This is a genomic window from Vibrio sp. 10N.261.52.C2, assembly GCF_041471425.1.
Lineage (GTDB): Bacteria > Pseudomonadota > Gammaproteobacteria > Enterobacterales > Vibrionaceae > Vibrio > Vibrio crassostreae_C.
In genome coordinates this window covers 1-44,660 of sequence record NZ_JBFROH010000057.1, presented here as the reverse complement: position 1 = coordinate 44,660, position 44,660 = coordinate 1, and the positions used below count along the sequence as shown (strand labels likewise).

The window sequence follows — 44,660 nt, the reverse complement described above, 5'->3', positions numbered from 1 at the left end:
CAGTTCAGCGTTGAAGAAGACGGCACACTTATTTTCACTGATGCTGATCTATTAACAGGTGCGACTGATATTGAAGGCGACAACCTAACGGTTGAAGGTGTGACCTACGATGGCGGTGACGGTATTCTTACCGACAACGGTAATGGTACATACACCTTTGCGCCAAATGAGAACTTCAATGGTGACGTAAACTTCGGTTTCGATGTGTCAGACGGAACCGATACGGTATCTGCAAACATCGATGTGAGCGTAACTGCCGTTGATGATGCACCAGTGTCTGGCGACCTAGCGTACTCAATCGACGAAGATGGTTCGATTCGTCTAAGCCAAGAGCAGTTGCTATCACAAGCATCAGATGTGGAAGGCGATGACCTTACGGCTAGCGACCTTACGGTTGGTGGAGATGCGACGGTTGTAGCTAATGATGACGGCAGCTTCACCATCACGCCAGATGAGAACTTCAATGGTGATATCGATATTAGCTTCGATATCTCAGATGGTACCAATACGGTTCAAGCATCGGCTGACCTAACGGTTAACCCAGTTAACGACCTGCCAGTCCCTCAAGATCAGCAATTCAGTGTTGAAGAAGACGGTACTTTACTGTTCACAGACGCGGATCTGCTTACAGGCGCGACAGACATTGAAGGTGACAACCTAACGGTTGAAGGTGTGACCTACGATGGTGGCGACGGTATCCTTACCGACAACGGTAACGGCACGTACACCTTTGCGCCAAATGAAAACTTCAATGGTGACGTAAACTTCGGCTTCGATGTGTCAGACGGCACCGATACGGTCTCTGCGAACATCGATGTAAGTGTGACTGCGGTTGATGATGCGCCTGTGTCTGGTGACCTAGCGTACTCAATCGACGAAGATGGTTCGATTCGTCTAAGCCAAGAGCAGCTGCTTTCTCAAGCCTCTGACGTGGAAGGCGATGACCTGACGGCCAGCGGCCTAACGGTTGGCGGTGATGCAACCGTTACTCAAAACGATGATGGCAGTTTCACGATTACGCCAGATGAGAACTTCAATGGTGATATCGATATTAGCTTCGATATCTCAGATGGTACCAATACGGTTCAAGCATCAGCTGACCTTACTGTTAATCCAGTTAATGACCTGCCAGTCCCTCAAGACCAACAGTTCAGCGTTGAAGAAGATGGCACGTTAATCTTCACCGATGCCGACCTATTAACAGGTGCAACGGACATTGAAGGCGACAACCTAACGGTTGAAGGTGTGACCTACGACGGTGGCGACGGTATTCTTACCGACAATGGTAATGGCACATACACCTTCGCACCGAATGAAAACTTCAATGGCGACGTAAACTTCGGTTTTGATGTGTCTGACGGCACCGATACGGTCTCTGCAAACATCGATGTGAGTGTTATAGCGGTTGATGATGCGCCAGTGTCTGGTGACTTAGCGTACTCAATCGATGAAGACGGTTCTATCCGTTTAAGCCAAGAGCAACTGTTATCACAAGCATCTGATGTTGAAGGCGATGACCTTACTGCTAGCGGCCTAACGGTTGGTGGTGATGCGACGGTTGTAGCTAACGATGATGGCAGTTTCACCATCACGCCAGATGAGAACTTCAATGGCGACATTGATATCAGCTTCGATATCTCTGATGGCACCAATACCGTTCAAGCATCGGCTGACCTAACGGTTAACCCAGTAAACGACCTACCAGTACCTCAAGATCAACAGTTCAGTATTGCAGAAGACGGTACTTTACAGTTCACAGACGCGGATCTACTTACAGGCGCGACAGACGTTGAAGGTGATAACCTGACGGTTGAGGGCATCACTTATGAAGGCACTGATGGCGTACTGACTGACTTGGGTGAGGGATCATATAGCTTTGCTCCAAACGAAAACTTCAATGGTGATGTGAGCTTTAGCTTCGATGTGTCAGACGGTACCGATACCGTGTCTGCAAACATTGATGTTAGCGTGACTCCTGAGAACGATCCGCCTGTTGCGGGCTCAACGTCCTACACGGTGAATGAAGATAATTCGATTACCATTTCTGATGCACAACTATTGGCAACATCTTCAGATATTGAAGGTGATGTATCGATAGACAGCGTGACTTACTCTGGTAGCGACGGTGTCCTCGAAATCAATGGTAACGGCACTTACACCTTCTCGCCAAATGAGAACTTCAGCGGTGAAATTGCACTGGATGTGGTTGTTGCTGATGAAGATGGTGCGACCGACTCAACGACCGCGGGCATCAATGTTCTTGAAGTGAACGATCCGCCGGTTGCAGGCCCTACGTCTTACACCATTGATGAAGACTCAGTACTTACCTTCAGTGAGTCTCAAGTGTTGCTTAACGCCTCAGATGTAGAAGGGGATGTTGAGCTTGTTGGTATTAGCTACGATGGCCCTGAGGGTATCTTCTCAGTAAATGGTGACGGCACTTGCAGCTTCGCTCCAAATGAGAACTTTAATGGCCAAGTTCAGCTTGATGTCACCATTCGTGATGAAGATGGTGCAGAAGTGGAAACCGTCATCAATGTTGACGTATTACCAATCAATGATGCGCCAGTGTCTGGTGATTTGGCTTACAACGTTAACGAAGATGGTTCAATCACACTGAGCCAAGATCAGCTGTTGTCTCAAGCGTCCGATGTAGAAGGCGAAGATCTAACCGCAAGTGACTTAACAGTTGGTGGTGATGCGACGGTTGTAGCTAACGATGACGGCAGTTTCACCATCACACCAGATGCGAACTTCAATGGTGACATTGATATTCAATTCAACATCACTGACGGTACTGACACGGTTCAAGCAACCGCCGATCTTACTGTTAACCCAGTTAATGACTTGCCGGTTCCTCAAGACCAACAATTCAGTATCGCAGAAGACGGTACGCTTCAATTTACAGACGCCGACTTACTTACCGGTGCCACCGATATTGATGGCGACGACTTAACCGTTGAAGGTATTAGCTATACAGGTGGTGATGGCGTACTGACCGACCACGGTGATGGTACTTATACCTTTGCGCCAAACGAGAACTTCAATGGCGATGTGAACTTCAGTTTCGATGTGTCTGATGGCACAGAAACAGTCAGCGCTAACATTGATGTGAGTGTGACTCCTGAGAACGATCCGCCAGTTGCGGGTTCAACCTCATACATGGTCAATGAAGACAATGCCATCACAATTTCTGATGAACAGTTGCTAGCTAACTCTTCGGATATTGAAGGTGCGGTGTCGGTTGATACTGTGACTTACAGTGGCACTGATGGTGTGTTCCAAGATAACGGCGATGGCAGCTATACCTTCCTTCCTAATGAAAACTTCAGCGGTGATATCAGCCTTGATGTGATTGTTGCAGATGAAGAAGGTGCAATTGATGAAACCACAGCAGGTATTACCGTTCTTGAAGTGAACGATCCACCAGTTGCGGGTCCAACGTCATACACCATTGACGAAGATTCGGTTCTGACGTTCAGTGAATCTCAGATTCTTGTGAATGCTTCGGATATCGAAGGCGATGTAGAACTTGTTGGCATTAACTACGATGGCTCTGACGGTATCTTCACTGTAAATGGTGATGGTACATGCAGCTTTGCACCCAACGAAAACTTCAATGGTCAGGTTCAACTGGGTGTGACCATTCAAGATGAAGATGGCGCAACGGTTGAAACACACATTAACGTTGATGTATTGCCAATCAATGATGCGCCAGTATCGGGCGATTTGGCTTACACCATCAATGAAGATAGCTCCATCACGCTAAGCCAAGAGCAATTGCTAGCAAGAGCAGGTGATATCGATAGCGATAACTTAGAAGCTATCAATCTATCTACTGATGAAAATGCGACCATCCAACACAATGATGATGGCAGCTACACCATCACACCGAACGCAGATTACAACGGTGACCTAGATCTGAACTTCGATATCATCGATAACGATGGTGGTTCAGTTCAAGTTGGCCTAGACATTACCGTGAATCCGGTTAATGACTTGCCACAAGCGCAAGATCAACAGTTCACGATTGAAGAAGACGGTACGTTACTCTTCACCGATGCTGACCTGCTTGCAGGTGCGTCGGATATTGATGGTGATGAACTGTCGATTGAAAACGTGCTCTACACTGGTGCAGATGGTGTTCTTAGCGATAATGGCGACGGCACATATAGCTTTGCTCCAAACGAGAACTTCAATGGTGATGTTCAATTCTCATTCGATGTCTCTGACGGTACTGATTCAACATCAGCTGTTATTGATGTCAGCGTAACGCCTGAGAATGACCCACCAGTAGCGGGCTCAACATCGTACACAGTTCAAGAAGATGGCCAAATCACGATCAGTGATGAGCAATTATTGGCAAACTCTTCCGATGTAGAAGGTGATGTTTCACTGTCTGGAGTATCGTACTCCGGTGATGACGGCTCTTTTGTTGATAATGGCAATGGTACTTACACCTTTACGCCAAATGAAAACTTCGATGGTGATATTTCACTAGACGTTGTTGTCGTTGACGAAGACGGTGCAACCGCAACCACAACCGCTGGCATCGATGTTATCGCTGTGAATGACGGACCTGAAACTTCGGGCATTCAGGCTGAAGTCGATGAAGATAATTCAATCACCATTACTCAAGAGCAGTTACTCGCTAATGCGACCGATGTTGAAGGTGATGAGTTAACGGCATCTAACCTACAAACCAACGATCCAGATGCGACAATTGTTACTAATGACGATGGTTCATTCACTATTACGCACACAGAAAACTTCAATGGCGAGTTGGACTTCACATACAGCATCAGTGATGGTGAGAATGAAGTTCTGACGACACTCGACTTGACGGTTAACCCTGTCAACGATGCGCCAGAAGCGGGCGATGAAATCTTCATCCAAGCGCAAGAAGACCAAACAGTTGGTGTGACACTTCGTGAAGAACCAGCACTACGTTTAGACCAAGCGCCAGAAAACGGCATCATTGAAGCAAATGTGAATGACGAATGGGTGGTACTGGAAGTAGGACAAGAAGTTCCTGCAGATACCGAAGTGCGCTTTGTTCCAAGTGAAGATGCTCTTGCTGAAGGTACACACACCACACAAATCGGTACGTTTGACGATAACGCGAGTGTGGATGATTGGGGTACAGAAGTTGACCCTTATACGCGTGAGTTCTCAGATGGTGACTTAACGGTAACTGTTCAAAGTAACGATGACCCTCTTGGTGCCTGGAATGGCAACACCCACATTGGTCATGGTATCGGTGATACTGACCGCCAAGGCTTAAGTGGTGATGAGAAACTGACGGTTTCAGTTGAAGGTCAAGACATCAATGAAATCAGTTTCCACCTAGATGGTTTGGGTGGCTGGTTCATGGAAGAGTCTCGTCACTTTACAGAAGTAGAAATCAAAGCGTTCAATGAGGATGGCGACCTAATTGACTCGATGACTTACCACAAAGAAGACCGTGGTACTTTCGAGACAGATTACACGCTAACGGTTGATCAACCAGTGTCCTACTTTGAGCTTGGTACCGTGCAAGGTAATGGTACTTACGTCGTTCAAAACATGACAGTGTCACAAACTTGTCATGATGAAGCGGTGTTTACATCGATTGGTGTAGATGGCTCAGAGATTACTGAAACGGTTGAGTTGAATATCCATGCGGGTGACAACGAAATCGAGTTAACGGCTGATCTTCCGAATATTACTGTCGATACCGATGGTTCTGCCCAGTTTGCTTCGGTTGTGATTACCGAAGAGCAACTACTGGCGCAAGCATCTGATATTGATGGCGACGACCTTGATATTGAAAATCTAGAGCTAGTGGGTGAAAACTCAGAGCATGCAACACTCACCGATAATGGTGATGGCACTTGGACGGTAACACCGGATGAAAACTTCCATGGTGAAATCGAACTTGGTTACCAAGTTACCGATGGTGAGCTGACAGACAGCAATATCATCAATATCAATTTCGAATCAGTAAATGATGCGCCAATCGTTTCTGGCCCGATTGTTCTATCGACAGATGAAGATGAAGGTATCACGTTCAGTGCAGATGACTTGCTAGCGAACACCACAGATGTGGAAGGCGATACGCTGTCTATTTCTGACATCACTTACGGTGGTGATAACGGTGAGCTAGTTGATAACGGCGATGGTACGTTTACCTTCATGCCGAATGAAAACTTCAATGGTGAAATCGACATCGACTACAAGGTGTTTGATGGAACTGATGAAGTTGCAACGCATCTAGACCTAACGGTCGTACCAGTCAATGATGTGCCGGTTCCGGGTGAACCATTGCACACCCAAATGCTTGAAAACGGCTCCATGATCATCGAAGCGAAAGACCTATTGTCTGGTGCTACCGATGTTGATGGCGACATTCTTCATGTCGAAAACCTATTACTTGCAGACCAAACGCAAGGTACGTTAACGGATAACGGTGATAATACCTTTACCTTCGAACCTGCAGAAGACTTCTACGGTGAAGTGAATCTGACTTTCGATATCAGTGATGGCCAAGCAAGCGCACCAAGTACAGCAAGAGTTGACGTTGAAATTGTCAATGAAGGCCCAGAGGTTGGTGGTCCAATTGAAGCCGCTGTTGATGAAGATGGTTCAATCACTATCACTCAAGAGGATCTGTTAGCGAATGCGACGGATGTCGATGGCGACAACCTTGAAGCCGTTAACTTAGCGACCAACGATCCAAATGCGGTTGTTGTAGAAAACCCAGACGGTAGCTTCACTATTACACCAAGTGCAGATTTCTTTGGTGAGATTGAGTTTACTTATGATGTCACTGACGCGATCGAAACTGTTGCGGCTGACCTCAACCTAACCGTAAACCCTATCAACGATGCTCCAGACGTGCCTGACATGTCTTTCACTACGGAAGACGGTCAAGCGATTACCATTACCGAAGCTGAACTATTAGCACAAGCGACAGACATTGAAGGCGACGAACTGTCAGTTGTGAATGTGACGAGTGCAAGCGACACGGTAGAAGTCACAGACAATGGCGATGGAACATACACATTAACACCAGAGCAGGGCTTCTTCGGTAACGTTGACTTAGCGTTTGATGTGAGCGATGGCACTGATGTGGTTGCCGCAAACATCGACCTAAAAGTTGAGTTCGTCAACGATGCGCCAGAAGCGACGCCAATGGTGGCAGATGTCGACGAAGATGGTTCAATCCTCGTTACACAAGAAATGTTGTTGGAGAACGCGAGCGACCAAGATGGCGATGAGTTGTTTGCAAGCGCGCTTGAAACTAACGATCCAAATGCCAGCATTGTAGACAATGGTGATGGCACGTACACAGTGACACCTTCAGAGAACTTCAATGGCGATATTGCATTCACTTATGAGGTGAGCGACGGTGAGCTGAGCACGTCTAATGATATGACATTGACCGTTAATCCGGTGAATGACATTCCAATTGTTGCTCCAGGAATGTACCACATCGAAGAGGATGGCAGCATCCTGTTCACTCAAGAAGATCTATTGAGTGCTGCAATTGATATTGATGGCGATGACCTAAGCGTTACCAGCATCAATTACTCTGGTGATGAAGGCACAGTAACCGACAACGGCGATGGCACGTTCAGCTTCGTTCCTGAAGAGCACTTCAGTGGTGATCTGCAGTTCAGCTTTACTGTGACAGACGGTACGGATGAAGTTGAACAAGACATTAATGTTCACATTGAAGCAGTTGCTGATGCGCCTGACTTAGTTATCACGGATGGTGATGGTGTTAACGTCGACGACCAGGCGATTTTGGTTGAGCCAGGCGGTATTGTTGAACTGAACATTGCTGCGGCACTTGTCGACCAAGACTTGTCTGAAACACTCACTGTTACAGTAGATGGTGTGCCAGAAGGTTCGGTTATTCAATACGATAACGAAGGCGTTCTGAATGACCAAGAGAACGGTATCACCAGTTACAACGACACTGAAATCACAGTAACGTTTGAAGGTGAGACGGCTGGCTACCAAAACGCTGCGGGTTACTACAAAGTAGACGAAGACGGCAACATCACAGGTGTTGAAGTTGTTTACGAAAACGCATCACAAGTTGGTGGTGGCGGCGACCTTGTTCCAGGGCAAGATCAATTCAGCTTCCAAGTCGAGGAAGGCGAAAGCTTTAACCTGTTCTTAATTCCAAACGGACATCAGCACAACGACTTTGATGCGATGCAAGACGGTCAGTACGAGTTCCGTGCTGAGGATGGTTCGCCTGCGAACATGGATACGGTTGATCCTCAACTTGTCTTTGTGGCTGCTGATGGAACCGAGACAGTGATTCAAGGCCAAAATGGTGACGCGATCTTCCATGGTGGTTCAAGCTCTCAGCTAAACCAAGATGGTATCGAACATACTCGTACTACGGTTAATGAAGACGGCGAGCTGGTTTACGGATTTGAAGATTTGTATGGCGGCGGTGATGCTGACTATTCTGACTTCAACTTCACAATCGATGTCGGTGAAGTGAACAGCCAAATCTACAGCGGTGAAGTAACGGTTGGCCCTGATGGTACGGTGAACTTACCAACAACGGCTATCGAAAATGCGTTACAAATCCAGTTACCAGAAGACTTCAATGAGCAGCTTGAAGTTCATGTAACCGCAACTGCGACAGAGTTATCGAATGATGATTCTGAAACGGTATCTCAAACCATCTACATTAACGCGACAGGCGCGCACATTGAGCACGCACCTGAAGCACTTCCGGTTTCTGCAACTGTTGAAGAAGATGGTTCAATCATCATTACGCAAGAAGACTTATTGGCTAATGCGCGTGATTTAGATGGCGATCAGTTGACGGCTCTGAATTTAGCAACCGATGATGAGAGCGTTACGATTACCGATAACGGTGATGGTACGTACACATTAACGCCAGATGCTGATTTCAATGGCGATGTGAGCTTTACGTTTGATGTGTCTGATGGTGATGATGTTGTCTCTACCAACCTTGAGTTAACAGTTTCACCAGTAAATGACGGTCCAGAAGCACAAGACCACGCATTCACAGTCGGCGAAGATGGCGTGTTAACGTTCAATGACCAAGACCTATTAACAGGTGTAACGGACATTGAAGGGGACGACCTAAGTGTTGAAGGTTTAACTTACACTGGCGCAGATGGTGTCCTAACCGATAATGGCGATGGCACCTACAGTTTCGCGCCAAACGAAAACTTCAATGGCGATGTGAACTTCTCGTTCAATGTATCAGATGGTACCGATACGGTAACCGCTAACATTGATGTGAGCGTGACGCCAGAGAATGATCCTCCGGTTGCGGGTAGTACGTCTTACACGGTTCATGAAGACAACTCTATTACAATCAGCAACGAACAACTGCTAGCGAACTCTTCGGATATCGAAGGCGAAGTCGCAATTGATAACGTGAGTTACAGTGGTAGCGACGGTGTTCTGGAAATCAACGGTGACGGTACATACACCTTCTCGCCAAACGAGAACTTTAATGGCGAAGTTAGCCTAGATGTTGTCGTGACGGATGAAGATGGAGCGACTGAAGCAACAACGGCGGGTATTACTGTCCTTGAGGTGAACGATCCGCCAGTTGCTGGCCCTACGTCATACACCATCGATGAAGATTCAGTACTGACTTTCAATGAGTCTCAAGTTCTGTTGAACGCTTCTGATATTGAAGGTGATGTTGAGCTTGTTGAGATCAACTACGATGGCCCAGACGGTATCTTCTCAATCAATGGTGACGGTACATGTAGCTTCGCTCCGAATGAAAACTTCAACGGCCAAGTTCAATTGGATGTAACCATTCAAGATGAAGACGGCGCTCAGGTTGATACGTTTATTACGGTTGATGTATTACCAATCAACGATGTACCAGTATCAGGCGACCTTGCATACAGTGTTGAGGAAGACGGTTCGATTACCTTGAGCCAAGAGCAGCTTCTTTCTCAAGCGAGTGATGTAGATGGCGACGACCTTACTGCTTCTAACTTGATTGTTGATGGAGACGCGACGGTTGTTGCTAACGATGACGGCAGCTTTACCATTACGCCAGATGCGAACTTCAATGGTGACATTGACCTAACGTTCGACATTAGCGATGGTACAGATACGCTGGTTGCGACGGCTGACCTAACCGTTAACCCAGTCAATGACCTTCCACAACCACAAGATCAAACGTTCAGCATCGGCGAAGACGGCATCTTGAACTTCACTGATGAAGACTTGCTGACAGGTGCGACTGACATTGATGGGGATGACCTGTCGGTTGAAGGCGTTACTTACACAGGTGCGGATGGTGTTCTTACTGATAATGGCGATGGAAGCTACAGCTTTGCGCCAAACGAGAACTTCAATGGTGATGTGAACTTCAGTTTTGATGTGTCAGATGGCACGGATACAGTTCAAGCCAACATTGATGTCAGCGTGACACCAGAGAACGATCCACCGGTTGCAGGTAGCACGTCTTACACCGTTCATGAAGACAACTCAATTACCATCAGTGACGAACAGTTACTTGCTAACTCTTCTGACATTGAAGGTGATGTGGCAGTCGATAGCGTGACTTACACTGGCGCTGACGGTGTCTTTGAAGACAACGGTGACGGTACTTACACCTTCTCACCAAACGAAAACTTCAACGGCGAAGTTAGCCTTGATGTTGTCGTAACTGATGAAGAGGGCGCAACTGAAGCGACCACCGCGGGTATTACTGTACTTGAGGTGAACGATCCACCAATCGCAGGCTCAACGAGCTACTCAGTCAACGAGGACGAAGTTATCACCATCAGTTCAGAGCAACTGTTGGCGAACGCTTCTGATATCGAAGGTGAAGTGGCGATTGATAGCGTTAACTACACAGGCTCAGATGGTATATTTACCGACAATGGTGACGGAACATTCAGCTTCGCACCTAACGCTAACTTCGATGGCGACGTAAGCCTTGATGTTGTCGTTACTGATGAAGAAGGCGCAACCGTAGCGACCAACGCAAGCATTGATGTTCTGCCTGTTAACGATGCTCCGGTATCGGGCGACTTGGCGTACAGCGTGGACGAAGATGGCTCAATTACCTTGAGCCAAGAGCAATTACTTGCTCAAGCGAGTGATGTTGATGGCGATGACTTAACAGCGGCTAACCTAACCGTTGGTGGTGATGCGACAGTTACAGCAAACGATGATGGTAGTTTCACTATCACGCCAGATGCTAACTTCAATGGCGACATTGATTTGAACTTCGACATTACCGATGGCGATGCGACGCTTCAAGCAACGGCTGACCTAACGGTTAACCCAGTTAATGACCTGCCAACAGTCGGTGAGCCACAATTTGTGACTCAAGAAGACACCAGCTTTACCTTCACAGAAGAACAACTGCTGCAAAATGCGGGCGACATTGATGGTGATAACCTATCGGTTGAAAATGTGGCTTCAGATAGCGGTACTTTGGTTGATAACGGCGACGGCACTTACACATTCGCACCGAATGAAAACTTCGACGGCAATGTGAATGTGACGTTCGACGTGAATGACGGTACCGCGACAGTACCAGCAGAAGCGACGATTGATGTTCAATCTGTGGTTGATATGCCAGAGCTGTCGATTGCTTCTGACCTAGTGATTGCTTCAGACAACTTCGAGTCTGGCTCAAATGGCTGGAATACAGGCACTGAAAGCTCACAAGGCTTCGAATCTGGCGACATGCTAGGTCGTATTGGTGGCACTGGTGGCGAGGAGGCCGTAAGCAAAACTTACGACATTCCAAGTGATGTGAGCGAAGTTAATATCTCGTTCAACTTCTACGAAATCGACTCTTGGGATGGTGAGTCGTTCCAAATCTTTGTCGGTGGCGAAGAGCTTACTTCGTTAGACAACTCGGCATTCCAAACTCAAGATGGCACGACAACGTTGTACGATTCAGCGGGCAATGAAGTGGGTGAAGTCGTTCACGGCGTGTCGCAAGGTGAAGGCTTCAGTGGTTGGAACGACCAAGCACACCAAATCAACCTAACGGTACCAGTCGAAGATGGTCAACTTGAGTTAGGCTTCGGTTCAACCTTGAACCAAGGTGTGAGTGATGAGTCGTTTGGCATAGATAACATTGAAATCACAGTGTCTGACGCGGATTACCAAATCATTGGTACCGAAGATACACCTGTACCACTTAATATTGATGCGGCGCTTACTGATACCGATGGTTCAGAAAACCTTGCTATTTTGATTGAAGATGTGCCGGAAGGCAGCTCGCTTTCTGCAGGTACCGATAACGGTGATGGCACATGGTCATTGCAACCAGGCGAGCTAGAAGGGCTAGAGTTTATCCCTTCAGGTGACTTCAATGGTGATGTGGTTCTAACTGTAAATGCGACATCGACTGATGTTGATACGGGCACCACCGCGACGGCAACCCAAGATGTGACGATTCATATCTCGCCAGCGAATGATGCTCCAGAAGTTGATGGTGAAATCAGTGCTGTGACAGCCGAAGACAACAGCATCACGCTAACTCAAGAGCAGTTGCTAGAGCACGCTGTTGACATTGATGGTGATGATTTATCAGCAATCAACCTAACTACCAATGATGAAAATGCGACCGTTCAAATGAACGACGATGGCAGTTTCACCATTACACCGAGTGAAAACTTCAACGGTAATATCGAATTTAGTTACGATGTAACCGATGGAGAAGACATGGTCGCGGCTGGCCTAGACTTGACGGTAACACCTGTCAATGATGCGCCAGAGCCACAAGACCAAGCATTCACTATTGGTGAAGATGGGGTTCTTAACTTCACTGACGCTGACCTGTTAACGGGTGCGACGGATGTTGAAGGTGATGACCTAACAGTCGAAGGTGTGACATACACTGGTGCTGATGGTGTGCTTACCGACAATGGTGACGGAAGCTACAGCTTTGCGCCAAACGAGAACTTCAATGGTGATGTGAACTTCAGCTTTGATGTGTCAGATGGCACGGATACGGTTCAAGCCAACATTGATGTGAGCGTGACGCCTGAGAACGATCCACCAGTGGCGGGTAGCACGTCTTACACTGTGCATGAAGACAACTCAATCACGATCAGTAACGAACAGCTATTAGCCAACTCTTCAGATATTGAAGGTGAGGTTGCGATTGATAGCGTGACTTACACTGGCAGTGACGGTGTGTTCGAAGACAACGGTGACGGCACTTACACCTTCTCGCCAAACGAGAACTTCAATGGTGATGTGAGCTTAGCGGTTGTTGTTACCGATGAAGAAGGGGCAACAGAAGCGACCACCGCGGGAATCACCGTACTTGAGGTGAACGATCCGCCAATCGCAGGCTCAACCAGCTACTCAGTCAACGAAGATGAAGTTATCACCATCAGTGCAGAGCAACTGTTGGCGAACTCTTCTGATATTGAAGGTGAAGTGGCGATTGATAGTGTTACTTACACAGGCGCTGACGGTATCTTTACTGACAACGGCAACGGCACATTCAGCTTTGCACCGAACGCAAACTTCGATGGCGATGTTAGCCTCGATGTAGTGGTGACAGATGAAGACGGTGCGACAGTAGCCACCAGCGCAAGTATTGATGTTCTTCCAATTAATGATCCACCAGTATCGGGTGACTTGGCATACAGCATTGATGAAGATGGTTCGATTACTCTGACTCAAGAGCAGTTGCTGTCTCAAGCATCTGATGTGGATGGCGATGATCTGACCGCAAGCAACTTAAGCGCAGGCGATAATGCAACCGTTGTTGATAATGGCGATGGCACCTTTACGGTAACGCCAGATGCGAACTTCAATGGCGATATCGACCTAAGCTTCGACCTTTCTGATGGTACTGAAACGGTTGTGGCAACGGCCGACCTTACTGTGAATCCAGTGAATGACATCGCGGTTGTAGAAGATGTCGCTTACACCATTGAAGAAGATGGTTCACTTACCTTTACAGACGAGCAACTGCTAGCGGGTGCCTCTGATATTGATGGTGACGAACTTTCAGTTGCTGATGTGTCTTACACTGGCGCAGAAGGTGTGTTCACTGACAATGGCGATGGCACTTACACCTTTGCACCGAACGAGAACTTCAATGGTGACGTAAGTCTGGACTTCTCAGTATCTGACGGCACTGAGACAGTCGATGCAAACATCGACGTAACGGTAACAGACGTTAACGATGCACCTGTGGCAGGCGCAACGTCTTACCAAATGAACGAAGATGGCACCATCACATTGAGCCCTGAGCAGTTGATTGCTAATAGCTCCGATGTGGACGGGGAAGTGTCTCTTGATAGCGTGAGCTACTCAGGTACAGACGGTATCTTGGTTCAAAATGAAGATGGTTCGGTAACGTTCGCACCAAACGAAAACTTTAACGGCGACATCAACCTTGATGTGACGGTTATTGATGACGACGGTGCTACCGCTCAAACCACCGCTGGTATTGAAGTTATTGCAGTTAACGACGCACCAGTGGCTGGAAACCTGGCTTACTCGGTTGATGAAGATGGTTCAATTACGCTATCTCAAGAGCAGTTGCTGGCTAACGCATCGGATGTTGATGGTGATGCACTAACCGCAAGCAATCTATCTGCAGGTGACAATGCGACTGTAACAGCGAACGAAGATGGTTCATTTACTATCATGCCGGATGCTGATTTCAACGGTGACATTGATTTGAGCTTCGATGTGTCAGATGGCCTTGAAACTGTTCAAGCTGGCGTCGACCTAACCGTTAATCCAGTCAATGACCTACCAACAGCAGAAGACCAAAACTTTACTGTTGAGGAAGATGGAACGCTAACCTTCACTGACGCTGACCTATTAGCAGGTGCTGCGGATATTGATGGTGATGACCTTTCTATCACGGATGTGTCTTACACGGGCGCAGAGGGTGTGTTCACTGATAACGGTGACGGCACTTATAGCTTTGCTCCGAACGAGAACTTCAATGGCGATGTCAACCTAGGCTTCACAGTGACTGATGGCACTGAGACAGTCGATGCCAATATTGGTGTGACGGTAACGGATGTTAACGATGCGCCGGTAGCGGGTTCTACGTCTTACCAAATGAACGAAGATGGCACCATCACAATCAGCCCTGAGCAGTTAATTGCTAATAGCTCTGACGTTGATGGTGAAGTGTCACTTGAAAGCGTGACTTACTCAGGCTCTGACGGCACCTTGGTTCAAAACGATAATGGGTCTGTGACCTTCACGCCAAACGAGAACTTTAATGGTGATATCAGCCTAGATGTGGTCGTGACCGATGATGACGGTGCAACGGCAACAACAACGGCAGGTATCGAAGTTCTGGCTGTGAACGATGGACCTGAATCTGAGGATGTGAAACTAACCACAGCCGAAGACAGCACCATTCTTATCACACAAGACATGTTGTTAGCTCAAGCTACCGACATCGATAACACCGCAGACGAGCTGTCGGCTTCTGGTCTACAAATCGACCCTAGCTTGGGTGAGTTGCTAGATAACGAAGATGGTACTTGGTCATTTACACCAAACGAAAACTTCAATGGCGATGTGCCAATGACGTTTAACGTTAGCGATGGCCAAGAGACAATTTCAGTCGACGGCAACATCGATGTTACGCCAGTGAATGATGCACCTGAAGCGCCAACCATTGAGATGCAAGGCGAAGAAGATGTGGTCATGGTGATTGACCCTGCTTACATCGCGGGTCAAGTGACAGACCTTGATGGCGACGAGATCAGCATTGAGAGCATCACAGTACGAGCACCAGCGAATGCGACCTTAACTCAGCAACCAGACGGCATGTATCACTTAGTGACTACTCAAGACTTTAATGGCTTAGTAGAACTCGGTTATCAAGCTACTGACGGTGAAGAAGTGGTTGATGGCTCGCTGAATGTGGATGTCATTCCGGTTAACGACGCACCATTCAATGTCGGCAACGCAATGATGACCACAGACGAAGATGGCGCGTTCACCTTCGATGCTGGCGACTTGATGAACTTGTTCGGTGACATTGATACCGCGGACCTTGTTGTTTCTCGCATTATCACCGCAGACGGTGAAGATGGCGGAGAAGTAACAGACAACGGTGATGGTACTTGGACATTCACACCAACAGGCGACTTCGCAGGCGTTTCTGACCTGCAAGTTGTCGTGAGTGACGGTGAGTTTGAAACGGTTCTCGATGTTCCTGTGTTCGTACGTCCTGTCGCAGATGGCGCGGTTATTTCAACTGACCATGACGGTCCATTGGTGTTCGGTGAGGATGAAACGGGTCACTTAGGACTGAACGTTGGCCTAGTCGATGATTCAGAAACACTAAGTAACTTGGTGATGACAGGTTTCCCTGTTGGATTCGAGGTAACAGATGGTGTGAATACCGTGATGATCACCGAGCCGGGTCAATACATAGACCTGTTCGATTGGGATATCTCAAACATTCAAATGACGCCTCCTGAAGACTTCCATGGTGAGTTCTTCGTAACGGTTAGCGCAACAACGGTTGATTACGGAGATGAGCCGGAAGCGTTTGAAGATGGCATCGATTCTGGTGATTTCGAAACCGTAGCGGGTGATTCCATCATCCTAACGGCGGACGACCTAATCGGTTTGGCTGAGAATGTGGATGCTGACAGCGATGATGAAGTGAAACTGGTTCATCTTGCCGACCGCAGCCAAGGTGAGATTGTCGATAATGGCGATGGCACTTGGACGTTCACACCAGCACCAGGCTTTACTGGCGAAGCAGACATAGCTTACGTGGTTGATAAAGATGGCGTGCTTCATGATGAGCAAACTGGCGTGGTCGTGAAAGAAGGCGACTCGCAAGAGAATGCAGCACCAGAAGTTAACAGCATCACGACGACGGAAATCGCAGCGGATGCAACCTTGTCGTTCACTGATGAAGACATGTTAGCGAACCTGAGCGATGCAGAAGGCGATAGCTTGAGCATTGAGTCAGTAAGCTTGATGGAAGGTCAGGGCGTAATTGAGAGCGATAACCAAGGTAACTATCAATTCACACCTGCTGAAGACTACACCGGCGATGTTCAAGTTGGGTTTATCGCGACCGATGGCGAAAATCGTATCGAAAGCTTCTTCAATGTGGATATCCAAGGTGGTGATGAAGCAGCGGCGAGTGAAGGTTATGCCTTAGCTGATGATGGTTCACTAACTATCACGGATGCACAGCTGGTGGATGAGTTGGGCGTGAGTGATTCTGCACAAGTTGTTGATGTTGCAGACGCGAACGATGCTGGCTTCTTTGCCGAATCAGGTGAAGGTGAGTGGACTTACTGGCCGAACGAAGACTTCGATGGCAACTTAGCGATGAATGTTGAAGTTAACGACGGCGGTGAAGTATCAAGTCATAGCTTAAGCATCCAAGTTGAAGATGATTCAATACAAAGTGATGAACCACAAGTCCAAGCTGCTCAAGCAACAGAAGAGCAACAAGTGGAAGTGGCTCAACAAGCTGATGACCAAGCTCAAGATGCTGAAACTGAAGATAGTACAGCAGATGTAACCGCGGCACCGGGTGATACCATCTCTATCTCGATTCCAGATGAGGTAAGTGGTAACGAATCGGTTGATTACGCTGATATGTCTGGTCTACCTGAGGGCGCTACTGTGAGCAACGCACTGGATAACGGTGATGGTAGCTTCACAATCAGTGGCAACCTAGAGCAGCCTGTATCCGTTGAACTTCCAGAAGGTTACGAAGGGACTAGCGAGATCCAATTCCAAGGTTACGACGAATTGGGTAGTTCAATAGACGGTGCTAGCGGTTCTGTTGAGGTTGAGGTCGATGATCAATACACCATGCAAGGTTCTACTCAAGAGCAGCAACCAGACATGGCGGGTATGGAATCTGGTGGCAGCGACTGGACAAGTTCAGGTGGTCAAGATCAAGGTGTTGACTTCACGGACGACTCTGGAAGCTTCGATTCAGATTCTCAAACTGGAACCGATCAAGGCAACGACTTCGACCAAAGCTCGATTTAATCGAGAGGGCTTAGTTTTAGTCTGAACCGACAAGCAGATAGGGCAGCGTAAAGTTGCCCTCATTAAAGCCATGTAGAGTTATTGATACATGGCTTTTTTTTATTTATTTTTTTGTTTCGCTAAATAAACTTGAGAACAGGTAAATATGTCCTTAATTATTAGAAGGGTCCGTTAGACAGGAGGGACGACATGTATCGTTATGTCAGTTCACCGCAAGCGTCGAAGTACATAGTGCCACCACCTCAACATCGAGAGTTGTCGAGTGTGGATGTGCCTGAGTCCGAATTAGAGATGCGAGAAATATTGAATAATTGGTTTGCTGATGGTTTAGCGCCCATTATTGAAAGTGAAGATGACTACATCTCTGCGAGCGATCACGTTCGATTTGAAAAGCTTAGCCGCACCGTTGGGATGTTGTTGAGAAACAAAGATTATTATTTTGCGGCTAAACGGATTTTATCAGTGTGGGAACAAGATTGTCTTGAAACCACTTATATCAATTATCTCATTTTGCGCAGTGAGCGAGTCACTTCTTTAAGGTAAGTTAATGGCGTGGCATTTGTCATTTTTCATTAGGCATTAGCGACTTAGGGTTCGTGTGCTTACGATCTTTTTATTTTTCTAACGAATCAGCAAACAAAAAGGGCAAGCTTGGAGGCTCACCCTAAAGGTCTTTGTTTTGGCTTAACGTTATTTTCAACTAATTCTCAACTGGGTTACGACTTACACCCAACCATCAAATTTGAGTCGTTTTTGAATTCTTTCGACCGCTTCTTTCTGCATTTGTCTAACACGTTCATTAGAAACATTCACATCCAACATTTGTCCGACCTCAGACAGCGTTTTCACCTTGTTATCAAAGAAACCAAAACGGTGGATGAGCACCTTTTGTAATTTTGGAGGAAGTGTATAGATGATTTGTTCTAGAGCTTGGGTAAAGGATTGATCCTCACAATCTTGTTGAGGGTCTGGGATATATTCACTTTCGCATTGATCAAGCACCATAGGCGCATGGCTAGTTCCAACCGTTGTCGTCACGTCAATAAACCCGCTTAACGCCACCAGTTGATCGACGCGTTCGGCCTTTACACCTGAACTGTCTGATAGCTCAGAAATTGAAACCTCTTTACTCATTTTTTTGCTTGCATCGAGCTTTTTTGAGGCGAGGCTGTTTATTTCTTTACACACGTGGGCTGGCAATCGAACGGTTCGACCCGTGTTCATGAGTGCGGCTTCAATGTTTTCGCGGATCCACCAAACAGCATAGGTTGAAAAACGATAGCCTGGTTCTGGATCGTATTTGTCGATGGCCTTAATCAAGCCAATGTTGCCTTCCTCGATCAGGTCGAGCAGCGTGAAGTTGTTGCCTTTACGTTTTAGGTAACTCTTTGCGATTTTTACAACAAGTCGCAGGTTTGATTCGATCATGATGTCACGTGCTTGCTTGTCACCAGCGCGATTCAACTTTGCGTAATACACCTCATCTTCACGCGACAGCAGTTCAATCCCCACAATATCCTTTAGATAGTGAGCATAAGGCTCTGCAGTGGTAGAAAATGATTCTTTAATGGGTGTGTCATCCGTGAGCCCCTGAAACGCAGAAAAACTGTCATTGTTCATTTCCTTGTCCTTTTTTAGCCGACTGAACGTTTTATTTTTTATTTTATTATTATGCCACCAAGTGATTAACGCTTGGTTTCATTATAGTGTAGATAACAGTTTCTTCTTTACCAATAAATAAAATGCAATTTCGTATGTTTATGTCACAAAAAGATCTACAAATATTTAACTATTTTGCATCTCATCAAGTGTGTTGGTTTTTCATTTAAAACATTAAGATGGCTGGTTTATAAAGCATGTGTTATGCATTGCTTTATCTAGATAAATGGTGTGAATTTATAGGTGTGGGTTAGATCTATAATTGAGAGGGGAAATGATGAGAAAAATGACAAGAGTCGAGGTTCAATGTTTCCAAGCACCTCAACTCTTTTAGCTGTGTCGGCTGTTAAGTATCGCCATGCACGTTTTAATTCTATCGACTAATAAGTGCTAAGAACCTCATCGATTTGCTGATTAATGATCTTCATTTCGCTGTAGATAACCGAAAGATCATCATCTTGCGGCGCAAGCTTATTGAGTGTGTTTTGTTCTACTCTTTCCAATGCAACTGTGGCCGTTTCTTCACCAAAGCTGGCTAAAATGCCTTTTAAGGTGTGCACGGTAAAATGAAGCTTGCCCCAATCTTGTTGTTGAACCAACTCTTCGATCTCTTGTAGCGAATTGCCATGGTCTTCTTGATATGTAGACAAAACGGCGTAAATGACGTCTCTGTCATTGTCTAAATAGGCGTTTAAAGCATCAAAGTCTAGCATGTGGACTCCTGTCGGCTGAATGTTGAAAATGGGCTAGGCGGCTTAGTGGAAAAACCATACCTTGATGAATCACTAATCCATTGATTCCATTTTGGAGGAAGTTCTAACTGTAAGATTTCTTCTAGATAGTCGTCGCTAAGTTTCTCATCTATATGAGCTTTATTGACGGCGTATATATAGTCAAGTTTGGCGGCAACTGAATATGGGTAACTGTGAATGTAGTCCTTTATTTCTTGGATCGAACCCAAATTTTCAATGTTTATACACGTTGAAGGGTCGACATTTTTGGACTCAAGTTGGTGATTTATGGCTTCTCCGCGAGATTTGAGACATTCCACTGTTAAATGATAAAGAGAGTACTCACCAAAGTGGGCGAGCATGGGTAATAACTGAGTGAGCAAATAAGTCGGTTGGCTGTGGAAATTGTTCGCTAACAGTGTCGAAGCTCTAATCACTTTTTTGTGGGCAATCTGAGGGCTATTTTCGATGAGCAATATGCTGCTCTGAAATAGGGCAAGGCTGGCCAAAACTTGCTGCTGTTGTTTTACCGGAAGTTTCAGGTTTACCAACTCGGTGAATTGGTTGGCGTGCTCAAGCAAAATACGTTTGTACTTTAGTTGCGTCTCGCGCTGATACGTTGCTTTTAAGGAATTAAAGTGCGCACCAATGGAATGGATGACATCAATGTCAGCAGCTGAAATGTGGGTTGCATACATCTCACCTAACTTTATGATCATATGTGTGTTATCTGCGTTCTCAGCTAAGTCGATGGCCCTGATTGCACGATGGCTGATGCTGGGAGTCATCTCAAATGCACGAATCGCTAATTTAAGAGCAGGCAGCAGCATTTTATGTTTTTCATAGATACAGCTTAAGCAGTCAATCACGCTCAATGAGAGTGGCTGTGCTATTAGAAAATTGTGGAGCTTATCTATGGCTAAATTTGGCTTGCCTAAGCTGTCGAGAATCAGCGCCTCAGCCACCAATTTGGTTGGGTGCATGTTGGTTTTGGAGTTGTTAATGACGCTAGAGAGTAACTGCCATTTCTTACCTGCAATTAAATGCTCAATCAATGTCGCTTCGAACTGAACGCTAGTACCATTAGGGGAGATCGCCAAAGCTTGAGCTAATCTCTCTTGACTGGCAATGGGATACAAATCATTCAGTTGGGTGAGTTTCTTTGAAACGGACACGGCACTTTGGATCTTTTTACCCAACGTTTGAGTATTAATCGGTTTAGAAACGAAGTGGTGTGCTTCACCTGAAAGGGCGGTTAATACTGTTTCCTGACGCATATCCCCAGAGAGCAAGATTGTCGCCACAGTATGATCGATGAGGCGGTTTCGATACAGAATGCCCAACAGCTCAAAGCCAGTAAAAGACTGTTCTAAGTGGTAGTCAATGAGGAGTACATGAAAAGAGTGTGTCTCGACCGCTTTAATGGCTTTTCGATAGTCGGTCGCAATAAAAATACAGTCGCGCGAAACTCCCAAACTAGCCAGTTGCTGCTTAATAAGTATTGTTGCGCTTTTAGAGTCGTCGACGATCAAAATTCGAAGGTCTGTTGGTAAGGTCAAATCCATTTTCCTTAATACCAAATGTTATTTTTTAATTTAGGTGTCAAGTTGCACATTGTCAAGGTGCCTATATCACATACAAACACTCAATAAACTATTGGTAATTAAAGAGTATTAGATAACATTTATGAAAGCCTTCAAACGCAGGTGACTTTTACCTGATTTTAGTGGGGTTATACGTGTTTTAGAAATAAAAAAGAGGCAAGCCGATAAGCTCACCTATCTGTTTTATTGTTCGAGTTTTTATTCGAAATGTTGTTCTTTGCTTGAAGTTTTATTTACCGAAACTCTAGCGTTAATCACGCATGTTTAGAATCAATACTGCCGCTAGAGCCAAGAACGCCGTCATCATTAAGAACACATCGTTGTAAGCCATGATGGCTGCGTCACGTTGCATTGTGCCGAGCAAACTTGCTTGTGCTTGTTGCATCGCAGTTGCGGCATCACTTCCTGACTGAATGAAAAACGCTTGTTGTTGCTGAAGCGTCTGCCAACCGAGTTGACTCACTGAAGGTAGCGACTCCTTGATGTGTGCTAAGTGCTCACGGGTTTTGTTATCCAATAGCGTAGCGATAATCGCGATGCTGAAAGCGCCCCCTAAGTTCCGCATTACGTTGGTTAACGTTGATGCGTCTGGCGTGTCCATTTTGCTGATGTTCTTCATGGCAACCAAAGACAGCGGAACCATAATAAACGGGCTACCAATAGCACGCAGAACCATAGACAAGATCAACTGTTGGCCACCAAAGTCAATCGTCATATGTGTATTCACGTAACAACTGAAGCCAAACATCGCGAAACCAAAGGTCACTAAGTACTTAGGCTTAATGATTTGCGTCAGCTTAGGAACGATTGGGAATATCAACAACTGTGGGAAACCCATCCACATCAAGACTTCACCAATCTCCATCGCATTATATTGCTGAATTTGAGTGAGATACATCGGCAGAACATAAATAGAGCCGAGCAGCGCCATCCCTAGAATCAAATAGGCAATACAAGACATAGCAAACTGCCCATCCCGCAATAGCCGCAAATTCACCAGCGGCTTTTTGTGTTGGAGTTCGTTTATCACGAAGTAAACCAAACTCACTGCAGACACAATACTTAGGCCAATGATAAAGCTCGAACTGAACCACTCTTCACGGTTACCTTCTTCTAGTACCACTTCCAAACAACCGAGCCCTAACGCCATGGTCGCGATACCAAACCAATCGGCTTTTTTCAGCGTGCCAAGGTCGAGCTTTTCATCGTCCAAGCCATATCGGATCATGGTGATCACAAGCAAAGCTGGCGGAATATTGATGTAGAAAATATAGTGCCACGAGAAGTTCTCCGTCAGCCAGCCACCAAAGGTAGGGCCAATCGATGGAGCAAAGGTCGCGGTTACACCAAACAGTGCCATACCCACAGCACGCTTGTTGACCGGCAATAACTGAATCACCAGCGAGAAAGCAAGCGGGATTAGAGCACCACCACTGAAGCCTTGCATCGCGCGGAAAACGATCATCGAGGTCATGTTCCAAGAGAACGAACACAACAAAGATGAAATGGTGAAAATGGCTGTCGTCCACGTGATATAACGGCGTTTACCGAGCGCTTTAGAAAGCCAACCACTGAGTGGGATAGCGATCATCTCTGCGACTAGGTAAGACGTAGAGATCCACGAGCTTTCATCCAAGGTGGCTGATAGCGCACCTTGAATATCTTTGAGAGACGAGTTGGTGATCTGAATATCCAAGATCGCCATAAACGCGCCAATCAAGCCGCCAAATAGGGCGATCCAATGGCGTCTCGAAACCTCGTCATCATCATTTGTTTGGGTGACAACACCAGCGTTACTCATGGTCTAGCCTCGTTTATCGATGGTCGCTACCACAGACAAACCAGGAAGCAGTCGACCTTTCAACTCTTGCTGATCTGGAATAGTAATTTTAACCGGTACACGTTGAACGATTTTAGTGAAGTTACCGGTCGCGTTTTCTGGTGGTAGGAGCGCAAATTTAGCGCCAGTCGCAGGGGAGAAACTGTCTACCACACCTTCAAGAGGCTGCCCCGGGAACGCATCCAGCTCTACTTCAACCGTCTGACCTTTGTGAATACCACTTAGCTGTGTTTCTTTGAAGTTGGCTTCAATCCACACTTGGTTGTTTGGTACCAAGCTCATCAGTGGTGCGCCTGCTTGAATCAGCAAGCCTTCACGTACGCTGCGTTTACCAATCACGCCATCTGCTGGCGCGTAAATTTTGGTGTAATCAAGGTTAAGCTGTGCTTGATCTCTCTGGGCTTGAGCTTCGGTCACGGATGCATTTGCTTGCTCAATCTCACTAGCGATAACGGTTAATTGGTCATTGGTTGCAACGAGGTTTGCTTTTGCTTCTTCTAAATCTGCCTGAGTTACTTTTTGTTGTGCAACCATGCTATCGACTTCATCTTGAGACGCGTAGTTACGCTTTAGTAAGCTACGAGAACGTACCACTTGTTGAATCGCGCGTTCGTATTCAGCTTGTGCAGAATCAACGCGGCTTTCTGCTTGATTGGTCTTGCTACGTTGTAACGTTTGTTGTGCCACTAGATTTTTGACGTCTGATTGCACGACGCTTAAATGGGCGTTTGCTTGAGCGAGTGCTGACTGGTAATCACGGTCATCGATTTGAACCAGCAAATCACCTTCTTTAACCGATTGGTTATCACTCACATAAGACTTAACAATATAGCCAGAGACCTTAGGGCTAATATTCGTGATGTCGCCTTGTAGGTAGGCATTGTCGGTAGATTCAAAGTACTGGCCATAGCCGTACCAGTATCCAGCACCGGCTAAACCCAATGACAGCATGATCGCAGTAGCAATAAGCGGAGCTTTTTTACGTTTTTTTGTGCTTACTGTTTGCGAAGCGTTGTTGTTCTCTGTCATTTTTTCTTTCTCATTTTGTTTTTATTTAGATGTAACGAATTGTAAATGAATTCGATTGATTGATAAGATAGGAAAAAAGGGAAACACTATTGCAAAAATCTAACTAATGGCGCTTTGGGAGAAGTACGATGGACTTAAATGCTGTGACTGTTTTTACACAAGTTGTTGATTGTGGGAGTTTCACGCACGCAGCTGAAGCATTGAACATGACCAAGTCGACCGTCAGCCGAAAGCTAGACGAGCTGGAACAGCATCTAGGTGTGAGGTTGATCACTCGTTCGACACGAAGTTTAGTCTTAACGCCAGAGGGTGAGCGCTTTTATCAGTCGAGCATGCAGATGCAAGAGATCATGAACCAAGCTGAGCTAGAGGTTTCAGCCAATCAGGATTTGATCCGAGGGCAGTTAAATGTTGTGTTGCCTGTCGAATTGGGGCATCAAGTATTAGCTAAATACATCCACAGCTTCCTAAAAGAGCACCCAAACGTGACTTTGAACTTAGAACTGTCGAATCGAGAAGTCGACATCATTGCGGAGGGGATCGATCTTTACGCACAAATTGGTGAGCTAGTGGACTCGAGCTTGGTTTCTCGCTACCTCACAACATCAAAGCGTGTATTGGCAGCCAGCCCTGAGTATTTAGAGCAGTTCGATGACGTCTCTTCACCCGATGATCTTGAACCGCCATTCAGAATGATTGAGGTGGTGAACAAGGCCGCGCGTCTACCCAAGTGGCATTTACAATTAGAAGGCGGAGAGTCGATTTTGATCGATCTACCGTGTCAGTTGCGGGTGAATACCATCACGGCATGCCTAACAGCGTGTGTGGATGGGCTCGGCTTGGCGGTGCTTCCTGAATTCATTTGTCGGGAACACTTTAAGACAGGTAAGCTGATTCGTCTGTTACCTGAATATGAGATGCCAGAAGTTTCAGTAAGCCTAGTGTATGCAGACAGGCAGTTGATGCCGAAACGTAAAAAGGTCTTTATCGACTATCTACTGACTGCCTTTCAAAATAGGAAGCAAAAGTAACGGGGAAAACCTTAGCGGTTAAGTGCTTAGGCTTCCTATTATTCGTTATTGTCTAAACCGTATCGAAGCTAACTATGATCGGGCTGCCAGTCGACGACTTGCCCATTCGCCAATATAGCTTTGACCGATAGGGCAGCAATATCGACACCGTTGTAACGAAATGCCTTGTTAGAAAAGTTAGCAATGATCTTACTCCCGTCACTGAACTCAGTTTGTTGAACATCGCCGCTCTTATCTAACCATTCGGAATCGACTAACTGTTTATCCCATAACTGTTCGTGCATTGGTTCAAAGCCATCTTGATAGTGTTTGAGTGCTTTGATTCTCTGGCTTGAACTTGATAAAGCTTCATCTCTGGTCAAGTGAACCATCGGTGGTGTGTTGTACAGCATGGCGTTTAAGTCACGTTCTGCTTGTACATTAGTGAACTTGAGGCTGTCTGAATGCCAATGGTGCGTATTGATTACTTCATCATGGAAAACGGCTTGGTAAAGTGGAATTCGATATTGAGGCGAAAACAGTAGCGACTTATAGGGCTCTTTAACCTCGGCCGGCTTAAAGAAGAAGTCGGGCTTGTGGTCTGGGTACCAACGACCTAAGTAATAGGGAGATTGGCGGTTCTCTTTCATGTCTTTGTCTGTCCAACCAAAACCAACCGTTTCTAAGCCGTGTGCAAACGCGATGCCTTTTGTTGTTAGGCTGTTGCCGTCTTCAGAGCCTAATACTAACGAAGGTTGCTCGCTAAGCCACTTCATTCGGTTGTTGAACGCAGAAAGCATGTCTGATTCGTCGTTTGTATTGCCATTACTGTCTATAGAGACGCGGTAATCTTCACGTGCCATGGCGGTTGCATCAACATCTAAGAACAAGCTGTTGAAGTTGCCGAATCTCATAATGTCTTGAGCACGCTGTTTTACGTATTCTAAATGGCAGTTCGGGTTTAAGTAAAAGCCGTTTCCACGAAATCCTTTTTTCAAACTCCCATCCGCTAGTTCAATCGCACAACTTTGACGCATCGGCTCTGGTAATTGAGCGGTTAGCCAGTTGTCATTGAGCTTCGCAGGAATTGCGGTGTTGTAGGAATCGTAAGTACCGACCAGATATCCGGACTGTTTTGCCAGACCCACAGCGTTAGGTTGATAGAATGCTGGCATCCAATTGTCGAATCCTAGCCACAGTTTTTTTAAACCTGCCTTATTTAGATTAGCGACCATGTCTGAAGACAGCGCTTGTCCCCAAGTCTCTGACGAGTTTAGGTAAGGGGAAGCGTGCTCTAGCAACCAGTTCTTCTTATCCTGTGCTGCTTTGTATTACGCTTTAATCGTGTTGTCTTCGAGAGTCGGATTACCAACAGGATATAACACCTGCAATGACTGGCTAATAGAGTCCAACAATAGTTGTTTGTGGTACTGACTGAACCAATCTTTCCCCTTGGAGAGTGACGATAGCTCTCTTTTCGCTTCCGCAGAAACATTGAGTTTAGAGCCCTCTAGATACCATGTTTTCAATCCCCACCAGTCACTCACATCTTGGATGCTTAATGGGTCTTTGCCAAATAGGTAAACGTGGCTCGCGCCGATCAACTTAGTCACATCTGGATTGCGCTTTTGCTTTGCTACAAGCGTTTCAGACTGGTCATTATTGATGCGCCAATCTCGGTATTGTTTGGCACCATCTAACCACGAGTCTCCGAGGGTGATACGAACAAGAAAAGGTTGTGACTGATTGAGCATCGTAAATTGGTGTGCTGCCTTCATATCAATTTTGGTTTTTGTATTTGAGGAAGCATTAGAGGATGCATCTGAAAAGAGCAGTTGATTGTTGGTTGCATTAACCATTTGATAGCTAATGAAATGATTGTTTTGCTGTACTGTCCAAAAAGGCATCTTCAAGTCTTGAGTAGTGTTACTTCCAGAATGGTTACCGACGAGATAACTTGCCCAAAGCTTGTTGTCAGTAGGCACGCGCATACCTTCACTAAACGGAAGAAATAGTGTCTGAGTTTGTTGTTCGGCAAGATCAAACCACGCCAATTCGATGGGTTTGTTTCGTTTCACCTGTATATTTGAAGGTAAGCTGAACTGAAAAGTGAGCTGGTCTTGATTAAGCTCTGCCTTAACGTTTATTCCACTGGGTACTAAGGTCCAAGTGGCGATTTTTGCTGAGTCAGCTTTATCGGAAAAGCCAATGACCAGATTGGTCGCTTTCTGTGGTTGGCTATCAACGGTGAGAGCAGCACTGTTAACGCTTAAGCCGTTCCAATCGACCTCTAAAGTATTCGATGAGGTAGCGACGGTATTGTTGTTACTGGTGAGCGTTATTTGGCTCGCTTGTGCGTTGGATGAAAACAGACAAGCTGTTGTTAAAGCCACAATGGCAAAATTAGAAAGATTGAGTGGGTGACGTACGCTGAGCATATCTAGATTCCGTAAAGGGTAAGTACGGTTATTACACCTAAGTAGCGCTAGTGCTTTGTCACCTATATGTCTCTATTTTCTGTTTGGCTTTAGTGGTTTTCCATTAGAAAGGCACGGCGACGCGCTGCACATATTGGACTTCAATAGCGCCTTGGTATTCAAACATTTCAACCGAAGCACTCAAGTGCTTGGCTTTGGTTCCAAGTGGACTTTCTGTGGGAACGGGTGCTTGCGCTGTTTTGATTGGCACTTTGTAACCCAGCAGGTTGTAGTTTTCATCAAACCATTGCCAACTCACGTTAGCGTCGGGGCAGTTGTCGATCACCTTTGGAGGCGAGAGCACGATATGTGGTTCGCTGAGTTTACTTTCGAGCGTCAGCCATCGATTACTGTTATTTAAAGCGACAATAATAGGGTAGTGATTTGAACCTATCTTTAGTTGATAAACACCAGATTCGGGTTTGATGAACATTTCATTGGTTTCAATCTCTTGATACTCATTATTGGAAGCGAGTTGTCCATCGAGAAGGACTTTACCTTTAGGCGATACCAAAGAAAGAGTTTGAGTTTCTGAGCCTTTGCTGAGTTGCTCGGCAGAGACTTTGATTTGATAACCGTGCGACGACAGGCCATAGCGTCGAATGAAGCTGACTTGGATGTGGTGTTTTGGCTCAGCACTTTGTTTGAGTAAGGTTCCACATTGAGTCTGGCTCAGGATCTCTTGTTTGACTGGCAGCCAAAGCTCACTATCGAGTGATTTGTGATCGAGTGCGATTTGCAGCTCTTGCCACGCAACTTGAGGTTGGTCATCAAGTAGAGATTGATAGGTGTGCTGCAATGGCGTGTCGGTAAACCATGCCGCATGACTTGCGAGCGGCAATGTGTAGATCAGTGCGGTTAACGAAGTAACTTTCATTATGATTCCCCGGCCAAGCGGTAACCAACGCCACGATGTGTTTCTATATTCAATGTTGGCAGCTTCTGGCGTAAGCGCAGTATGTGATTATCAATAGTTCGGGTACTAGGAAAAGCCTGATATCCCCAAATCTTATTGAGTAATTCATCTCGGTGAAACACACGACTTTGGTTCTGAACAAACAGTACCAATAGCTGAAACTCTTTAGGTTTTAGTGTTACAGGGCTTTCATCCAGATAAGCGATCCGTTCCGACAAGTTGATTTGGATATTTGCGTAAGTTAAGAGGCTCACACCTAACGGACGTAGCTGGGTAATGACTCGAGCGAGTAATTCGTCGTTCGAAAATGGTTTAGTCACATAGTCTTTGGCACCCGTCATTAAACCTTCAACACGTTGTTGAACTTCTACTTTAGCGGTCAACACAATCACAGGCAGCGCTTTGAGGAGCAACCAGTTTGGAAGGTGTTGCAAGCTGTCCCCATCTTCAAGCTGTCGATCCAGTATCACAAGATCGGCTCGAAACCATTTCTTACTGGCATTCTCTGAATCCTTCGCCCAAAGGCATTGGTAACCATTGGATTCAAAGAAGCTGACGAGGCCTTGTCCAAGCAGTTGGTCGTCTTCAATCAGCAGTAGGGTGTTCATAAGCAATTTCCAAAATACATCGGGTTGGGTTACGAAGAATAATGAGGCGGCCATTCGCTTGCTTCATCAAGTGCTCGACAATAGTCAGGCCAATGCCCATGTTATCCAGTTCGTGCGTTTCACTTGGCGTGACACCAGACATGAGCCGTTGTATCGGTGAAGGGAAGTGCCCCTCGTCTTGTACCTCAATCGTCAGCTTGTCACCGAGTTCGACCTTTACCAAAACCTCACCTTTACCATGTTGTTTGGCATTCTTGATTAGATTATCCAAGCAGATGGTTAGCCAGTAATAGGGAAGGTTCAGTTCAACTTCACGCGCTTCACATTGATAAGAAATATTGTGCTTTTCACAGACATGATCGAGCCACTCTTCTAATGAAGCGTTTTGCTTCAACAAAGGCTCTGACTGATCCGAACTTAGGTACACTTTGCTGTTTTCGGTGAGCTGAGAGAGCCGTTGATAGTCAGATATTAAACGCCAAACTGCACTTTGAGTTTCATCCGAAAAGTCATCGTAGCGATTTCTGAACATCTCAACAGTTAAGCCAAGGCTAGTAATGGGCGTGCGCAGTTCATGAGTAAGAAGCTGTAAAACGAACTGCCTCTCTTTTCGTTGTTTTGTTCTTAGGTATAAGACTCTAGCGAGCCCGGAAAGCAACGTTAACAGCAATGAAAATATCAAGGTTTTCATGATCAGATTGTCATTGCTAGGCTCGCTTAAGCACACGTTGCTGTAACGAAAAGTACAGGTTTCACCTGCCAACGATAGTTCTTGCTGCTCTGCAATAGGTTGCCAAACATCTAAGGGAATGGCTTTCCAGCCTTGTTCGCCACTTAACCAAAGCACATCGTCTTGTTGCCAAGCGCGGTATCCATTGAGCAGTGCTTCTCTGCCTTGTGCCGTGAGTGCTTCTAGCTTGGTATATAAAGGGTGCAGTGGGTTGGTAATACTCAAAAACGGGCGTATTTGGTCGCTTACGTCTGGGTAAGCTGCCAAATAACGACCAGCAAAGCTGCCACCGGCAGGGTGACGTTTGGAGTGTGCTGCAAACCAAATCGAATCTAATGTTTGTTGCTGACACAGAGCGAGCTCGAACTCGATGGCTTCATGTAATGAAGGGTTACTGCTTTCAATCGCTTGGCAGTGATCTTGTATTGACGCTAACGCTGCGATGTCGTCCCAACTGAATTGGTTGAAATCAGGATAGCGGCTATTTTCATGGAGCAGAACTTTCGGATACTGAGCCAACTCTTGTTGAGATACTAAGAGTGGGGATGATTGCCAGCTCAGTTGATACAGAGTTTGCCATTTATCTTGCAAACTTTGGGCATTGACTAGGGTTGGGAGCCAAAAGATCAAGCAAAGAGCTAATGTAAACCTGCGCATCCAATCATTCTCGTTAAAAGTCGTGGGGCGAGTCTAAAGAGTTTTGGGCGCGATTTGTAACCTGAATGTCAACAAGTGTTCTTTTAACAACAAATTGTCGAGTGGGTCATGCTTTTAAATAATAAAGTACAAATACAGTAAGTATCATTTATTTGAAATAAAATAGATAATTGTGTACTTACTGTCATTATTGGGCGAAATGAGGGGGCTATACTGGGCTCATACCTAATAAGAGGAACCATCATGAAACTCATCATCAAATCAGTATTGGCAATCAGTATTTTGGCTACAGGCTCTGCTCATGCGTTCGAATTAACCAGCAACGATATTCAAGAAGGTCACCCAATGGCAAAGACTTTTGAATACTCTAGTTGGGGTTGTGACGGCGATAATCAATCACCACAATTGATGTGGAAAGATGCACCAGCAGGTACCAAAAGCTTTGCTATCACAGCTTATGATCCAGATGCACCGACTGAAAGTGGCTTCTGGCATTGGGTTACGTTTGATATCCCTGCAACTGTGAACGAGCTACCTCGCGGTGTCGACATCTCTAAAGTCGGTGGCAAAGAAGGTCGCATTGATTATGGTACAGTTGGCTACGGTGGCGTTTGTCCTCCAGAAAAAGATGGTATGCACCGTTACCAGTTCACGGTTTGGGCATTACCAACGGACAAACTTAACCTCGACGAAAATACGCCGTCGGCTGTGGTTGGATTCACGTTGAACAGCATGGCTTTAGACAAAGCTAAACTGACCGCAACTTATACACGTTAATAGCTTATGTACGTTAAAGCTTATACACGTACATAATAAGTAAACAAGGGGATGAGATGAATCATCAATATCAAGTGACGATCTTTCGTGCAGAGCAGTTACAAAAACTGCGTAATGTGAGGATTCTATCCCCTAGTATCATTCAGATTATTACAGGCAGTAAGCGCCTGTTTTGGAAAGATTCAGCGGCAGAGCTCTCACATTCTGAGCTGTTGTTGTGTGAGGCATCAGCTTCACTAAGTTTTGAGAACATGCCCCACAAAGGGCGCTTCTTGTCGCGAGTGTTCAGCTTTCAATTCCAACCTTCTCAGGCGATGCTTGATTTAAGTGAGGAACGGTCGAATGATCTGGGACTGCCTACAGTAAAAGCGGATCGAAACTTACAAGACTCACTCAATGCTCTGTTCTCTTTTGATACACAGAGCATGAGCAAAGAGACTCAACAGTTTTGGTTGCAGGGCTTGTACCAGCAATTAGCTGAAAAAGGGGTGTTGCATCTATTGTTTGTCAGTGCCAACGTCTCGTTTAGCCAAAAGCTCAGCCATTACCTTTCACATTCACCAGATGAGAAACATCCATTAGAGTCGGTGGCGGAGCGTTTTGCGATGAGCCGAGCCACATTGATTCGGAAGCTCAAACTGGAAGGCATGCAATATCGTGAGGTACTGGCTGAAGTTCGCTTGAGTCACGCGCTTTATCTGATGCAAAACGGACAGCAGAATGTGGCGATGTTGGCTCAGTCTTGCGGTTACCAATCGGAAGGGCGTTTTAGTCAGCGCTTTAAAGGCAAATTTGGTTTGTCGCCAAGTGAATACATCAAAACCGTCGTCAGCCATAGAGTCGCGAGCAAATAAAGTCGCGATACCATAATCGTTCTGTTTGCCTAAACGCTCACTTTCTTATCTCGTGCTGCCAATGCCGCGAAAATCGTGCACGCAAAGGCAACAGATGCGACCAACAGAATCGGCACACTCCAAGAATCTGTCTGAGCATGAAGCTTACCCACCAGCGTTGGGCCAGTGGCTGCCAACGCATAACCGATTCCCTGAGCCATACCCGACAATGATGCGGCTTGGCTGCTATTCGATGTACGCAAGCCAACAAAAGAGAGCGCGATAATAAATGTCGAGCAGTTGGCTAATCCAAACAGTCCCACCCAAAAGATCGCAAACTCAGGCAAATACAGAAGACCAATCAATCCAACAAATACACTCGATGCACACAGAGTGATGAGCCATTGTTGATTGTCACTTTTGGCTAAGAACGGCAGTAACAGCAGCCCCGGAACCATAGTCGAAAATTGCAGAAATCCATAAATGTAGCCCGCGTCGATTTCGCTGTAGCCAAGATCGTTCAATATCTGTGGCAACCAGCCAGCCAAAGAGTAGAAGGTAAATGAGTTAAGCCCAAGCGCTAACGTTACTTGCCACGCTACGCCGCTTTTAATCATCTGTTTCATCGGCAGAGGTTTGTCTTGTTGCTTGTTATTGCTGGCCGAAGATGAGCGTTTTCTGATTTTAGGCAACCAGATCATCAAAGCTAATATTGGAAATACCAAGTTCATTAACAGCGCTAATTGCCAACCCGTGATCGTAAATAAGGTTAGATTTGAAAACGGCACCATCAAACTTGAGCCTAACGTCGAACCGATGCCCATCGTAAAGATGTACAGAGAAGTCACAGTAGCGATGCGTGTCGGGAAGCTAACTTTCACTACTACAGGCAACAACACATTACCAATCGCGATACCAAGCCCGATCATCACCGTGCCGATATACAAGGTTGGGGTTAACCCAGCAGAGCGCAGTGTAATACCCGTAGTGATCAGAACTAAGCCTAATAACAGGCTAGGCTCTAGACCAATTCGTTGGGATATCTTGGTGACTAATGGTGAGAATAAGGCAAAAGTTAACAGTGGCAAAGCTGTTAAGAAGCCTGCAGCCGATGACGTAAGGTTGAGGCCTTCCATAACCTGAGAAAGCACAGGAGCCAAGCTCGTAAAAGGCCCACGAAGGTTAAGTGCTAGAAATAGAATCCCTAACATCACGAAAATGCTATTACGAAGAGAGGCGCTCATAGGTTGTTCTACTGTTTGCTTATGAGAAGACAGGCTAGCCTACAGATCATTGAATGATTACACAAATACCGTTTAAATAGGTTTACTAATGATTGAACCTGCGCAGTACGCGCTTAGCCAGAAAAGTCACCCATGACTGTATTAAATATCGACAAGCTCATCTCGGACTTCCCACTGCTTCAACAATTGATTGCATTGGAAGAAGTGGTTTGGTTTAACCCAAATATGACGACTCTGGAGCGCGGTTTGCTTTATGTGGGTTTAGGCGAACAAGATATTCACGATGCGAGCATGAGGCTGCAAAGGTTTGCTCCTTATCTAGCCAAGGCGTTTCCTGAAACTCAAGCGACCAATGGCATCATCGAGTCTGAGCTTGTTGACATTCCATCTATGAAATCAGCATTGGGAGCACATTATCAGCAGCCAATAAAAGGGCGTTTGATGATGAAGAAAGACAGCCATTTGCCGATTTCAGGTTCAATCAAAGCGCGTGGTGGTATTTATGAAGTACTAACACATGCCGAGAAGCTTGCGATTGAAGCCGGGTTACTGTGTGAGAGCGATGACTATAGTAAGTTGCTCGAACCTGAATTCCGTGACTTGTTCCAACAATACAGCATTGCGGTAGGATCCACGGGTAATCTAGGCATGTCGATCGGTATCATGAGTGCCAAATTGGGTTTTACGGTCTCTGTTCACATGTCGGCAGACGCGAGAGCTTGGAAGAAAAGCAAACTTCGTGAGCATGGCGTCAACGTTGTTGCAAATATGAGCTGCTAAAAAGATAAGTCATGATAGAAGAGTGTTGTTTATAGCCTGTACACACTCTTTCTCACCTCTAAATCCCACCTTAATTCAAACAATAACTTGCGCAGATCGTTATCCAAAACACACATTTTATAAACTAAGCTTCTTAGATGTTCTAACTATCAGTTAGGTTGAGTGGCATTCAACTTGATAGGGATTGAGCAATGCAGACGGACAAAGTGATACAGACAAGACACATAAACACACCAGAAAAATTACTCCAGCGTTTAGATGCTATTGGGGAGTCTTTGGAAGCATCGGGTAAGGCTCATGCTTTGCTGGGATTGGGCTCAGTAGGTATTGAAACAGAACGACTTGATCAGTATTCAGATGTCGATTTTTTCGCAATAGTGCAAACAGGGCACAAGCAGTATTTCTTAGACAGTTTGCATTGGCTATCTGATATTCACTCAATCGACTACGCAGTGAGAAATACCGTCGATGGCTATAAAGTTCTGTACGCTGACGGAATCTTTTGTGAGTTTGCAGTGTTTGAACCCCACGAGTTAGCGCACATTCCGTTTGCTGAAGGGCGTATTGTTTGGCAGCAACATGAATTTGATACACAGTGTTGTGTTTCACCAATAAAAGGGGAGACAGACACTAATTCCCAAGATTGGATCATTGGTGAGGCTCTAACCAATCTTTATGTGGGTATGTCTCGTTATAACCGAGGCGAAAAGCTGTCGGGCAGTCGGTTCGTTCAATCTTACGCACTCGATCGTTTGATCGATCTTGTGGATCAAACTGAACAGTCTGAGCCTGAATTCGTTGATGAATTTATGTCGGATAGAAGGCTAGAAGCACGCTTCCCTAAGTTTGCCCAATTGCTACCAACCTTTACCCAAGGCTACGAGCGCACCGCTGAATCGGCACTTGCCCAACTAGCATTCCTCAACACCCACTTCGCAGTCAACCAAGCCATGTGTGACCGAATCTCTGAACTGTGTTCCAGTAAAGATTAAGCTTATAGCGTGTGAATCCCCAAGCCTAACTGACACCACCTTTCAGATGATAAGCGGCGGGCAACCTAATTGAGCTCTCGAATTATTATTCTTAAGCACTAAACCCGTACGCTTTTGTTTACTCTTCAAGACCGTGACTGTTCGTGTTTACTCCCCTTATCACTGGATGTCGTCAGCCAAATAAAATACAATCGAACAATGTTTTATTAATTCGTGCTTTATCATTATGATGAGAAACTTACTCATATTCATCGTTAGCCTGTTCTTCTTAACAGCCTGTTCTTCAACGAGTAATCATCAGCTAGACGACGAGACATTGAGCAACGAAGACGCTATGTCGAAAAGTATAGAGGGAGAGAGTAATCTCGAGACTTCAAAGGATACAAACGCTGAGACCAGCGTTGATTCTTCCCATGATTCAATCGTTAATCATCAACCACTCACTAACCTTGATTCAAATAAAGACACGATAGCTCACGCCAATGCAGAGCCAGAATCAGTGGGACCTTCTCAAGTAGCAGCGACAGAAACAACGGAAAGCGATGCTAAGAGTGGCGGTGAAAAAGGCATCGGAAGCTATTTTATTCGTCATAATAAACCGACTAAGACGGTGATTAAATCACTAGAGGGCGTGACAGATGCATTGAACGTCATGACGTTTGGGATATTTGCCACCGGTAACGGTTAAATCGTTAACTTAGAACCACAACCTAATAGATAGAATGAAACGTGAAGGCGAGCCAGATGGTTCGCCTTTTTTGATCTTCTAAATCTGGCCACCGTTGTTCCTAAGAATCATGCACACTTATCTGAGCGCTGAGTCAGGCGAGGGTTAACGAAAATAGGAAATTATTAGTTCTGGAAGGGAGTCGCCGAATTTACCCTGTTTGACTTGTTATATGTATCAAGGGTTCTAATACTCATCCCAAAGTAAGTAATGAAATCTAATCTTACAAAGACAAGTCTTATATTCACTTACGAGCATAGTAAGATGTTTGCTGTTAAGTCGGTTTGGGTTTAGTTATCAATATTCTAGGGAAGAAAAATGAAGAATAAGAGTGTGTTTTTAAGTGCCGCATTGGTGATGTTGTCAGCTCATGCAAATGCATCAGACGCGAGCCATGAGTCTGTATCAGATGGTGTTATCGCAGAACAAAGAGCTAAGCTTTCTGAAAATACCCAAGGACAAGGTTTTGGACCGCAAGCTCCACGAGATTTGGGTTCATTAGAAGGTAAAAATACTAGGCTGTTCTCGGATGCCCCTGATTCAACAGCGATGAACTTATGTAATATTCACTTCCATAAAAATGCTGAGCATAAAGGTGGAGAGTTTACTCAATACGCTGGTAACGGTGATGGTAAGGGATTCCAGAGTGGCTTTAAATACACAGGCAAGCTGAGTTCTGCTGAGCTGAAACCATTTGAGGGCAAGGTTTGTCCGAGCGAGCATGGTTCTTTGCATTCGGGTGACACCATTGAAGTTCACTATGTTTATTCAACGGCGCAAGTTGAACCGGGTGAAACACTGGGTGCTTGTTTTAACGATGCGATTACCAACCCGCAACTGCGTGTAGAAACCCAAGTTTACGTATTAGTGAATGACGACAAAGCACCCGACTTTGAAGCGCTCGCTAAACATTCAAAAGTGAACGGCTTACACCAAGCACCAAACATCCCACAAGATACGGGCTCAGCGATCCAATACGCAGGCTCTACAACGGGTCCTGGTTATAATGAGCAAGGTTCACCTTTCCAAGTAACATGGAGCGTTAGACCACAAGTCGCGAAAGTAAATATCGCGACAGTAGGTAGCTGGTGTGAAGGCAATGACTTTAACGAAGATCACGCCCACGGTGTGAGAAACTTGGTGGTTAACCCCGAGTTGTTATCACCCATTCGTAACGACTAAACGATTCTGGCGAACAAAATGATTAAGGCGAGCCAATAGGTTCGCCTTTTTTATGCCCTAACGAAAAGTACTTAGGTTTAGGTTTAATTAAGTCTGGTGGGTAAATTACGTGCGACACTTATTCAATACATGAGTTGTGTAAATCGTATTTAGTAAAAAACGTTCTTTACCAGAATCGAAGCTCCATGATACGTTCATGATCAATTATGTTGGGTTATAGGAAAGGACAGTCCAATGTCATTAGAAAGTGCGATTACATTCTTTATTGCCATGTTTGTATTTGGTATTACTCCGGGGCCTGGCGTCTTTGCCATTTTAGCTCGTGCTATGGTTCAAGGATGGCGAAAGTGCGTCACGCTTTCGTTAGGTATGATATGCAGTGATCTTATTTACCTTGCGCTTGCCTGTTTCGGTCTAGCAACGATTGCCGAGAATTGGTCGATTGCGTTTGAGGTGATTCGCTATGTTGGTGCAGCTTATTTGATTTACTTGGGCTACAAGATGTTTAAGAGCCTGCCTGAAGTGCAAGGCTCTGCGGAACTTGCGGCCAAACAGAGTCAGAAATCTGAACTCGCGAGTTTCGCGCAAGGCTTTTTGATTTCAGCATCGAACCCTAAAGTGATTCTGTTTTATATTTCGTTCTTGCCGACTTTTATTGATCTGACTGTTCTGCGCTTACAAGATATCGTATTAGTTTCTGCTTTAGCATCTGTTGCTCTGATGTCAGGCTTAATGCTTATCGCTGTGGGCGCGGGCAGAATGGCAGGTTTGTTAAAAACGCCACGCGCACATAAAAGGTTAAACCAAAGTGCTGGTGGAATAATGATTGCTGCTGGCTCATATTTGGCGATCAATCGATAAATACGAATCTTTAAACAAAAAGGCGAACCGATGGGTTCGCCTTTTTAGTTGGATATAAATGCCATCGTTTAAACAGAGACTTGTTTGTTAGTCACAATGGTGCAATTATTTAACGAGTGATATTACTCAGATGCATGTCTTATGATGACTATCGAACAACAGCTTTCTCGGCTGGATCTAAACTTATTGGTGTCGTTAAGTGTTTTAATCAAAGAGAGGAACGTAACGCGAACTCACGCCAACCGATAAACAGCCTGTGGTTCGAATGAACCGAGACACTTACTACTCAATGGCTGTAATTAACGTTTCACAAGGCGCGACGATTACGTTGCCTGAGATTCCTGAAGGCAAATACATGTCGATGGAGGTGATTACAGAAGACCACCGCATTCAGCCAATGCAATACGGTTCTGGTACGTTTGATCTTTCTACTCACAGTGGTGACCACGTGTATGTCATCGTTCGTACTGATGCGACGTTCACCAAAGATGAAGTTCATAAAATCCAAGATCAGATGAGTATTGATGCAAAAGCAGACGGCGAATTCATGGCAATGCAAGTGGATGAGAAATCATTCGATGAGGTAGAGAAAAACCTTAAGATGGAAATGCCGAAACTACTGAAACGCGATGGTGCTCAGGCGACGTTTGGTATGTTTACCAGCCCTGGAGATGCTTCAAAAGAGATGTTTACCAAAGAGAAGTACGCAGTGGGTGCGGCTATCGGTTGGGGTGGCGCGCAGTTAGATGACAATATTTACGAAGTCTCAGGTAACTTCCTAGCAGACACTTGTCATCAGGCGACCTTTGATGACCCTAAAAACCAAGCGTTTTGGTCGGTAACGGTCTACAACAAGCAAGGTTTCATGTTTGATGAAGTGGCGAACGTTAGCTCAAACACGGCTGAGAAAAATGCAGACGGCACTTACACAGTAAGCTTTGGTTGTGGTGATGATGCAGTAAACAACATCAAAACAGAGAACGATTCTGGTGTGTTTAACTTAGCTTTCCGCCATTACATTCCAAGCCAAAAAGTACGCGATGGATTCCGAGTGCTTCCTTACGTGAAAGCAGTGAACTAATGTTGCGATAGTCGTACAACGATTGATAGATACGCGCTATTACCCGTGGTAGTAGCGCGTTTTTTATGGGTTCTATTTCATTTCTTGCTTTCTTAAGTAGAGAGACACAAAGTGCGAGTCAAAAAATGGTCTAACTTTGGTTATACGCAGCGTGCCTCAGTTCAAATAAATCAATTAAACCTTCTTCCATCGATACTTTCAGTTTCCCCACGTATTTGTTCGAATTTAAACCCGCTGACACCTTATGTGACAACGCTTCCAGTTATCTTTGATGCCTCTAAAGGGAACAAATACCACATACCAGCGTTATAAAAACCGATAGCCGTGGAGTGTTATGAGTCCTATTTGAGGTGTATAGTTATAGGTAATTCATTGGGTTATCGAATATTTAAGTTATCAAAAGATGCGGATGTCATGAAGAAAAACGGATTTACTTTAATGGAATTAATCATCGTGATCGTGATACTCGGAGTACTAGCGGTAACGGCTGCTCCAAGATTCCTTGGTATTCAGGAATCAGCGAGAGAAGCGGTACTTGAAGGTGTTGCGGGTGCGATGGAAGGGGTGATCACACAAGTAACCTCTAAGGCCATTATTGCTGGGCTTAACCCTAGTGCAGAAAACCCAGATGACCAAAGTAACTATGTGATCGATTTCGGTATCGGCCGAGTTGAGGTCGACTGGGGAACGCTATGTCCTGAAAGTGAGGGGGATGAAGGTGACGGACTTGATATGATTGATTTTCTGACGCTATCTGAAGATGACAATTTAACATCGGCTGTTGGAAATCGACACACTGTCGTTGGGTACACTCATTCATTTAGTGAAGCTGACCTTGACAGCAATAACATAACTGATGATGCCTTACCTTCGGGTTGTTATGTTATCTATGATTCTTTTGGTCGAACGAATGGGAGCGAATGTCCTGAGGGCGGCTGTGAATGTACCGTTCGTGTAGTGAACGACGAATGTTAACCAGAGCAGCTAAACGATTCTATTTAGATTAAAGCTTATTCGAATTCAATAAAAAAGCGCGTTATTACCAAATGGCAATAACGCGCTTTTTTGTATTAGCTTATAGGTCTATCTTAGTTTGCCAATGGAGCACTTGCTGGTGGCAAGTTACGCTTCTTAATTACGTATCGCAAGCGAAGCAACATCAATGCAGCTGATACGCTTAATCCCGTTAGAATACCAATCCAAAAGCCTTCTTCACCCATTGCTGGAACAATGTGGTCTGTTAAGCCCAACACCATGCCAAGTGGTAGTGCCAAGCCCCAGTATGAAGCGATAGCTAAGATCATCGGGATCTTAGTATCTTTATAGCCACGAAGTGCGCCGTTAGCAGACGTTTGCAATGCATCGCTGAACTGGTACATCGCAGTAAAGGTCAATAACACTGCTGCCGTTGCGCTGATTACTGGGTCTGTCGTGTAAAGCCTAATGATTAATTCAGGGAACAGTAGGAACATTGCTACCGACAGCAACGAGATTAACGCTGCAACTAAGATACCGACTTTACTACGCTCAATCGCGCCAAGTTCATCTTTTTCACCCAAAGCGTGCCCAACACGAATCGTAATACCAAAAGAGATACTCATCGGAATCACGTAAGTCAGGCTCGAAATGTTGAGTGCAATTTGTGCGGCTGCTACGTTCTCAGCGCCAATACGACCAATCATCAGTGCGATTACCGCAAAGATGCTGCCACACACTGCAATGTTCATCCCGATAGGTAAACCTAATCTTAGAAGGTGAAGCATCTCTTTTGCTTTTGGCTTCGCATCTGAAAAGTTGATGATGGTCTTGTAATGGTGATGACCTTTAATGTAGGAATACAGCATTCCTGACATTAACCAATAAACCAAGCTTGTCGCCCAACCACAACCCACAGCGCCCATTTCAGGGAACCCAAATTTACCGTAGATAAGCACGTAGTTGACCGGAATATTCACCAATAAACCAACCACAGAAATGATCATTGGTACTTTGGTGTTGTTCATACCTTCACAGAAACCATTCAAGGTGTAGAACAGGGCAATCCCCGGCACACCAAAGGCTAAGGCAAACGCATAGTCACTGCCGATAGGGATGATCTCAGCGGCAACCCCAATCCATTCTAAGATCGGTTTCGCACTCACCAAGTAAGCGATGAGTAATACGCTAGCAATTAATGCCAACCAAACCATTTGGAAGAATTCAACAGAGATACTTTGAAAGTCACGTGCGCCACGGTGGTAAGCGACAACAGGCGTTAGCGCCATAATCACGCCACGCAGTAGCAGCAATACAGGAATCCAAAGGCTAGTGCCGAGTGCAATTGCGGCGAGGTCGGCAGGGCTTACTTGGCCAGCCATTGTCGTATCGACAAATCCCATCGCTTGGGTCGCTATTTGAGTCAAAATGATTGGAACCGAAAGATGCATAAGTGCACCCGATTCACGAGTAAAAGGACGAAGTTTCGTTAGCATGGAAGTTCACAACACCAATATAAATACACGAATGATGGCAGGATGGCCGGTGTGTATTTTAGGATGTGCCCCGTTGGGCGGGCGACAATATAAACACCTTACCGTATAGGGTCAAGCATTGGATTTATTGAGTTCAAGTTGCTCTGATATATACCGCCACGTCTTAGCTTCAAATCTAGTGCTGGATAACTCTCCTATTGCCACAATGCCAGCAGAAACACAAATAACCCAATTCCAAGCGTGACTTTTAAAAGTAAGCCAAGAGGGGCTCCACCTTTTGGCGCTTTATTGCAACATCCCATAATCGTTTCCTAGTTATATTGAGCTCGTGAGTTGACCTTAAACCTTCCCCTTACAGTAAGGTCAATAAGTTTATAAAACTTAACCAAATTAACCTTTCTTATCGTGTTGGATTCGTTAAGATAAATCCAAAGTCTGCGATTAGAAGTGTGAGGATAATGTGTTGATAGAAAAGTGGTTAGAGATCGATGGTGATCAGCTTTATTGCTTGTCGACTGATATCAAAGAGTCTCAGGAAACACTGGTGTTGATTCATGGGTTGGGTGAGTCGCATTTATGTTTTGCCGATGTGTTTGACTGGCTACCGAATTACAACTTAGTCATGTTCGACCTGTGTGGTTATGGCTATTCTCCTGCTTCGAATATATCCCACTCAACAGAAACTCAAGCAAATCGAATATTGAAAGCACTCGACTTATTGAGCATCCATGGTTGCTTTCTACTTGGGCACTCTTGGGGAGGCGATACATCGACGTTGATTTGTGAATACGACACGAGAGGCATCGTGCGTGGTTTCATTAATGCTGAAGGCGGACTGCACGAAGAAAGCATCATCCTATCCCAGATTATTGCAGATACATATTCTGAACTAAGCACTGACGAGTTTGCGAACTGGGTGAAAGGAGAAGGTTTCTCAAAACGTTTTCCCATGGCTTGGGGACACGGAGCAGGTGTTAAGTATCTTTCGTCAGTTAGAAGATGTGAGCCAGAGGTTCTTGGTCAAACCGCCAGTGAAATCTACGAACAACATGCGACTCAAGATATCCGTGGCGTGGTTGGCTGGGGACAAATTTTCGAAAACTTATCCATACCTAAAGTATATTTTTGGGGTGCTGACAGCCTAGAGGGTTGTGAGCGTGCGAAAGAGTTTATTAGTACGTTAGACAACGTTTCATTTGAGGGCGCAAACCACTGGGTGCAAAACGATCCGGCCAAGTTCTATGCGGAAGTAGATAAGTTTATTACTGGCGTTACAAATAGAACCAAAACTTAGATATTCAACAACGATAATAGAAAGTCTATATGTGGATTGTTGGTTAGCTGGGGCTTTGTTTCCTAATTGGATCTCAGATAGAAACGGCCAGTATGGGTGATTATTAGGCTATTTCTATCGTTTTAGGCATACCTAACCCTGTGAGCTTATTCAACGCTTTAATCATGGCGTAGGTTTCACCAACCTGAGCATTATAGTTTCTTAAACTTAATCGCCCACCAAACAGTGTCTTTACACGGAACATAGCCGTCTCTGAAAGTGACCGTTTATGGTAACCGTACTTCTTTTTCCAATGTTTATTTGAGCCGTATAATTTCTGGCAAGCTACCGCCAGATTACGGGGGTGACCTCGTAACCAAAAAGCAGCACCTTCTCTCGGTGGAATAAGTGGAACAGCTTGTTTAATACGTATTGCTTCGTAGCATTGTCTTGTATCGTAAGCTCCATCACCAGATATCTCATTGATTCTACGACGAGTTTGATTCAGTAAATTAGGAAGAGCTTCACCGTCAGTGACATTCGATAAACTTAACTCAGCCGCAATGATTTCATGAGTGCCAGTGTCTACGGCTAAATGGAGCTTACGCCAAACTCGACGCTTCCCGTCAGTACCATGTTTTTTTACTTTCCATTCACCTTCACCGTAGACCTTTAGCCCTGTTGCATCAATGGCTAAATGCTGTATTGCGCCTCGGGTCTTTGTCTTGAATGACACATTAACCGTTTTGGCTCGTTTACTGATGCATGAATAATGAGGACATGACAACGGGAGTTGAGCGAGTTTGAAAACAGAATCGATGAATCCTTGTAACGCTCTCAACGGCATCGCGAATACTCGTTTAACCATGAGGGCGGTCGTAATGGCTAAGTCACTAAACAATCGAGGTCGACCTCGTTTACCTTGCTTGAGTTGCTTCCACTGTTGAATCGCTTCCTCATCAATCCAGAATGTCAGTGAACCACGATTGATTAGGGCTTGGTTATATTGTTTCCAGTTAGTTGTTCTGTAGCGAGGCTTTGGCATTGCTCTAAGTATGTGAGTGAACTTAGATGATCTGATCGTAGCTTTAAGCATTAGTTCCCTGATTTAGGAAACAAAGCCGTTCGTGGCCGATAATTGTGAAGCCTGAAAGCAGTCTGTCAAGCTCAAATTGAGTGAG

22 protein-coding genes and 3 pseudogenes are annotated in these 44,660 nt (G+C 45.4%); 13 read left to right on the top strand and 12 right to left on the bottom strand.

Annotated elements, in window-relative coordinates; genetic code table 11:
- Positions 1-17,997: tandem-95 repeat protein (locus AB4307_RS19135; RefSeq protein ID WP_372133025.1), on the top strand; the 17,997-nt coding region annotated here is incomplete at its 5' end.
- Positions 17,998-18,186: 189 nt separating this feature from the next.
- A complete protein-coding gene (locus AB4307_RS19130; RefSeq protein WP_017072193.1) occupies positions 18,187-18,540 on the top strand; it encodes a hypothetical protein in 354 nt (117 codons plus the stop codon).
- A 180-nt stretch (positions 18,541-18,720) separates the two neighbouring features.
- On the opposite strand, the gene AB4307_RS19125 is transcribed toward AB4307_RS19130, so the two are convergent.
- From AB4307_RS19125 to AB4307_RS19105, 5 genes are all read right to left on the bottom strand, one after another.
- Entirely contained in the window at positions 18,721-19,617 is an 897-nt protein-coding gene (locus AB4307_RS19125; RefSeq protein ID WP_372133023.1) for a sigma-70 family RNA polymerase sigma factor, read from the bottom strand.
- Positions 19,618-20,036: 419 nt separating this feature from the next.
- Complete coding sequence (locus AB4307_RS19120) at positions 20,037-20,369, bottom strand: Hpt domain-containing protein (RefSeq protein ID WP_017060508.1); 333 nt, start codon at positions 20,367-20,369, stop codon at positions 20,037-20,039.
- A complete protein-coding gene (locus tag AB4307_RS19115) occupies positions 20,363-21,952 on the bottom strand; it encodes a response regulator (protein WP_017064673.1) in 1,590 nt (529 codons plus the stop codon). Before AB4307_RS19115 ends, AB4307_RS19120 begins: the two co-directional genes overlap by 7 nt.
- A 289-nt stretch (positions 21,953-22,241) precedes the next feature.
- A complete protein-coding gene (locus AB4307_RS19110; protein ID WP_017060506.1) occupies positions 22,242-23,792 on the bottom strand; it encodes a DHA2 family efflux MFS transporter permease subunit in 1,551 nt (516 codons plus the stop codon).
- Positions 23,793-23,795: 3 nt separating this feature from the next.
- Positions 23,796-24,860 carry an HlyD family secretion protein gene (locus AB4307_RS19105; RefSeq protein WP_372133020.1) on the bottom strand — a complete coding sequence of 355 codons (1,065 nt, stop codon included), beginning with the start codon at positions 24,858-24,860 and terminating at the stop codon, positions 23,796-23,798.
- A 128-nt stretch (positions 24,861-24,988) separates the two neighbouring features.
- Here AB4307_RS19105 and AB4307_RS19100 point away from each other — a divergent pair, with 128 nt between their 5' ends.
- The gene (locus AB4307_RS19100) at positions 24,989-25,891 is read left to right on the top strand and encodes a LysR family transcriptional regulator (protein WP_017064671.1); all 903 of its coding nucleotides are present in this window, start codon (positions 24,989-24,991) and stop codon (positions 25,889-25,891) included.
- 68 nt (positions 25,892-25,959) lie between these two features.
- Here AB4307_RS19100 and AB4307_RS19095 read toward each other — a convergent pair.
- The 4 genes and pseudogenes from AB4307_RS19095 to AB4307_RS19080 all read right to left on the bottom strand — a co-directional run bounded on the left by AB4307_RS19095 (position 25,960) and on the right by AB4307_RS19080 (position 31,258).
- Positions 25,960-28,308 (bottom strand): annotated as a pseudogene (locus AB4307_RS19095) (glycoside hydrolase).
- Between the two features lie 103 nt (positions 28,309-28,411).
- The gene (locus AB4307_RS19090) at positions 28,412-29,224 is read right to left on the bottom strand and encodes a DUF2861 family protein (protein WP_017060501.1); all 813 of its coding nucleotides are present in this window, start codon (positions 29,222-29,224) and stop codon (positions 28,412-28,414) included.
- Complete coding sequence (locus AB4307_RS19085) at positions 29,224-29,871, bottom strand: response regulator transcription factor (protein WP_372133017.1); 648 nt, start codon at positions 29,869-29,871, stop codon at positions 29,224-29,226. Before AB4307_RS19085 ends, AB4307_RS19090 begins: the two co-directional genes overlap by 1 nt.
- Positions 29,849-31,258 (bottom strand): ATP-binding protein, encoded by a 1,410-nt coding sequence (locus tag AB4307_RS19080; RefSeq protein ID WP_372133014.1) that lies wholly within the window; start codon positions 31,256-31,258, stop codon positions 29,849-29,851. The genes AB4307_RS19085 and AB4307_RS19080 overlap by 23 nt, the downstream gene beginning before the upstream one ends.
- A 243-nt stretch (positions 31,259-31,501) precedes the next feature.
- Between AB4307_RS19080 and AB4307_RS19075 the strand changes: the two genes are divergently transcribed.
- Positions 31,502-32,035, top strand: a complete 534-nt coding sequence (locus AB4307_RS19075; protein ID WP_372133012.1) for a YbhB/YbcL family Raf kinase inhibitor-like protein — start codon at positions 31,502-31,504, stop codon at positions 32,033-32,035.
- A 56-nt stretch (positions 32,036-32,091) separates the two neighbouring features.
- Complete coding sequence (locus tag AB4307_RS19070) at positions 32,092-32,889, top strand: helix-turn-helix transcriptional regulator (protein ID WP_372116220.1); 798 nt, start codon at positions 32,092-32,094, stop codon at positions 32,887-32,889.
- 29 nt (positions 32,890-32,918) lie between these two features.
- Here AB4307_RS19070 and AB4307_RS19065 read toward each other — a convergent pair whose 3' ends face one another.
- Positions 32,919-34,112 carry a CynX/NimT family MFS transporter gene (locus AB4307_RS19065; protein WP_137002116.1) on the bottom strand — a complete coding sequence of 398 codons (1,194 nt, stop codon included), beginning with the start codon at positions 34,110-34,112 and terminating at the stop codon, positions 32,919-32,921.
- A 132-nt stretch (positions 34,113-34,244) separates the two neighbouring features.
- On the opposite strand from AB4307_RS19065, the pseudogene dsdA reads away from it, so the two are divergent.
- The 7 genes and pseudogenes from dsdA to AB4307_RS19030 all read left to right on the top strand — a co-directional run.
- Positions 34,245-34,874, top strand: a pseudogene (gene dsdA, locus AB4307_RS19060) (D-serine ammonia-lyase); the annotation flags it as partial.
- Positions 34,875-35,083: 209 nt separating this feature from the next.
- Positions 35,084-35,884, top strand: coding sequence for a hypothetical protein (locus tag AB4307_RS19055; protein WP_065583740.1), 801 nt, complete (start codon positions 35,084-35,086; stop codon positions 35,882-35,884).
- Between the two features lie 226 nt (positions 35,885-36,110).
- Positions 36,111-36,572, top strand: coding sequence for a putative periplasmic lipoprotein (locus AB4307_RS19050; protein WP_102429070.1), 462 nt, complete (start codon positions 36,111-36,113; stop codon positions 36,570-36,572).
- Between the two features lie 357 nt (positions 36,573-36,929).
- Positions 36,930-37,793 (top strand): delta-class carbonic anhydrase, encoded by an 864-nt coding sequence (locus tag AB4307_RS19045; RefSeq protein ID WP_372133008.1) that lies wholly within the window; start codon positions 36,930-36,932, stop codon positions 37,791-37,793.
- A gap of 234 nt (positions 37,794-38,027) precedes the next feature.
- On the top strand, positions 38,028-38,654 hold the full coding sequence (locus AB4307_RS19040; RefSeq protein WP_372133005.1) for a LysE family translocator: 627 nt from the start codon (positions 38,028-38,030) through the stop codon (positions 38,652-38,654).
- A gap of 226 nt (positions 38,655-38,880) precedes the next feature.
- Positions 38,881-39,735 (top strand): annotated as a pseudogene (locus AB4307_RS19035) (DUF1214 domain-containing protein); the annotation flags it as partial.
- Between the two features lie 414 nt (positions 39,736-40,149).
- The gene (locus AB4307_RS19030) at positions 40,150-40,710 is read left to right on the top strand and encodes a type II secretion system protein (RefSeq protein ID WP_372133002.1); all 561 of its coding nucleotides are present in this window, start codon (positions 40,150-40,152) and stop codon (positions 40,708-40,710) included.
- A gap of 113 nt (positions 40,711-40,823) precedes the next feature.
- Here the strand turns inward: AB4307_RS19030 and AB4307_RS19025 are convergent, their stop codons facing one another.
- On the bottom strand, positions 40,824-42,206 hold the full coding sequence (locus tag AB4307_RS19025; RefSeq protein ID WP_102320436.1) for an MATE family efflux transporter: 1,383 nt from the start codon (positions 42,204-42,206) through the stop codon (positions 40,824-40,826).
- Positions 42,207-42,666: 460 nt separating this feature from the next.
- Here AB4307_RS19025 and AB4307_RS19020 point away from each other — a divergent pair, with 460 nt between their 5' ends.
- Entirely contained in the window at positions 42,667-43,500 is an 834-nt protein-coding gene (locus AB4307_RS19020; protein ID WP_372132999.1) for an alpha/beta fold hydrolase, read from the top strand.
- A gap of 103 nt (positions 43,501-43,603) precedes the next feature.
- Here AB4307_RS19020 and AB4307_RS19015 read toward each other — a convergent pair whose 3' ends face one another.
- Positions 43,604-44,524, bottom strand: coding sequence for an IS5 family transposase (locus AB4307_RS19015; protein ID WP_029236538.1), 921 nt, complete (start codon positions 44,522-44,524; stop codon positions 43,604-43,606).
- Between the last annotated feature and the right edge of the window lie 136 nt (positions 44,525-44,660).

Bases quoted from the DNA above. Each gene is read 5' to 3' on its own strand.
- AB4307_RS19130 (WP_017072193.1), top strand. From the start codon at position 18,187: ATGTATCGTTATGTCAGTTCACCGCAAGCGTCGAAGTACATAGTGCCA.
- AB4307_RS19125 (WP_372133023.1), bottom strand. From the start codon at position 19,617: ATGAACAATGACAGTTTTTCTGCGTTTCAGGGGCTCACGGATGACACA.
- AB4307_RS19120 (WP_017060508.1), bottom strand. From the start codon at position 20,369: ATGCTAGACTTTGATGCTTTAAACGCCTATTTAGACAATGACAGAGAC.
- AB4307_RS19115 (WP_017064673.1), bottom strand. From the start codon at position 21,952: ATGGATTTGACCTTACCAACAGACCTTCGAATTTTGATCGTCGACGAC.
- AB4307_RS19110 (WP_017060506.1), bottom strand. From the start codon at position 23,792: ATGAGTAACGCTGGTGTTGTCACCCAAACAAATGATGATGACGAGGTT.
- AB4307_RS19105 (WP_372133020.1), bottom strand. From the start codon at position 24,860: ATGACAGAGAACAACAACGCTTCGCAAACAGTAAGCACAAAAAAACGT.
- AB4307_RS19100 (WP_017064671.1), top strand. From the start codon at position 24,989: ATGGACTTAAATGCTGTGACTGTTTTTACACAAGTTGTTGATTGTGGG.
- AB4307_RS19090 (WP_017060501.1), bottom strand. From the start codon at position 29,224: ATGAAAGTTACTTCGTTAACCGCACTGATCTACACATTGCCGCTCGCA.
- AB4307_RS19085 (WP_372133017.1), bottom strand. From the start codon at position 29,871: ATGAACACCCTACTGCTGATTGAAGACGACCAACTGCTTGGACAAGGC.
- AB4307_RS19080 (WP_372133014.1), bottom strand. From the start codon at position 31,258: ATGCGCAGGTTTACATTAGCTCTTTGCTTGATCTTTTGGCTCCCAACC.
- AB4307_RS19075 (WP_372133012.1), top strand. From the start codon at position 31,502: ATGAAACTCATCATCAAATCAGTATTGGCAATCAGTATTTTGGCTACA.
- AB4307_RS19070 (WP_372116220.1), top strand. From the start codon at position 32,092: ATGAATCATCAATATCAAGTGACGATCTTTCGTGCAGAGCAGTTACAA.
- AB4307_RS19065 (WP_137002116.1), bottom strand. From the start codon at position 34,112: ATGAGCGCCTCTCTTCGTAATAGCATTTTCGTGATGTTAGGGATTCTA.
- AB4307_RS19055 (WP_065583740.1), top strand. From the start codon at position 35,084: ATGCAGACGGACAAAGTGATACAGACAAGACACATAAACACACCAGAA.
- AB4307_RS19050 (WP_102429070.1), top strand. From the start codon at position 36,111: ATGATGAGAAACTTACTCATATTCATCGTTAGCCTGTTCTTCTTAACA.
- AB4307_RS19045 (WP_372133008.1), top strand. From the start codon at position 36,930: ATGAAGAATAAGAGTGTGTTTTTAAGTGCCGCATTGGTGATGTTGTCA.
- AB4307_RS19040 (WP_372133005.1), top strand. From the start codon at position 38,028: ATGTCATTAGAAAGTGCGATTACATTCTTTATTGCCATGTTTGTATTT.
- AB4307_RS19030 (WP_372133002.1), top strand. From the start codon at position 40,150: ATGAAGAAAAACGGATTTACTTTAATGGAATTAATCATCGTGATCGTG.
- AB4307_RS19025 (WP_102320436.1), bottom strand. From the start codon at position 42,206: ATGCTAACGAAACTTCGTCCTTTTACTCGTGAATCGGGTGCACTTATG.
- AB4307_RS19015 (WP_029236538.1), bottom strand. From the start codon at position 44,524: ATGCCAAAGCCTCGCTACAGAACAACTAACTGGAAACAATATAACCAA.